This is a genomic window from Aliigemmobacter aestuarii (assembly GCF_004799285.1).
GTDB classification, from domain to species: Bacteria; Pseudomonadota; Alphaproteobacteria; order Rhodobacterales; family Rhodobacteraceae; genus Aliigemmobacter; species Aliigemmobacter aestuarii.
Genome location: NZ_SSND01000001.1, coordinates 280,351 through 337,590, shown reverse-complemented (window position 1 = coordinate 337,590; position 57,240 = coordinate 280,351). Strand labels below are relative to the sequence as shown.

The window sequence follows — 57,240 nt, the reverse complement described above, 5'->3', positions numbered from 1 at the left end:
GCCTTCGACATCGAGGGCCTGGGCGCAAAACAGGTCGAGATGTTCTTTCACGACCCCGTCCTGCCGATCCGCCAGCCCGCCGATATCTTCACCCTTCAGGCCCGCGATGCGGCCAACCCCTTGCAGAAGCTGAAGAACCGTGACGGCTGGGGCGAGAAATCGGCGGCGAACCTCTTTGCTGCGATCGACGAACGGCGGAAGATCCCGCTCAACCGGCTGATCTTCGCCCTGGGCATCCGCCATGTCGGCGAAAGCTCGGCCAATCTTCTGGCCAACCACTACCATTCCTGGACGGCCTTCGAGGCCGCGATGACGGCGGCCACCCCCGGCGAGGGGGCGCAGTGGGCGGAACTGACGGCCATTGACGGGGTGGGCGCGGTGATGGCGGCCTCGCTGGTCAACGCCTTCGCCAATCCCGCCGAACGGGCCGCGATCGATGCGCTGGTGGCGCATCTGACGGTCGAGGATGTGGCCGCCCGCGCCCCGCTCGACAGCCCCGTCGCGGGCAAGACCGTGGTCTTCACCGGCACGCTCACCCGGATGACCCGCGCCGAGGCCAAGACGCGGGCCGAGGCCTTGGGCGCCAAGGTCGCCGGATCGGTCAGCGCCAAGACCGATCTGGTCATCGCAGGCCCCGGCGCCGGATCGAAGGCAAAGGATGCCGAACGTCTGGGCGTCCGGATGATCGACGAGGACGAATGGCTCGCCCTCATCTCGGGCGCATGACGCGGCCCGAGATCCTCTTTCCGCTTTATGCGGAACTGGAAACGCTGGAAGGCGTCGGCCCCAAGACCGCGCGCGCCTTCGCAGGCCTCGGCGTGGAACGGCCGAAGGACCTATTGTTCCTGCTGCCCCATTCCGGCATCGACCGCGCCCGGCGGTCGGGCCTGCGCGATGTGGTGCCGCCCGCGACCCTGACGGTCGAGGTCACGGTGGGCGGCCATTTCCCGCCTCGCCGCAAGGGTGGGCCCTACCGGGTCATGGTGCGCGACGGGCAGGGGGTGGAATTCCAGTGCGTCTTCTTCCACGCCAGGGGCGATTACCTGTCGAAACTCCTGCCCACCGGCCAGCGGCGGCTGGTCTCGGGGCGGGTGGAGCTGTTCGATGGTGTGGCGCAGATGGTCCATCCCGACCACGTCCTGCGCCCCGAAGAGGCGGACGAGTTGCCCGAGTTCGAGCCGGTCTATCCCCTGACCGCCGGCGTCACGCAGAAGGCGGTGACGAAAGCCGCGCAATCGGCGCTGGCCCGCGCCCCTGACCTGCCCGAATGGATCGACCCCCATCTGAAGACGCGCGAGGGCTGGCCCGATTGGCGCGTGGCGGTCGGCGCCGTCCATGCCCCGCGCACCGCCGCCGATATCGCGCCCACGGCGCCCTATCGCCAGCGCCTCGCCTATGACGAGCTTTTCGCCCATCAGCTGACGCTGACGCTGGCGCGCCAGACGCTGCGCAAGGGCAAGGGCGTGGAAACCCGTGGCACGGGCCGGCTTCAGGCGCAGGTGCTGGACAGCCTGCCTTATGCCCCGACCGCCGCCCAGACCCGCGCCGTGGCCGAGATCGCCGCCGACATGGCCGCGCCCTTGCGGATGAACCGGCTGCTTCAGGGCGATGTGGGGGCGGGCAAGACGCTGGTCGCCTTCATGGCGCTGCTCATCGCGGTCGAGGCGGGCGGGCAGGGGGTGATGATGGCGCCCACCGAAATCCTTGCCCGTCAGCATCTGGAAGGCCTGGGCCCCCTGGCCCGGGCGGCGGGCGTCCGGCTGGAGCTGCTGACCGGCCGCGACAAGGGGGCGGACCGCGCGGCCAAGCTCGCCGATCTCGCTCGTGGCGACATCCATGTGCTGGTCGGAACCCATGCCGTCTTCCAGAAGGACGTGGTCTTTCACGACCTGCGGCTGGCCATCGTGGACGAACAGCACCGCTTCGGCGTCGCGCAGCGCATGGAACTGGGTGCCAAGGGGCAGGCGACGGATGTGCTGGTGATGACGGCAACGCCCATCCCGCGCAGCCTGGCGCTGGCCAGTTACGGCGACATGGATGTCTCGGTGCTGGATGAGAAGCCCGCCGGCCGCAAGCCGGTGAAGACCGCGCTCATATCCGCCGCCCGGATGGATGAGGTGGTCGCCCATCTGACGCGCGCGGTGGCCGAGGGGCGGCAGGCCTATTGGGTCTGCCCCCTGGTCGAGGACAGCGAGGTACTGGATTACGCCAGCGCCGAGGCACGCTTTGCCACCCTGCGCGCTGCCCTGGGCGACGGGGTTGTGGGGCTGGTCCACGGCCAGATGCCGCCTGCCGAAAAGGATGCCGCGATGGCCCGGTTCGTGGCCGGGCAGACCAAGGTCCTGGTCGCCACCACTGTGATCGAGGTGGGGGTGAACGTGCCCAATGCCTCGATCATGGTGATCGAACGGGCCGAGATCTTCGGCCTTGCCCAACTGCACCAGTTGCGCGGACGGGTGGGGCGGGGGGCGGCGCAATCCACCTGCCTTCTGATGTATCAGCCGCCCCTGACCGAAGGCGGCGAACGGCGCTTGCAGATCCTGCGCGATACCGAGGACGGCTTCCGCATCGCCGAGGAAGACCTCGCCATGCGCGGCGCGGGCGACCTGATCGGCACCGCGCAATCTGGCCTGCCCCGGTTCCGCGTCGCCGATCTGGAACGGCAGGCCGCGCTGATGGAGGTGGCCCAGGCCGACGCGCGCCGCCTTCTGGCCGAAGACCCGGCCCTGGAAAGCCCGCGCGGTCGCGCCGCGCGCATCCTTCTCTGGCTGCTCGACCAGGACCGCGCCATCCGCCTGATCTCGGTCGGCTGACCCTTTCATTCTGGCCCAAATATCCTGGGGGGTGCGGGGGGCAAAGCCCCTCGTCCGTCTGTGTCACAGGTCGCGAATTCCACTTTGTTCGCAAATGTTCTTAAAAAGTTCTTTACGAATCGCGCCAGACATGAGAACAATCGGGCAACAAGGAAGGGAGCTGACAACGATGTTAAAGGAAATCAAATCCGTCCTCACCCGGTCGCCCGACACTCTGGCCGAAGAGGCTGCGGGCGTGGTGTCGTTGTTCGCGCTTCTGGCCTTTGCGCTCTATTTGCCGGGTCTTCTCTGACCCATCCGTTCTGCCTGCGGTCTGCCTTTCGGGCCTTGGCATCCGTCCCCAAGGGATGCCAGCCGCGTCTGCCTCTGACGCCCGAACGGGCGGCACTGTCCCGCCGCCCCGTCCTCGGCCCACCAGACACGCCACTTGCCGCCGCTTCCCGTCCCGGAAGCGGCGGCTTTTTCTTTTCAGGCCCGTTTCGGGCGCCGATTCCCGGAAATCCGCCGTCCCGCGGTCAGCTTTCGGCGTGTCCCGCGGCCGTGGCGGCCTCTGCCGCAGCCATCGCCTCGGCCGTCGCCTCGATCGCCAGAAGGATCGAGGCGTGGCGATTGCGATAGTCCCGCGCGGGCGTCAGCACCTCGAACCCGTCGAACGGGGGGGCGGGCACGGGGCCGCCGTCCTTCAGCATGGCGCGCAATCCGTCGCGGGCGGCCTCTACCTCGGCGCGGTTCAGCCCGATCGCCGCGCGGCCCACCACCGCGGCCGAAGCCTGCCCCAGGGCACAGGCCTTCACGTCCTGCGCGAATTCGGCGATCCGCCCGTCCTTCAGCACCACATCGACCGTCACCGTGGACCCGCAGAGGGGCGAGCGTTTCCGCGCCGTGCCCTGGGGGGCGGGCAGGCGGCCCAGATGCGGGATGTCGGCGGCCAGTTCCAGGATGCGTCCCGAATAAAGCTTGATCAGATCGCTGTCAGACATCGCCCGTTCCGCGCCCCTTCCGCGCTTGCCCCGCCCAACACAGGGCCCCGGTTTCGGGGCTTCCTTCGCGGCGGCCTTGCCCTTAGATAGACCCGCCCGCCGCCTTTGCAAAGGATGCATCCCATGACCTTCGACCCGGCAAGCCTGAAGTATGACGCGAATGGCCTGATCCCGGCCATCGCGCAGGACGATGCCACGGGCGATGTCCTGATGATGGCGTGGATGAACGCGGACGCGGTGGCGCGCACGCTTTCCACGGGGCAGGTCACCTACTGGTCGCGGTCGCGGCAGGCCTTCTGGGCCAAGGGCGAAACCTCGGGCCATGTGCAGCGCCTGGTCGAGATGCGGGTCGATTGCGACCGCGACTGCCTGCTTCTGCGCGTCACCCAGGAGGGCCCGGCCTGCCACACCAACCGGCGGTCCTGTTTCTACACGGCGATCCGGAATGGCGACGAGGTGGAGCTGATGCGCCCGATCGCCTGACCGGCCCTGCGATGGGGCCGGTCCACCGGGCGCACGCGGTCCGGCCCGTCAGATCAGGACGATATCGTCGGCCAGCGCGTTGATCGTGCTGTTCAGCACCACGACGCGGTCGCCGCCGCCCAGATCGAAGATCACGTTGCCGTTCCTCTGGCTCGCGAGCGCCAGAACCTGGTCCACGCTGAAGAACCCGAATCCGCCGAAGGCCAGCGTATCGGTGTTGTTGCGGAAATCGGTGACGGTATCGGCATCCGTCCCGCGGTTGAATTCGAACCTGTCCGCCCCCGCGCCGCCCGTCAGGGTATCGTTGCCGGTCCCGCCGTTCAACGCGTCGCGCCCGCCGTCGCCGCGCAGGTTGTCGCGGCCCGTCCCGCCGATCAGCGTGTCATTGCCGCCCGCACCCGACAGCCGGTCATTCCCCGCGCCGCCGTCAAGGATATTGGCCGCTCTGCTGCCGGTCAGCGTATCGCGGCCCGCGCCGGACAGGACGTTCTCGATCTCGCGGATCGTGTCGCGTCCCCAACCGGTATTCTGCGCCCCCGTCAGGCCCAGGTTCACCGTCACCGCCGCCGACCCGGTGAAGACGGCCCAATCCTTGCCGGTGCCGCCCAGCATCAGGTCGTTGCCGGCATCGCCCTGCAACCGGTCGTTTCCCGCGCCGCCTTTCAGCGTGTCGTTGCCGCCGCCGCCGATCAGCAGGTTCGCCCCGCCGTTTCCGGTGATCGCGTCATTTCGGCTGCCGCCCTGCACGTTCTCGACCCCGAAGATGCGGTCGATGCCCTGTCCGGTGTTCTGGGCCGACGTCACCGACAGGTTCACGCGAACCGGGGCGGACCCGCTGTAGTCCGCCGTGTCGATCCCCGCGCCCCCCGACAGGGTGTCGTTGCCCGCCTCGCCGCGCAGGGTGTCATTGCCTTCCCCGCCATCGACAAGGTCATTGCCGGTGCCGCCCATGACAAGGTCGTTGCCGTTCGCGCCATAGACGCTGTCGTTGCCGCCAAGTCCCGAGATGCGGTTGTTCACCTCGACCCCGGTCAGGTGTTCGTTCGCGCCGGTGCCGTTCACCACCACCGCATCCGACGTGATCTGCAGGAAGAACCCGCCGGTTTCGCGCGTGTTGGACTGCGCATAATCCGACCCTTCCGCCGAAAGATAGATGCGCCCCGAGACGCTGGCGGTGAAGGTCACGGTCGCGACGCCGCCTTCCCGGGTGTCGCGGTCCGACGCGATCTGGCGGCCCGAACTGTCGAAGATGCGGATCGTCTTGTATTCCAGATCGTTCGCGGCACCGTTGCCGGTCAGCCGCACGGTATAGGTGCGGCCCGCCACCGCGTTGAACCCGTACCAGTCGCCGTCGCCATGCACGTCGATCTGCCCGCCGATGCGCTGCCCGTCGATCATGCCGGCCCCGGTTTCGGCATCGTTGCGCACGCTGTCGGACATGGCGGCGATGATGCGGAAATTGCCCTCGGCCAGGAAGTCGTAAAGGATCCGGTCCGAGACATCGATGAAATAGGTGCCGGTGGACAGCGCGGTCCAGCTGGCCGTGCCTTCCTCGTTCGTGCTGTCAAGCCGGGTGCCGGTGGCCGACCGGATCGTGAGGCTTGCGAGGTCGAGCGTGTTGGCGCTGCCGTCGCCGACCAGGGTGAAGCCATAGCTCAGCCCTTCGGTCAGGGTCACGCGATACCAGTCGCTGTCATGCGACTGGCCGAGCGCGCCCGATGTGATGCCGCTGCCGGTGATCTGCGCGGTGGTGGTGGCGTTGTTGACCACCGTGTCATCGGTGCGCGCGGTGATGATGTAATCGCCCTCGGCCAGGTTGTCGAAATTGGCGCCATCCCGGACCTGGACATGAAAGGTGCCCCCCGTGGCCGAGGTGATCGATCCCAGGATCGACCCGTAATAGGCCCCGCCGCTGCCGGAAACCCTGGTGCCGGTGGCGGTCAGGATCTCGAGGATCCCGTCGTCAAGGCTGTTCGGCCCGCCGTTACCGGTCAGGGTGAAGTCATAGGTCAGCCCCGCCGTCAGGCTGATGCGCCACCAGTCGGCATCGCCATTGGTTCCAAGCGTCGATTCGTAGGTGTCGTTGACGGTCGGATTGATGATTGCCGTCGTGGTGGTGTCTCCGGGGATCTCGCCGGGAATGCTGACAGGCACGCGCGCCTCCCTTCACATGTGAAAAATCAACTCGTGAAACGGTGGTAGGGGCGGGGTTCGGGGCCGGTCAATAAACCCGGACGAAGCGGCCCTAAACCGGGGCTTATGGGCCGGAACGGCCCCTACGACTTTCGTTTAGGGCGCTGAGATCAAAGCGGAAAAGTCGCAGGAAAGGGGCAATGGTCGGGTTTTCCCGACTTGACCTGTCGCCGCGTTCCTTGCCGCGAAACGGACCTTCGGACGCCGGTCCGCGCCCCGGATGGCCTGTCCCGGCCGCAGGCGATGCGGAAGGCGGGCCGTTCCTTGCCGCGCGCGCGGGTTCCGCGCGGGGTCAAGGGTCGATGGCCCGCAACCACCCCCTGATGCCGCGGCCGATTCGCGCTGGCATCCGCGCCCTCTGCACCCTGTGGTTGAGGGGTGGCCGCAGGGCAGGGGCAATCCGTTCGATTGCGGCGTGATTGTGGCGCGACTGTGGAGAATATGAACAAATGCTGGCAAATTTGTGGCGTGGGGGCATATTCACGAGTCAACGACGGGTGAAACCCGCGCAGCCGAGGCGCGTGCAGTGACAGGTTTTTGTGTAGGAGCACGCCATGCCTTTGACGCCCCCGCCCCATCCCGCCATCTTCGACCAGCTTCTGTCCGGCGATGACGGTGACAACGGCCTGCGCGGATCGGCGCTTGTCGATGTGGTCTTCGGCCTTGGCGGAAATGACAGCATCAACGGCCTTGGCGGGGACGACTATCTCGACGGCGGCGACGGCAATGACGAGGTCTACGGCGGCGGTGGAGACGACACCCTGATCGGCGGCAATGGCGACGACACGCTGTTCGGCACCAACGGCAACAACCAGATCTTCGGCGGCGAGGGTGCGGACCTGCTTGACAGCGGCGGGCGCAGTTCCACGCTGGTGGGTGGCGCGGGCGACGACACGCTGGTGGCCCGGCTCGATCTGGGGGGCAACCACGTTCTGGAAGGCGGGGCGGGGGCCGATCTTTTCCGGCTGACCCTGGCCTCCGATCCCGATGTCTCGGAACTGCAACTGACGGATTTCGACCCGTTCGAGGATGATCTGGAAATCGACGGCGCCTCGGCCGCGACGATCTTCAATTCCGGGGCCTATCTGGTGACCACCGCCACCGGCCTGCGCTTTACCCATGTCACCGGCGACATCCTGCATTTCGACGGGCTGACAGCCGAGGACATCTTCCGCGCCTACGGCCTTGCCGGAGACGATACGATCATCGGCCTGGGCGAGGACGAGGTCATCTATGGCGGCCTGGGCAACAACAACCTGGACGGTGCCAACGGCGATGACGTGCTCGTGGGCGATTCCGGAAATGACACGCTTTACGGCGGCAACGGCGATGACACGCTTGCCGGCAAGAACGGCAGTGACTGGCTGTTCGGCGGCGACGGGGCTGACGTGATCTATGCCCATGCAGGGGGCGACCGGCTTTACGGCGAAGAGGGCGATGACACGCTTTACTCCAGCGTCCAGAACAGCACGCTTTCGGGCGGCGCGGGCAATGACCTGCTGGTCGCGCGGATGGACAAGGGCGGCGACCATCTGCTTTCGGGCGGGGACGGGGCCGATACGTTCGATTTCACCTTTGGCAATATCCGCAAGGTCTCGATCAACACGATCACCGATTTCGACCTGGCCGAAGACTGGCTGACCGTGGAAGGAATGGACCTGTTCGGCTTTGCGGCGCTGAACGGGCGGTTCTTCGTCCAGGACGGGGATCAGGCGGTGATCAACCTCGGCAACGGCGGCACGATCCGGCTGGACGGTGCGGATGCGGGCCTGCTGAACGACATGATCTGGCCGGTGCTCGTTGTCAACTGACAACAGGTTGGCACGGGTGCGGCAATAAAGGAAGGCGCGAGGAACACCTCGCGCCGTTTCCGTTTCGCCCGCAGCGTTCGGGAAGAACGCGGCCCGCCGGGTCCGGGTCACGCCTTGCGGCAGAACATCTCATAGACCATCCCGATCGCGGTGGCGACCTTCGGGTCCTGGATCGAATAGTAGATCGCCTTGCCTTCGCGGCGGCAGCCCACGAGCCCCTCCATCCGAAGCCGCGCGAGTTGCTGGCTGACAGCGGCCTGACGGGATTCCAGCAGGTGTTCCAGTTCGGTGACGGATTTCTCGCCCGATTGCAGGTGGCAGAGGATCATCAGGCGGCCTTCGTGCGACAGCGCCTTGAGAAAGTTCGCCGCGGATTGCGCCTGCGTCATCATCTCGTCGGCCGAAAGGGCGTTGCACCCTTCGGTCGTTGTGTCCTGCGTCAGGATCATACGGTGATCTGTGTCCAACGACATTGCCCCGCCTTCTGCAACTGCACCGTTGTTAGCATAGACCTTCCGGCGCACCAATGACCATCGGGCGTTTTGTCCCGGCCCGCCTTGCGCTGCCCCGACCGGACCCGCCTTCAACAAGATAGTGTGCCCCGTCTGTTCCGGCAATGCCCGCACCGGCCGCCGGGCGGCTTTGCGCCTAGGCCTTGCCCTCCAGCCCGGCCTGAGCCGCGCCAGAGGCACCGGGCACCCGCATTTCGAACACCTCGGTGACCGAAGTGTAGTCGTAATACCCCAGCCGCGCGAGCGGGCGGATCCGGGGGATGTCGAGCTTGCCCTCCGCCGTCAGCACCTCGTCCTTCACATGGATGTGGACGACCTCGCCGTAGACCACCTCGACCCAGCCATGGGGGGAATTGCCGCGCAGGCGGTGGGTGGACAGGTGGCGGCATTCGAAATGCGCGGGGCTTTCGGCCACGCGGGGGCCGGGTGCCTCGATGCAGGCTTCGGGCGTGACGCCCGCCTTCACGAATTCGTCCACCCCCTCGGGCCATTCCGCAGCCGAGATGTTGACCGCCTCGCGCAGGTCGTAGGTAGCCATGTTCCAGACGAACCAGCCGGTTTCCTCGGCATTGATCACCGTGTGCTTGCGTCGCCCGTCGGAATAGAGATTGGCGGCGAACATCACCATCGGCGGATCGAAGGTCAGGTTCTGCCACTGGCTGTAGGGGGCAAGGTTCGCCACGCCCCCCCGCGAGACGGTCGAGATCCAGCCGATTGGTCGCGGCACGGTGCAGGACTTGAAGGGCGAAAAGGGCAGCGGGCAGGCTTCGCGTCCGGGGGCATAGTGCATGGGCTCGTCTCCTGTCTGGGCGGGCCGAGCCTAGGCGCATTGCCCGGCGCTGCCAAGTCAGCGGCGGGCGAGGTTGCGGCTTACGATCGCGGTCAGGCGGCGGTGCAGTGGCGCGGTGCGATTGCGCAGGTGCATCGCGGCATAGACGGGTTGCGACAGCACCGGCGCATCCTGAACCGCCCGGAACCGCCCGGCGCCGATCAGGTCGGCTGCCGTATCCTCAAGCACATAGCCCGCGCCCCCCATCGCCCCCAGAAGTGCTGCGACGCTAGCGCTTTGCCCGACCGACAGCGCGGCGCCCGACAGTTCGGGCAGTTGCGCGCGATGCGCCGCCTCGAACGCGGGCGAGAAATGGGCAAAGATGTAGCGATCCGCCACCAGCCCCTCTCGCCGGTCGGCATCGGAAGAGACCATGCGATAGCGCACCTCGCCCACGGTCGCGAAATGCAGGTCGGGGTGCGGCTTGGGGCTGAACAGCACGGCGAAATCCTGTACGCCCGTCACCAGATCGGCGCACATCTGCGCCGAGTAATCCGGTTCGATGTAGAACGAGGTCTGCGGCAGGGCGCGGCGGAAATCGGCCACCCAGTCGCCGATGTGACGCGCGGCCAGATCGTTCTGGATGCCCAGCTTGACCGACAGCGCGGCCTCGCCCGTGGGCGTCATGCGCCGCCTCGCCTCGGTCCATTCGCGGCGCAGGTTGCGGGCGTGGGTCTCGAACTTCAGCCCCTCGGTCGTCAGCTCGGTTCCCGCGCGCGAGCGGCGGAACAGCCGCACCCCACCAAGCGCCTGTTCCAGTGCCGAGACGCGCCCCGAAACGGTGGATTGCGTCAGCCCCATCCGCTCGGCCGTGCGGTTGAAGCTGCGGGTTTCCACAAGGTCCAGGAAGGTTTCCAGAAACTCGATCTGCATCGGCGGGGCCCCGTGAAAGGACTGATCGGATTTTCCGATCAATATCCGGCCCGCGCCAGAATTGAAAGCGCCCTGTCGCCCGAGGATAGTGCGTCAAAAGACCGGAGGACCCCATGTCAGATTTCCCCACATCCGCGCGCGTCGTGATCATCGGCGGGGGGGCCGTGGGCGCATCCGCCCTCTATCACCTGTGCAAGGTCGGGTGGACGGATTGCGTCCTTCTGGAAAAGAACGAACTGACGGCGGGCAGCACCTGGCACGCGGCGGGCAACGTGCCCACGTTCTCCTCCTCGTGGTCGATCATGAACATGCAGCGCTATTCGGCCGAGCTGTACCGCGGGCTGGGGGCGGCGGTCGATTACCCGATGAACTACCATGTCACCGGGTCGGTGCGTCTGGGCCATACGAAGGAACGGCTGCAGGAATTCCAGCGGGTCGTGGGCATGGGCCGTTATCAGGGAATGGACCTGAACATCCTTTCCCCCGGCGAGATCCGCGACCGCTATCCCTTCCTTGAAACCCACGACCTGACCGGTGCGCTTTACGATCCCTACGACGGCGACATCGACCCGGCGCAGCTGACGCAGGCGCTGGCCAAGGGCGCCCGCCAGATGGGTGCGCGGATCGAACGGTTCTGCCCCGCGACCGGTGCCCGGCGAGAGGGCGACGAATGGGTGATCAGCACCCCCAAGGGCGACATCCGCTGCGAGATCGTGGTGAACGCCGCCGGCTATTACGCCCGCGAGGTGGGCAAATGGTTCGGCCGCGACCTGCCGATGATGGTGATGAGCCACCAGTACCTGCTGTTCGACACGATCCCGGAACTGGAAAGCTGGTCGAAATCGGCGGGGCACAAGCTGCCGCTTCTGCGCGACGTGGATAGTTCCTATTACCTGCGGCAAGAGAAATACGGCTTCAACCTTGGCCCCTATGAACGTAACTGCAAGGCGCATTGGGTGTCGCCCGACGACCCGTTCCCCGAGGATTTCAGCTTCCAGCTGTTCCCCGACGATCTGGAGCGGCTGGAATGGTACATCGGCGACGCGATGGCGCGCGTGCCGCTTCTGGAAAAGGCCGCCCTGACCAAGGTCATCAACGGCCCGATCCCCTACACGCCCGACGGCAACCCGCTGATTGGCCCGATGCCGGGCGTGCCCAATGCATTCGAGGCCTGCGTCTTCACCTTCGGGATCTGCCAGGCAGGCGGCGCGGGCAAGGTCCTCGCCGAATGGGTGACGGAGGGGGCGACCGAATGGGACATGTGGTCATGTGACCCGCGCCGGTTCACCGGATTCGAGGACCCGGACTATTGCGTGAAGAAGGGGATGGAGGTTTACGGGCACGAATACGCCATCCATTTCCCGCATCACGCCTGGCCCGTGGGCCGGATGAAGAAACTGTCGCCGGTGCATGACCGGGTGGCGGCGATGGGTGCGCAGTTCGGGGCCTACAACGGCTGGGAACGCGCGCTGTGGTATGCGCGGCCGGGCGATGACACGTCGGAAGAGGCGCAGCGCACCTGGGATCGCGAAGGCCCCTGGTTTGGCGCCGTGCGCGAGGAATGTCTGGCGGTGCGCGACGCGGCGGGCATCCTTGACCTGCCGGGCTTTTCCCGGTTCCGCCTGACGGGGGCGGGGGCGGCCGACTGGCTGTCGCGCCAGATCACCGGCAAGGTCCCGCGCGAGGGGCGTCTGGGGCTGGCCTATTTCGCCGACGCCAAGGGCCGGATCGTGACCGAGATGAGCGTGGCCAGCCTTGGCCCCGACGAATTCTGGCTGATCACGGCGGCGACCGCACAGGCCCATGACCGCGAATGGCTGGAGCGCCACATGGAGCCGGGTCTGGCCCTGACCGATGAAACCGAAGGCTGGGCCACGCAGATCCTGACCGGACCGGCCAGCCGCGCGATCCTGGCGGAGGTGTCGGACGCGGACCTTTCGCGCGGATGGCTGAGCTTCCAGACGGCGCGGATCGCGGGTGCCGAGGTCGTGCTGATGCGGGTCTCTTTCGCGGGCGAGCTGGGATGGGAAATCCATTCCCGCGTGGCGGATACGCCGCGGGTCTGGGATGCGGTCATAGCGGCGGGCAAGCCGCGGGGCCTGCGGCCCTTCGGCATGTTCGCGCTGAATTCGCTGAGGATCGAAAAGGGCTATCGCGCCTGGAAGGGCGATCTTTCGACAGACTACACGGTGCTGCAGGGCGGGCTGGAGCGGTTCATCGACTGGTCGAAGCCCGATTTCCGGGGCCGCGCGGCGCTGGCGGCGGAAAAGCAGGCGGGTTTCGCCAAGCGGTTCGTCACGCTGAAGGTCGAGGCTGGTGACTGCGACCCGCCCTACATGTCGACGATCTGGCACGAGGGGCGCGTCGTGGGCGAGACGACCAGCGGATACTGGGGCCATCGGGTGGAGGCCTGTCTGGCCCTGGGGATGCTGCGGGCCGACCTGGCCACGCCGGGAACGAGGGTCGAGGTGGAGATTTTCGGGGGGCGTTACCCGGCCGAGGTTCTGGCCGATGCGCCAGTCTGGGATGCGGAGAACGCGCGGCTGCGCGGCTGAGCGGGCAGGAGCGGGGGGCTTTGCGCCCCCCGCACCCCCCGCAGGGTATTTGGATCAGGTTGAAGGACGAAGGACATGGCAGGGGTTCCGGATCGCGCGCGGGCGGTCATCATCGGGGGCGGTGTGGCGGGCTGTTCGGTGGCCTATCATCTGGCCAAGGCCGGCTGGACCGATATCGTGCTGTTGGAACGCAAGCGCCTGACCAGCGGCACGACATGGCATGCGGCAGGCCTGATCGGGCAGTTGCGTGCATCCGCCAACATGACGCGGCTGGCGAAATACACCGCCGATCTTTACGTCAAGCTCGAGGCCGAGACGGGCATCGCCACGGGGATGCGGCAGGTGGGCTCCATCTCGGTCGCGCTGACGAGGGAACGGCATGAAGAACTGCTGCGCCAGGCCACGGTCGCGCGCATCTTCGACGTCGATGTGCACGAGATTTCCCCAAGCGAAGTCAAGGCGATGTATCCCCATCTTGAAGTGGGTGACGTGGTGGGCGCGGTGCATCTGCCCTTGGACGGGCAATGCGATCCGGCCAATATCGCCATGGCGCTGGCCAAGGGCGCGCGGATGCGGGGCGCCACGGTCCTTGAGAATGTGAAGGTCACGGGCGTGACCCGCGCGGGCGGCCGGGTGACGGGGGTGGAATGGCAGGCCGGCGGCGACGCGGGCCATATCGCCGCCGATGTGGTCATCAACTGCGGCGGCATGTGGGGCCGCGACATGGCCGCCGAGGCGGGCGTCACGCTGCCGCTGCATGCCTGCGAGCATTTCTATCTGGTCACCGAGCCGGTCGAGGGGCTGGGGCACCTGCCGGTGCTGCGGGTGCCCGACGAATGCGCCTATTACAAATCCGACGCCGGCAAGATGATGCTGGGCGCCTTCGAGCCGGTGGCCAAGCCCTGGGGCATGGGCGGCATCCGCGAGGATTTCGAATTCGACACCCTGCCTGAGGACTGGGATCACTTCGGCCCGATCCTGGAAATGGCTATGAACCGGATGCCGCTGTTCCAGAAGGCGGGGATCCACACCTTTTTCAACGGGCCGGAAAGTTTCACGCCCGATGACCGCTATTACCTGGGCGAGGCGCCGGAACTGGCGGGCTACTGGATCGTGGCGGGGTTCAACTCGGTGGGGATCCAGAGTTCGGGCGGGGCGGGAATGGCGATCGCGCACTGGCTGACCGAGGGCGAGGCGCCCTTCGACCTGTGGGACGTGGACATCCGCCGCGCGCAGCCCTTCCAGAAGAACCGCCGCTATCTGAAGGAGCGGGTCACGGAAACCCTGGGCCTGCTTTATGCCGACCACTTCCCCTATCGGCAGGTGGTGACGGCGCGCGGCGTGCGGCGCAGCCCGCTGCACGAACATCTTAAGGTGCGCGGCGCTGTCTTTGGCGAGGTGGCGGGCTGGGAGCGGGCCAACTGGTTCGCGCGCGACGGGCAAGAGCGCGAATACCGCTACAGCTGGAAGCGGCAGAACTGGTTCGACAACCAGCGCGCCGAACATATGGCCGTGCGCGAGGGTGTGGGCCTCTTCGACATGACCTCCTTCGGCAAGATCCGGGTCGAGGGGCGCGATGCCTGCCGGTTCCTGGAACGGGTCTGCGCCAACAGGATCGACGTGGCGGCGGGCCGCGTCGTCTATACCCAGATGCTGAATGACCGGGGCGGGATCGAAAGCGACCTGACGGTGACGCGGCTTTCGGAAACCGCCTTCCTTCTGGTCGTGCCCGGCGCCACGCTGCAACGCGATCTGGCCTGGCTGCGGCGCCATGTCGGCGACGATTTCGCCGTCATCACCGATGTGACGGCGGCGGAATCGGTTCTGTGCCTGATGGGGCCGAAGGCGCGCGATGTGATGGCCAAGGTCAGCCCGAACGACTTCAGCAACGCAGGACATCCCTTTGGCACTGCGCGGGAAATCGAGATCGGCATGGGCCTGGCGCGGGCGCATCGCGTGTCTTACGTGGGCGAACTGGGATGGGAGCTTTACGTTTCGACCGATCAGGCGGCGCATGTCTTCGAGGCGATCCTGGAGGCCGCGCCCGAGGTGAAGCTCTGCGGTCTTCATACGCTCGACAGTTGCCGGATCGAGAAGGCCTATCGCCACTGGGGCCATGACATCACCGATGAGGATCACGTGCTGGAGGCGGGCCTTGGCTTTGCGGTGCGCACGGGCAAGGGCGATTTCATCGGGCGCGACGCGGTGCTGCGGAAAGAGGAGGCGGGGCTTGCGCGCCGGATGGTGCAGTTCCGGCTGGAAGACCCCGAGCCGCTTCTGTTCCACAACGAGGCGATCGTGCGTGACGGGCGGATCGTGGGCCCGGTGACCAGCGGTAACTATGGCCACGCCTTGGGCGGTGCGATCGGCATGGGCTATGTGCCTTGCAAGGGCGAGAGCGAGGCCGAGGTGCTGGCCTCGACCTACGAGATCGAGGTGGCGGGCGTGCGGCACCGTGCGGTCGCGAGCCTAGAGCCGATGTATGACCCCGCGTCCGCGCGGGTGCGGATGTGACGGCGGCGGGGGGCAGACTGCCCCCCGCACGGCTTGCAAGGAACGCCGGGGGGCTGTCTGCCCCCCGGACCCCCCGAGGATATATGGACCAGAATGAAGGGTGCGATCCATGAGCGAGATCGGCGAGATGTGTGAACCCGCCCGTGCGCGGCGGTCGGCGGGGCGATCCGGTGGGCGGTCGGCCCGGGTGGCGGCGCGGTCTGCGCCCCTCGACGAGGCGCTGCGCCCGATCCGGGCGGGGATGCCGGGCGGGCAGTACAAACCCCTGACCGATGCGGGCGTGGCGCGCATCCATCAGGCGGCGTTGCAGGCGCTGGAAGAGGTGGGCCTGTCGAACGCGCCCGCCTCGGGCGTCGAGATCCTGACCGGGGCCGGGGCGATCCTGGGCGAGGACGGGCGCATCCGGTTTCCCCGCGCGCTGGTCGAGGACATGCTGGCCGTGGCCTGCCGCGACCTGACGCTTCACGGGCGCGAGGAAAAGCATGACCTGCACCTGTCGGGCACGAATGTCCATTTCGGGACGGCCGGCGCGGCGGTTCACATCGTCGATCTGGAGCGCAACGAGTATCGCGATTCCACGGCGCAAGACCTGTATAATGCGGCGCGGATCACCCATAACCTTGACAACGTGCATTTCTTCCAGCGCGCGATGGTCTGCCGCGACGTGGTGGACAATTTCGACATGGACGTGAACACGCTTTACGCCTGCCTTTCGGGGACGACCAAGCATGTGGGCACGTCCTTTTCGGACCCGTCGCATGTGGCGGGGTGTTTCGACCTTCTGCACATGGTGGCGGGGGGCGAGGCGGCGTGGCGGGCGCGGCCCTTCGTGTCGAACTCCAACTGCTTCGTCGTGCCGCCGATGAAATTCGCCGAGGAATCCTGCCGCGTGATGGAGGATTGTGTGCGTCGCGGCATGCCGGTGCTGCTTTTGTCGGCCGGGCAGGCGGGGGCCACGGCGCCCGCACCGATCGCGCTGGCCATCGTGCAGGCGGTGGCGGAATGTCTGGCGGGTGTGGTCTATGTGAACGCGATCCAGCCCGGGGCGCCGGCGATCTTCGGCACCTGGCCCTTCGTGTCGGACCTCAGGACCGGGGCGATGTCGGGCGGAAGCGCCGAACAGGCCCTGCTGACGGCGGGCTGCGCGCAGATGCACCGGTTCTACGGCCTGCCGGGCGGCGCGGCGGCGGGGATTTCGGATTCCAAGCTGCCCGACATGCAGGCGGGCTGGGAACAGGCGATCACCAACACGCTGGCCGGCCTTTCGGGGCTGAACATGGTGTATGAGGCGGTGGGGATGCATGCCTCGCTTCTGGGGTTCTGTCTGGAAAGCCTTGTTCTGGGCGATGACATCCTGGGCCAGGTCCTGCGCTGCGTGCGCGGGATCGACGTGACCGAGGACAGCGTGGCCATCGACGCGATCAAGGAGGCCTGCCTGGGCGGGCCGGGGCACTATCTGGGCGCCGACCAGACGCTGCGGCTGATGCAGACGGAATACGTCTATCCCGCGCTTGGCAACCGGATGAGCCCGAAGGAATGGGTGGAGGCCGGAAAACCCTTGTTGCTGGATCGGGCGATTGCGCGCAAGAATGACATTCTGGCGCGTGCCGGAAGCCAGATCAGCCCCGATCTGGATGCCGCCATCCGCTCCCGGTTTAACATCCATTTCCGCTGAGGTTCCAATGACTTCTGAAAACCTGCTGAAGTTCTATATCAACGGTGGTTGGGTCGCGCCGCTGTCCGACAGCCGCCTGGGCGTGGAAAATCCCGCGACCGAGGAAATCGTGGCCCAGATCGCCCTTGGCAACACCGCCGATGCCGATCGCGCGATCCTTGCGGCGCGTGCGGCCTTCGACGGCTTCACCGTCTGGCCCGTGGCCGACCGGATCGCGCTGGTCCGCCGCATCCTTGAGGAATACAACGCCCGCTACGAGGATTTCGCGCAGGCGATGAGCATCGAGATGGGCGCCCCGATCGAATGGGCGCGCGGCGCGCAGGCCTGGGCGGGGCAGGTCCATCTGGAAAGCACGATCAAGGCCGCCGAGGAGATGGCCTGGGAATACAGCCGCGGCAACAGCCGGATCGTGCATGAGGGGATCGGCGTCTGCGCGCTGATCACGCCCTGGAACTGGCCGATGAACCAGATCGCCTGCAAGGTGGCCCCGGCCCTGATCGCGGGTTGCACAATGGTCCTGAAACCATCGGAAATCGCGCCGCTGTCGGGCATCCTCTTTGCCGAGGTCTGCCATGCCGCCGGCGTGCCTGCGGGGGTGTTCAACCTGGTGAACGGCACCGGCCCCGAGGTCGGCGCGCATATCTCGGCGCATCCCGAGGTCGATATGGTTTCCTTCACCGGATCGACGCGGGCGGGCACGGCGGTGGCGGCGGCGGCGGCGCCCACGGTCAAGCGCGTGGCGCAGGAACTGGGCGGCAAGTCGGCCAACATCATCCTGCCCACCGTGGCCGATCTGGCGGCGGCGGTGGCCGCAGGGGTCGAGGGCTGCATGGGCAACACGGGCCAGTCCTGCGATGCGCCCACCCGCATGTTCGTACCCCGCGCCCGCGCGGCCGAGGCCTATGAGGCGGCCCGTGCGGCGGCCGAGGCAATCGTCGTCGGCGATCCGGGGGACAGCGCCACCACGATGGGGCCGCTGGTGTCGAAGCTGCAGTTCGACAAGGTGCAGGGCCTGATCCAGAAGGGGATCGACGAGGGCGCGCGGCTGATCTGCGGCGGCACCGGTCGGCCTTCGGGGCTGAATCGCGGCTGGTTCGCGCGGCCCACGATCTTTGGCGATGTGACGAACGACATGACCATCGCCCGCGAGGAAATCTTCGGCCCGGTTCTGGCGATCCTGCCCTATGACACGGTGGACGAGGCGGTGGCGGCTGCGAATGACACGCCCTATGGCCTTGCGGCCTATGTGCAGGGCCCGCTGGACGAGGCCCGCGCCGTGGCGCGCCGCCTGCGGGCGGGGCAGGTCAGCCTGAACTACCCCGACTGGGATACCTTCGCACCCTTCGGCGGCTACAAGCAATCCGGCAACGGCCGCGAATATGCCGACTGGGGCATTCACGACTTCTGTGAGGTCAAGGCCATCGTGGGGTACGGGGCATGAAATACGGCTATATCGGGCTTGGAAACCTGGGGGGGCATGTCGCGGCCAGCCTGATCCGTGCGGGCTTTGACGTGACGGTCTACGACCGGAACCCGGCACTGGCCGACCGACACCGCGAGATGGGGGCGAAGGTGGCGGGATCGGCGGCGGAGCTGGCGGCGGCGGTCGACCACGTCTTTACCTGCCTGCCGTCGCCTGCAGTGTCCGAGGCGGTGCTGGCACAGATCCTGCCCCAGATGAAACCCGGGGCGACGTGGATTGAGAATTCCACGCTGGGGCGCGACGACATCATCCGTCTTGGCACGCTGGCCTCGGAACAGGGCGTGCGGCTTCTGGAATGTCCCGTGACGGGCGGGGTGCATCTGGCCGCGCGGGGCGAGATCACGGTGCTGGCCGGCGGCGACAAGGACCTGTTCGAGATGCATCTTCCCGCGCTGAAGGTGATCGGCAACCGGCATTTCCACATGGGACCGCTGGGAAGCGCCGCGGTGATCAAGGTCATCACCAACATGCTGGCCTTCATCCACCTGAAGGCCTGCGGCGAGGCGCTGATGCTGGCCAAACGTGGCGGGCTTGACCTTGGCCAGGCCTGGCATGCGATCGCGGCCTCTTCGGGGACGAGTTTCGTGCATGAGACCGAAGGCGCGCTGATCCTGAACGGGTCCTATGACATCGCCTTTTCGGTCGATCTGGCGCTGAAGGACCTGGGCTTTGCCATGGGCTTCGGGCGCGAGTTCGGCGTGCCGCTGGACCTGGCGGCGGCGACCGAACAGACCTATGTCGCGGCCCGTGCCGCCTATGGCGGCGAGGCGCAGTCGCCGATGATCGCCAAGCTTCTGGAAGACATGCTGGGCACCGATCTGCGCGCACCGGGCTTTCCCGCGCGGCTGGAGTAGGGCAGAAAGGCCTCGGCAACAGGCGGGGGACCGATCGCGTGACAGACCAGATGAACGACCGCGTGGCGCGGCTTCTGAACCATCGCAAGGGCAGGCTGGCGAAGGGCGATCCGGTGGTCGCGCCGATCGTGACATCGGCCACGTTCCACCTGCCCGACGTGCAGGGCGCGGCCCATGTCTATGGCCGGAACGGCAGCCCGACCTGGGAGGAGCTGGAGGCGCAGCTCGCGATCCTGGAGGATGCCGAATGCGTGACCTTTCCCAGCGGGATGGCGGCGATTTCGGCGGCGCTTTTTGCCACGCTCGGCGCGGGCGCGCGGCTGGTGATCCCGTCGGACGGCTATTACGTCACGCGCATCCTGTCTTCGGGGTTCCTGGCCTCTTTCGGGGTCGAGGTGGTGGAAATGCCCACCGCGGCGATGGAGACGGCGGATTTCACGGGCGCGACCGTCGTCTATCTGGAAACCCCGTCGAACCCGGGCCTCGACGTGATCGACCTGGCCGCAACATCGGCGCGGGCTCGGGCGGCGGGGGCGCTGGTGATCGTGGACAACACCACGATGACGCCCCTGTTGCAACGTCCGCTGGATCTGGGGGCCGATCTGGTGGTCGCGGCCGATACCAAGGCGCCCTCGGGCCATTCGGATGTGCTGATGGGCCATGTGGCGGGGCGGGATGCCGTGCTGATGGCGCGGGTGCGCGACTGGCGGCGCATGGCGGGGGTCGTGCCGGGCGGTTTCGAGGCCTGGCTCGTCCATCGCGGGCTTGAAACGCTCGAGGTCCGGCTGGAACGGATGTGCGCCAGCGCCGCCGTCATCGCGGCCCGGCTGGCGGATCATCCGGCCGTGGGCGCGCTGCGCTATCCGGGGCTGGCAGGCGACCCGTCCCATCGGGCGGTTGCCTCGGGGCAGATGGCGAATGGCGGCTTCCTGATCGGCTTCACGCTGGCCGATGCGGGCCGGGCCGAGGCGTTCCTCGCCCGCTGCTTCTGCATCGCCCAATCGACGAGCTTTGGCGGAACGCACAGCGCAGGTGAACGGCGGGCACGCTGGGGCGACGCCGTGCCCGAGGGTTTCATCCGGCTGTCGGTCGGCCTTGAGCCAGTCGAGACGCTGTGGCGGGCCATCGCCGAGGCGCTGCCCGAGGGGTGAGCGAAGATTTTTCGCCGAAAAATCTTCGCCCCGCCCAAATCGCCCCGCCCAAATCGTCCCGGCCAGATCGACTGGATCGGCTGTCCCGGATCGGCGCGTTCAGACCAGATCGACCAGCCGGTTGGCCTCGGTCGCGACATCGGCGAGTCTTGCGCGGTCCTCGCCGGGGAAGAAGCGCGCGCGGGTCGCCGTAGGCAGGGGGGCGGGCGTCTCGATCAGGACGCGCGGGCCGGTGCGGACGGTTTCGGCCTGCCAGCTTTGTGCCAGCGCGATCTGGGCCGCCTTGGTCGATCCGTAGGCGCCAAAGAACTTGGCCCCGGCATGCGGGTCGTCGAGGAACAGCGCGGTGCCCCGATCGGGCGCGGCCAGAAGCAGCGGTTCGACCATCGGGATCAGGACGCCCGTGGCGCGGATGTTGATCGCGACCGACTTGTCCCAGTCCTTCAGGTCGAGCGAGCCTGCGGGCGACAGCGGGGCGGCGTGGATCGCGGCATGGACCCAGAGATCGACCTTGCCCCAGCGGTCGAAGATCGACCGGCAGAGGTGGCGCATCGCGTCGTCATTGGTGATGTCCATCGGCGCCAGCGTAAGCTGGCCCGCGCCCGGCAGGCCCGCGGCCTTCACCCGGTCGTCCAGTTCCTCAAGCCCGCCCACGGTGCGCGCCACGGCCACGACCTGCCAGCCGCGCAGCGCGAGCTGTTCGGCGATGTGGTGGCCAAGGCCCCGCGATGCGCCAGTGACAAGAGCGATACGGTCAGACATGCGATGTCCTTTCAGCCGGGGGGCGGGCGGTGATGCCGGGCCGGGGAGGCGCCGGGGGTTTCACACCCCCGGACCCCCGTGGGATATTTGGAAACAGGAAAGGGGGCAAGGTCCGCGCGGGGTGGCAGCATGTCGCGTGGCGGCGCTGTCGGCGCAGAACGGGCTATTCGGCCGCCTTCATCTGGAAGCCTTCGGCGATCTTGTCGGAGGGCGCCACCGGATACTGACCCGAGAAGCAGGCATCGCAAAAGCGCGGCGCCTTGGGGTCGCGACCGGCGGCCTCGCCCGCCGCGCGGTAAAGCCCGTCGAGCGAGATGAACTTCAGGCTGTCCACCCCGATCCAGTCGCGCATCTCGTCCTCGCTCATGGTGGCGGCGAGAAGTTTGGACCGTTCGGGCGTATCCACGCCATAGAAGCAGGGCCAGGCGGTGGGGGGCGAGGCGATGCGGAAATGCACTTCGGCGGCGCCCGCGTCCAGGATCATGTCCTTGATCTTGCGGCTGGTGGTGCCGCGCACCACGCTGTCATCGACCAGCACCACGCGCTTGCCGCGGATCAGGGCGCGATTGACGTTCAGCTTGAGCCGCACGCCCATGTTGCGGATCTGTTCGGTGGGTTCGATGAAGGTCCGGCCCATGTACTGGTTGCGGATGATCCCCATGCCGAAGGGGATGCCGCTTTCATGCGCATAGCCGATCGCGGCGGGCGTGCCGCTGTCGGGAACGGGGCAGACGAGGTCCGCCTCCACCGGCGCTTCGCGGGCCAGTTCCACGCCGATCTGGCGGCGCGTCTCATAGACGGACCTGCCGCCGATGATCGAGTCGGGGCGCGAGAAATAGACCTGCTCGAAGATGCAGAACCGCGAGGCGGCAGGCGCGAAGGGGCGCGAGCTGCGGACCTCGCCGCCTTCGATCACGACCATCTCGCCGGGTTCGATCTCCCGCACGAATTCGGCCCCGATGATGTCGAGCGCGCAGGTTTCCGACGACAGCGCCCAGCCGTCGCCGATGCGGCCGAGGACCAGCGGGCGCACGCCAAGCGCGTCGCGCACGCCGATCAGCTTCGTCCGGGTCATGGCGATGACCGAGAAGGCGCCTTCGACCGCCCGCAGCGCATCCTTGATCCGTTCGGCCAGCGTCTTCTGCATCGACCGCGCCATCAGGTGGATGATGCATTCGCTGTCCGAGGAGGACTGGAAGATCGCGCCGCGTTCGATCAGCTGGCGGCGCAGGGCCGCGGCGTTGGTCAGGTTGCCGTTATGGGCGATGGCGCAGCCGCCCACGGCGAATTCGCCGAAGAAGGGCTGCACGTCGCGAATCGCGGTGGCGCCCTTCGATCCGGCGGTGGAATAGCGCACATGGCCCACGGCGATGGCGCCGGGCAGGGTTTCCATCACGTCGGCGCGGGTGAAGTTGTCGCGCACATATCCGAAGCGGCGGGCCGAATTGAAGCCGTGGTCGGGATGGTAGCTGACGATGCCGCCCGCTTCCTGTCCGCGGTGTTGCAGGGCATGCAGGCCGAGCGCCACGAAATTCGCGGCATCCGCCACGCCGATGACGCCGAAGACCCCGCATTCCTCCTTCAGCTTGTCGTCGTCGAAGGGATGGGCGAGGAAGGGGCGCATGGGTGATGCCTCCGAATCCTGAAAGGGGCTGGATGGCCCCCGTTTAGTGCCTGCCTGCGGCGGTGTCACGTCACTATCACGCTTTGGCGGGCGAAAGCGGTAGGTGGTGCCGGTTTGCGACCACCCCGGTCGGGCTTTGCCCCAGCACGGCGCAGCCGCGTTCCTGCGCCCCGGACCGGCCCCGGCGCGCATCGGTCATTTGCGGGCGGTCATTTGCCGGAGGTCATTCATCGGCGGTCAGTTGCCGGCAGGGGCCTGGCCCTCGGTCGCGGCGGGGGCGGTTCCGGCGGGCGCGGGTTCGGCTGCGGCGGTATCGCCTGCGCAGCTGTCCACCAGTTTTTCATACTGGGCCACGATCCAGCCCGGCGCATCCGACGGGATCTGCGCGTCCAGATTGCCCTGGAACGAGGCAAACACCTTGGCCGAACGGGAATTGTCGACCATGGGCACGGTGTTGGCGGCAACCGCGCGGTCATAGACGATGAAGGCGATGGCCACCAAAAGCACGCCGCGCACCACACCGAACAGGAAGCCAAGCCCCTGGTCCACTCCGCCCAGGACAGACCGTTGAACCGCCCCCGACAAAAGAGGCGTGAAAAGGGCTGCAAGGACCAGGCCAACCGCGAAGACGGCGGCGAAGGCGGCGATGATCGACAGTTCGCAACTGTCGCCGAGGATCTTGTCCAGATAGGGGATTTCCTTGACAAGGGGCTGTGCCTGCGGGGCAAAGACGAAGGCCAGCACCGCCGCGCCGATCCAGCCGAGGATCGCCATCACCTCGCGCACCAGCCCCCGCGAATAGGCGAGGATCGCCGACAGCACGATGACGACCGCAACAACGCCGTCGATCAGGGTAAAACCTTCCATTCCCACGCTCCACCCGGACGCGGTCACGCGCCCTTGTCCTTTTGGGGGGCGGTCAGCCCGCCCCGAACATTTCGCCCACGAAGGCCGTCAGATCGGCCATCTGCCTGAGCCGCATCCCCTCCGACTGGCCCAGCTTGGACCGTGACGGCAGGGTCGCTTGTGAAAAACCAAGTTTCGAGGCTTCTTTCAACCTGTTTTCGGTCTGGCCCACCGGGCGCAGCGCACCCGAGAGGCTGATTTCGCCGAAAAGCACCATATCCGGCGGAATTGCCACATCCTCGCGCGCGGACAGAAGCGCGCCGGCCACCGCAAGGTCGGCGGCGGGTTCGGAAACCCGCATGCCGCCCGCCACGTTCACGAAGACGTCAAGCCCGGCAAAGGGGATGCCGCAGCGCGCCTCAAGCACGGCCAGGATGGTCGACAGGCGGCCTGAGTCGATCCCCACCACCGTGCGGCGCGGTGTGCCAAGCGGCGAGGGCGCGACCAGCGCCTGGATCTCGGTCAGCACGGGACGTGTGCCCTCGATCCCGGCAAAGACGGCGGACCCCGGCGTGGCGGTCTCGCGGTCAGACAGGAACAGGGCCGAGGGGTTCGACACCTGCGCCAGCCCGTCGCCCGTCATCTCGAACACGCCGATCTCGTCGGCGGGGCCGAAGCGGTTCTTGACCGCGCGCAGGATGCGGAACTGGTGGCCGCGTTCGCCCTCGAAGTAAAGGACGGTATCGACCATGTGTTCCACGACGCGCGGGCCGGCGATCTGGCCCTCCTTGGTGACATGGCCCACCAGGATGACCGAGACCCCGCGCCGCTTGGCGAAGGTGACAAGCTCATGCGCGGCGGCGCGCACCTGCGCCACCGACCCCGGCGCGCTTTCCACGGTATCGAGCCACATCGTCTGGATCGAATCGATGATCACCAGATCGGGCCGTTCGGCATCGAGCGTCGTCAGGATGTCGCGCAGCGCCGTTTCCGCCCCCAGGCCCACCGGCGCCTGCGCAAGCCCAAGCCGCTGCGCGCGCATCCGCACCTGCGCGCTGGCCTCCTCGCCCGAGATGTAAAGGCATTTCAACCCCCGACCGGCAAAGGCTGCCGTCGCCTGCAACAGCAGGGTGGATTTCCCGATCCCCGGATCGCCGCCGACAAGGATGGCCGAGGCCGGAACCAGCCCGCCGCCCAGAACCCGGTCGAGTTCGTCCATCCCGCTGGCGGCGCGCGACGGCGGGGCCTCTTCCGTGGCAAGGTCGGTCAACGGAATGGTGCGGCCCTTCGCGCCAAGGGATTTCGGCCCAGCCGAAAGCGGCGCCTCTTCCACCAGCGTGTTCCAGGCGCCGCAGCCGTCGCACCGGCCCTGCCACTTCTTGTGCGAGGCGCCGCAAGACGAACAGGTGTAGGAAGGCGCCGCGCGTGCCATGGTCAGTGTCCCTTGCGGTCGGTTCCCCAGCCGATGGCGAGGCTGGCCAGGATGCAGGCGGTGAACAGGTATAGCCCCCAGGCGGTTTCCAGCCGCCCGACGCCCACGCCCTTGGCCACAACGATGTAAAGCGCGATCAAAAAGACATCGGCCATCGCCAGCCGCCCCAGCAGATGCAGCACCCCCATCACACGCGGCGACAGAAGCCGCATGTGGATCAGCGCAAGGCCCATCGTCTTCAGATAGGGTGCGAAGATGGCGAAGACGGTGACCAGCAGCGCCAGCGCCACATCGGTTTCCCACAGCGATTGCAGCCCGGTGATCACGCTGATCTCGGAGAGGCCGAACAGCGGCAAGAGCCCCGCCCGCATCAGCGGCGCGAACCAGGCCACCGGGAACAGGACCAGAAGCGCCAGATTGGCTAGGGCAAGCGGGGTCAGAAGGCGGCGCATCGGTGTTCGGATCAGAAGGGCCGGGGTTCAGGCGGGCCGGAGTTCAGGCGGGAGGGGGTCAGGCGGGAGGGGTTCAGGCGGGAGGGGTTCGGGCAGCTGTGGGCACAGTGCGGTGCGCCCGGGGCAGGGTCAACCCCTTGGGGAAGGCGCGGGGAAAGTGGCCAAGAATGCTGGCCTGCCCTTGCCTCGGCAGGAAGGATGTATTGCCGCGCCGGGCTGCGGCAGGGCAGCTTGCGGAACCCGCGCTATTTCTGCGGCTTGGGCAGTTGCACCACGTTCTGATCGACGCGCTGCGCCTCGTCGAAGTCATAGCCAAGCGCGGGCAGGACCTCTCGCAGATCGGCTTCCAGCCTGCGGATCTGTTCGTTGTTCTGGCGTTCCTCGGCCTGGATGTCCTCAAGCCAGCGGCGCAATTCGTTGGCCGTATAGGTGGCCAGCTTGATGCGGTCCTGCATCTGTTCGGCTTCTTCCTGGCGGCTTTTCAGGAAGGCGCGGGCGCGCGCCACCTTGTCGTCGGAATAGGCGCGGGCCAGATCGCGGGATTCAAAGCTCATCTGGGCCGCGAGCTCCAGCAGCTCGGGTTCGATCAGCGACAGGTCGGGGTGTTTGCGAAGGTGTTCCATCCGCTGACGCATCGCTTCGAATTCGGTCGACAGCGAAAAGACCCCGCGTCGGTCGGCGGCATGGGCCAGTTCGTAGGCGCGCTTGACGTCCTGCATCGAGATCTGGAACGACCGGTGGCTGCGCTCCAGCCGGGCCATGCGGGCGTTGGCGGGCAGGAAAAAGCACAAAAGGCACAGAAGCAAGGTCAGGCCGATCTGCGCATACATCCCCGCCCCGGTGACGGAGCGTCCGCCATAGCTCATCAGAAGATTGGGCCATTCGATCACCCCGGAGGCCGCCGCGCCGGTCAACCCGACCATCACGACAGCGGCGACGATGATCAGCACGAAGGCTATCTGGACCAGACCGTCGCGCGCCTTCGCGCCAATGAATTGGATGTTCGAAATCATACCCTGTCCCCACCCACGCCGTTAACCTTTCCAAGCAGCCGAAGCGACGGGCGAAAGGCAACATATTTTCGCCACAATTTCGGAAAACATGAACAAAACCAGGGGAATGGATGGCTTTGTTTCCCTTTGGAATACAATCCTCCGCCGGAAGGCCCCGGGGTGAGGCGAGAGTGTCGCGAATGATTCGGGGGAGGTGCGGACCGGGCCGGCACGCGTCGCCTTGGGCGGGGTTCAGCGCACCGATTCGATCGGGCCTTCGGCGCGTCCGTGGATGAACTGTTGGACGTAAGGATCTGATGTCGCGTCCATTTCGGCAACAGGGCCAGTCCAGCGGATCATGCCGCCGTGCAGCATCGCCACATTGTCGGCAATCGCCCGGACCGAGGTCATGTCATGGGTGATCGTCATCGCGGTGGCGCCCATCTCGACCACGATCTCGCGGATCAGGTCGTTGATGACACCCGACATGATCGGATCAAGGCCGGTCGTCGGTTCGTCGAAGAAGATGACTTCGGGTTCGGCGGCGATGGCGCGGGCAAGGCCCACGCGTTTCTGCATTCCGCCCGACAGTTCGGCGGGGAACAGGTCGGCCACCTGCGGGCCAAGCCCCACGCGGCGCAGCTTTTCGATGGCGATCTCGCGCGCCTCGGCCTTGGGCCGCCTCAGCGATCCGCGCAGCAGGCGGAAGGCAACGTTTTCCCAGACCCGCAGGCTGTCGAACAGGGCGCCGCCCTGAAACAGCATACCGAAACGGGCCAGAAAGGCATCGCGGTCGCCCTTGGTCACGTCCTGCCCGTCCAGTTCGATCAGCCCGCGATCGTGGTGGACGAGGCCCAGGATGCATTTCAGAAGCACCGACTTGCCCGTGCCCGACCCGCCGATGATCACCATCGAACTGCCCGAGGCGATGGTCAGATCCACACCGCGCAACACCTGGTTGGTGCCAAAGGTCTTGTGCACGTCCTTGAGCGTGATCATGACGAGAAGAACACCTCGGTCAGCAGGTAGTTCGCGGCCAGGATCAGCACCGAGGCGCCGACCACCGCCGATTTCGTGGCACGGCCCACACCTTGCGCGCCGCGCCCCGAATTCATCCCGTGATAGCAGCCCAGAACCGCGACGATGAAGCCGAAGGCCGCGCCCTTCCACAGGCCCGAGGCGACATCCCAGAATTCCAGGAAATCGACCGTGTTCTTGATGTAGGCCGCGGAATTGAAGCCCAGCCGGTTCACGCCGACCAGCCAGCCGCCCATGATCCCGATCGCATCGCCGACCGCCACCAGCACCGGCACGGCAAGCGTCGCCGCCACGACCCGGGGCAGGGCCAGATACTTGATCGGATTGGTCGACAGCGTCACCAGCGCATCGATCTGTTCGGTCACCTTCATCGTGCCGATTTCCGCCGCGATGGACGATGCGACGCGCGCGGCCACCATCAACCCGCCCAGAACCGGCCCGAGTTCGCGCACCATGCCGATGGCGACAATCGCGGGCACGACCGATTCCGCCGAAAACCGTTCGCCCCCGGCATAGATCTGCAGCGCCAGCGCGCCCCCGGTGAACAGCGCGGTCAGCCCCACCACCGGCAACGAGAACCAGCCGATCTGCATGATCGCATGGCCGAGTTCGCGGGGGTAATAGGGCGGGCGGAACAGATGGGTGACGACCTGCGCCGCGAAGATGGCAATGCGGCCAAGCGTGGCCAGCGCCGAAAGCGTCAGTCGCCCGAGCCCGGCTACAGGCGTCAGAAGATATCCGGCTGCGCTCACGCCTTGCCCCCGGTGTAGCGGCGGGCATAGCGCGGCCCGAGGCTTGTCAGGATCTCGTATCCGATGGTGCCCGCGACATCGGCCAAGTCGTCGACAAGCTGGTGTTCCGACAGGATGTCGAGCGTCTGGGGCACGTCTTTCAGATGGGTGACGTCCACCGTGATCAGGTCCATCGACACGCGCCCCACCAACGGGCAGGGGGTGGCGCCGTCGAACAGCATGGCGGCATTGGACAGGCCGCGCAGAAGCCCGTCGGCATACCCGCCGGAAACCGTTGCGATCAGCGCGGGCTCCTCGGCGGTCCAGGTGTTGGAATAGCCCACGGTTTCGCCGGCTGCGACCTCGCGGATCTGGATCACCGGCAGCGCGAGCCGCAGGGCGGGACGCGCCTCTTCGAAGGGTCGGCCGCCGTAAAGGCCGATGCCGGGGCGCGTCAGGTCAAAGTGATAGTCCGGCCCCAGAAGGATGCCGCCAGTCGCCGCGAAGGATCGCGGTACCTCGATCCCGTCGGTCATCGCCAGGAATTGCGCCAGCTGGGCTGCGTTCATCTCGTGTTCGGGTTCGTCCGCGCAGGCCAGATGGCTCATCACCAGTTCTGGATTGGCGTCCAGCACGAGGGGGGCGACGGCCTCCCATTCCGGGAATTCCAGGCCAAGCCGGTTCATGCCCGTGTCAAGCTGGATGCCGAAGGGATGGCCCGGCAGAGATTCCAGATGGCGGGTGATCTGGTCGATCGAATTCAGCATCGGCGTCAGATCCAGATCGTGGATCATCTCGGTATCGCCGCCCATGTGGCCCGACAGGACGTTGATCTGCGGCCCCGGTCCCAAAGCCTGACGCAGCGCCGCGCCCTCCTCGGCCAAGGCCACGAAGAACCGACGCGCCCCGGCCTGGGCCAGGGCCCGCGCCACGCGGGCGATCCCCAGCCCATAGGCATCGGCCTTGACCACGGCCCCGGTCTGGGTGCCGGGATCGCTCATCCGGTCCAATGCGCGCCAGTTTGCGGCAATCGCGTCGAGGTCAATGGTCAGGGTTGCTGTCGCCATGGGGCTGTTTTGACAGGGCAGGGGCGAAGGTCAAGGGGAAAGCGACGCGCGGGACGGGCGGACGGGCTCAGGGGGCATCGAACCCCCTTCGCCCGGCTGCCGCACGCGCCGGCCCGGCGGCAGACAGGCGGCAAGCGAGGAATGGGTATTTGGGTCAGGTTGAAGAATGATGGGCAGTCTTGCTGGGTAAGATGGGGTGGTTTCAACCTGATCCAAATACCCGATCCGACGGCACGTCCTGGCGAGAGGCGGGTGGTTGTTCCGTGGCAACGCCGCGCAAAGGGGTTCGATGCCCCTTTGCACGGCTCTGCCCTTCCGAGAACCAGATGCTGTCAGAACCCGCCGCCGCCATCCTGTTGCCACGGCTTCACGAGATTGCCGAAGCGGGTGAACCTGCCCTCGAAGCTCAGCTCCACCGTGCCGATCGGTCCGTGGCGTTGCTTGCCGATGATGACCTCGGCCTTGCCGTGGACCTGTTCCATGATCTGCTGCCACGCGGCCATCTTTTCCAGGTCGTGATCGCCGGGCTTTTCGCGTTCCTTGTAGTATTCGTCGCGGTAGACGAACATCACCACGTCGGCGTCCTGTTCGATCGACCCGGATTCGCGCAGGTCACTGAGCTGCGGGCGCTTGTCTTCGCGGCTTTCCACCTGGCGCGACAGCTGCGACAGCGCGATCACCGGGATGTTCAGTTCCTTGGCGATGGCCTTCAGGCCCTGGGTGATCTCGGACACTTCCTGAACCCGGTTCGCCTCGGACCCGCGAGAAGAGCCCTTCAGAAGCTGAAGGTAGTCGATCATCAGCACGTCAAGCCCGTGCGTCCGCTTCAGCCGCCGGGCGCGCGCGGCGACCTGGCTGATCGGCAGTGCGGGCGTGTCGTCGATGTAAAGCGGGCAGGATTCCAGCGCCTTGGCCGCCTCGACGAACCGGCGGAATTCCTGTTCGGTCATGTCGCCCCGGCGGATCTGTTCCGAAGGCACCTCGGAGGCTTCCGACAGGATCCGCGCGGCCAGCTGTTCGGCGCTCATTTCCAGGCTGAAGAAGCCCACGACGCCGCCCTCGACCGCGCCTTCGCCCCCGTCCGCCGTGCGCCCGCGCCTGTAGGCCTTGGCGATGTTGAAGGCGATGTTCGTGGCCAGCGAGGTCTTGCCCATCGAGGGGCGACCGGCAAGGATGATCAGGTCCGAGGGGTGCAGGCCGCCCAGCTTCTTGTCCAGATCGACCAGTCCGGTGGAAATCCCTGCCAGCCCGCCGCCGCGCTGATAGGCGGCGTTGGCCACGTTCACCGCATCCGTCACCGCCTTGAGGAAGGATTGAAAGCCGCGTTCGGCCACACCCTGTTCGCCCAGCTTGTAAAGCCGCTGTTCGGCCTCGGTGATCTGTTCGCGGGGTTCGCTTTCTATGTCGACCTTCGCCGCCTTGGCCGAGATGTCGCGCCCCAGCCCGATCAGTTCGCGCCGCACCGCAAGGTCATAGATCATCTGCGCATAGTCGCGCGCCGCATAGGCCGAAATCGCAGCCCCCGCCAGCCGCACCAGATAGGCCGGGCCGCCCAGTTCCGTCAGCCCCGGATCATCCTCGAGAAAGGCCTTGAGCGTGACGGGGCTTGCCAGCGCGTTCTTCTGGATGCGCGCCGAGGCGATTTCGAAGATGCGGGCGTGGACCGGATCGAAGAAGTGATCGGCCCGCACCACGCTGGCGACGCGGTCATAGACATCGTTGTTGGTCAGGATCGCGCCCAGAAGCTGCTGTTCGGCCTCGATGTTGTGGGGCAGGGCCTCGGTCGCGCCCTCGGTGGGCGCGGGAAGGTCGTTGCGGATTTTCGCGATCTCGTTCATGGCCTGCCTCGTCCCCCCGTTCCTGTCGGTCCCGCGCGTGACAGGTCCGATCTTGTTGGTGCCGCAATAGCCGATCCGCCGCCCGGGGGGCAATCTGGGCAAGCGGCTGGAAAACCCTGTGGACAACTTCGCGCCCCGGTCAAGCGCCGGGGGATTTGCGCCCGAAACCACCATATATGGCGGTTCCGGCCTTCCCTCATACCATGATCCGCGATTCGGCGCAGGGGTTGTTCACAACCTGTCCACAGCGCCGTCCCCAGATTTCGGGGTCACTTCGCGCGGGCGGCCTGCCAGGCGCGCGGGTCGTTCAGGAATTCCTCAACCCCGGCAAGCGTTTCGGCATCGAAGGTGCCCTGCGCGCGGGCTTCGGCCAGCATGTCCCACCAGGTGCAGAGATGGATCAGCTTCACGCCGTGATCGGCAAGCCGCGCCTCGGTTTCGGGGAAGATGCCGTAATAGAAGATCACAGCCGTATGTCCGCAGGTCGCACCCGTATCGCGGATCGCATCGACGAAGGACAGTTTCGAACCGCCGTCCGTTGTCAGGTCCTCGACCAGAAGCACCCGCTGGCCTTCGGTCATCGCGCCTTCGATGCGGGCGTTGCGGCCGTATCCCTTGGGCTTCTTGCGCACATAGGTCATCGGCAGGGCCAGCCGTTCGGCCACCAGCGCGGCGAAGGGGATGCCCGCGGTTTCGCCGCCGGCGATATTGTCGAAGGCCTCGAACCCCGCCTCGCGCATCACCGTGACAGCCAGGAAATCCATCAGCGTCGACCGGATCCGCGGGTAGGAAATCAGCTTGCGGCAGTCGATATAGGTGGGCGAGGGCAGGCCCGAGGCCAGCGTGAAAGGCTCGCGCGCGTTGAAATGCACGGCGCCGATTTCCAGGAAGGCGCGCGCGGTCAGCCGGGCGATTTCCTCTTTCGGGGGGAAGGAAGCGGGGATCATGGCATGTCTCGGTCTGGTCTCGGGGCTAAGGCGGATTAGCCGAGGCGCGCGCAAAAGAAAAGCCCGGCGGGGGCCGGGCCTTTCCTGTCGTGCAAGGTCGGTCAGAACAGGAAATCGTCCGCTGACAGGTCGGAACGCTCCACCCCCAGAAGCAGGATGGAGTTGCCGTTGCCGTCCGTGATGCGCAAGTTTTCGCCCGAAACGGCCAGGTGATTGCGTGCGAGGTCGTTGAAACTGGTGATCGAGGTCACGCCGCGCAGGTCGATCCGGTCGGCTCCGGTGCCGAAATCCAGAATACGGTCATTGCCGAAACTGCCACGGAAGATGAAGGCGTCGTTGCCCTGATCGCCCTGCAGACGGTCGGCCCCGGCACCGCCGTCCAGCCTGTCTGACCCGCGGCCGCCCATCAGGTGATCGCGCCCTGCAAGACCGCGCAACAGATCATTCCCGCCCATGCCGTTCAGGACATTGGCGCCGTTGTTGCCAATCAGCCGGTCCGACCTGTCGCTGCCAAGCACGTTTTCGAAGTTCAGCAGCCGGTCGGTGTTGCCAAAGCCGTCGGTCGCCCGGCCTGCCTTCAGGCTGACGGTCACGCCGGTGTTGCCGCCGTAGTTCAGGTCGCGGTCATAGCGCACCGTGTCGATGCCCCCTCGGCCATTCAGCGTGTCGTTTCCCTCAAGTCCGCGAATGGCGTTTTGCCCCCCGTTGCCGATCAGCAAGTCGTCATGGGACGATCCGCGCAGCATCTCGATCGACAGAAGCCGGTCGGTGTTGCCCCAGCCGTCAACCGCCCTGCCGGCGGCGAGGTTCGCCGTCACGCCGCGCGGATCGAAGGCGAAGCTGACCTGATCTTCGCCGATCCCGCCCCGGAAGGTGTCGTTCCCGCGGGACGAATTGAAATAGTCGTCGCCGATCCCGCCGCTCTGGTTGTCGCCACGGGGCGTGCCGTAGAATTCGTCATCCTCGTTGATCAGCACCCCGTCGATGCTGCGCCACGGGATCACGGTCCCCGGCGCAAGCGCCCCCGTTCCCGCGCCGATCGGGCGGACGCTGTCGGCGAACTGTTCGAACGCCCGTGCGGTGGTGAACCGTGGAAGCGACGGACCGTCCAGAACGAAGTAGAATTCCTGCGTCGGCTGGTTGCGCTGTTCGACCTCGATGCTGAGGACCGTGGTCACCCCGCCCGACCAGGAAATGCGGCTGATGTAGGTTTCGCTGAATTGCGCCCGATCCAGATCATAAAGCGTGAAGCCCGGCGCGATCGACGACCCGACCGCGCCGTCAAGGATCCTGCCCGACACCTCCACTTCCGGATAGCCGCCACCGGGATCTGTGACCGAGTAGTTGAAGGTCGTGCTGGCGGACGGCACCACGATGTTCAGTTGGGCCGTGCCGATCCGGGTCGCACCGTTGTCGCCCAAAACAACTCCAATCCCGCGCAAGGTGAATGTCGTCATCTGCGTCTCCTGCATTTTTTCGGTGAAAATACGATATGCATCAATGCATAAGGTATTTTTCCCGACCCCCGGCGCGCCCTGTCAACCCTAGAGGGGCAGCGAGCGGAAGAACGCAGGGCCATTCTGCGGGATGGGTGCAAAAAGATGACTCCGGCATGGGTGGATTTCCCATGCCGTCGCCTCTGGCTGCGCCGCGATCAGCTTTCGACGTGCCAGTGAACAGGGAAGCCGGGGTCGAACACGGTTACGGGCCCGGCCTCGGTGAAGATCTTTTCGGGAAAGACCTGCGCGGCCTCGTGTTTCACGATGCGGATGCGGTCCTCGTTCGGGGGAAGGCGATAGAAGGCCGGGCCATTCAGGCTGCAGAAGGCTTCAAGCCGGTCCAGCGCGCCTTCCTTTTCGAACACATGCGCCAGAAGGGCCATCGTGTTCGTCGCGGTGAAGCAGCCCGCGCAGCCGCAGGCATGTTCCTTCAGCGCATCGACATGCGGCGCGCTGTCGGTGCCAAGGAAGAACCGCGCCTCGCCCGAGGTGGCCGCCGCCCGCAGCGCCAGCCGGTGATGTTCGCGCTTGGCCACCGGCAGGCAGTAGTAATGCGGCTTGATCCCGCCCACGAGGATGTGGTTGCGGTTGATGATCAGGTGGTGCGTGGTGATCGTGCCGCCCAGATCCGCGCCCCCCGCGCGCACATAGGCCACGCCTTGTTCGGTGGTGATATGTTCCATGACCACGCGAAGGCCCGGTGTCGCGCGGCGCAGCGGATCAAGCACCGTGTCGATGAACACCGCCTCGCGGTCGAAGATGTCGACTTCGGGCGTCGTCACCTCGCCATGCACGCACAGGGGAAGGCCGATCTCGGCCATGGTTTCCAGGACGCCGCGCACGCGGTCGAAATCCCGCACCCCGGAATGGGAATTCGTCGTGGCCCCCGCGGGATAAAGCTTCACCGCCTTGACCAGCCCGCTTTCGGCGGCCGCACGCACATCGGCGGGATCGGTGCCCTCGGTCAGGTAGAGCGTCATCAGCGGTTCGAACCGTGCGCCTTCCGGCACGGCGGCGAGAATGCGGTCGCGATAGGCTGCGGCCTGTGCGCCCGTCACCACCGGCGGCACAAGATTGGGCATGATGATCGCGCGGGCGAAATGCCGGGTGGTTTCCGGCAACACGCCCTTCAGCATCGCGCCGTCGCGCAGGTGAAGGTGCCAGTCATCGGGGCGGCGGAGGGTGATGGCGGTCTGGGTCATGGGTCTGGCCTACCCGATGGCCTTGGCCATTTCCAGTGCCGCGATACGACGCTGCGACAGTGCGCGCAGTTTTCCCCCTTTTCTTTGGCGGCTATCCGCCGCAGGCTGACAGCGATTTGTATGTGAAGGGGTGTCATGTTCTTCAATCCGATGGATTACCTGCGTCCGATGGCGCAATTGGGCCGGATCGCGGCCGAGGCGCACACCGTCATCGCCCTGCGGATGGCCGGGTTCGCAGGAATCTGGCCCATGCATCCGGACGAAGCCGTGCGGATGGTGTCGGAAAAGGTCGAGGCCGGGCACGATTCGGTCCGGGCGGCGATGGTCGCGGGGCTGAACGGGCGCGACCCCGCCGAAATCGCGATGGCCGCGATCCGCCCTGTCCGCCGCCACACCCGCGCGAATGCACGCCGCTTGAAGGACGAATCGTCGGTGAAGTGATCGCCGATCGGGCCTGCCAGGGAACCTGACGTGCCGCCGTGCGAAGGTCCCGGATCGCGTCAGGGGGTCTTGCCCAGTTCCGCCTCAAGCTCGTCCAGCCGCCGGCGGAAGCGCGGCGCGTTCAGCCGGCGGGTCACGCTGCGGCAGATCATGGCGGCGCGTTTCTTCTGCCCGCGTTCGTCAGCGATGGCCAGAAGCCGTTTCAGATAGGGGCCGAAGTTGCGGCGCCTGCGCCAGAGCTGTGCGAAATAATCCCGGCTGAGCATCCCTTTGGTGACCGCGTCAAGGAGGTCCGTCAGAAGCCCGAGATGGCTCAGCGCATCGTCGAGCCTGTCGCCCAGATGCGGTGTGTGCAATTCCGTCACGAAGGGCGCGCGGAACAGCGCGGCATGCATCGCATCCTCGCGTTCGCGCGGGTCGAACACCAGAAACACACGCCCGGTGCCTTCGATCATGTCGGGCGCATAGCCATAGCGGCTGCCGAAATCCAGCTTGCGCGCCGCAAGGTCGCGCCGGTCCCATCCGGCAAATGCCGGGTCCAGCGTCGCGCGCGGTTGCAGGGCCAGAACCGTGGCGCCCGGGGCCGCGACCGAATAGGCGCAGGCCGCATAGCCGCCCATGCCCGCGCCGTAGAACACCACGCGGTCGAAATCCTCCAGGAATCCCTCGTCGACCAGGCGATCGAAATAGCGATAGACGCGGTCGTCGCGATACCACGTCGGCCCGTCGGCGATGATGCAGAGATGGGACCAGCCGTTGCCGGCGGTGTAGGTATAGCCCAAGGGCATCTGCCGGGGTGAGGCCGCGCGGATCGTGTCGAGCGTCTCGAACGTCACCAGAAGGTTCGGGCCGTCATCGACGAAAAACGCCCAGTGGTTCCGGCCGAGCGGTTCGAAATAGCCCGCGTCCTCGCCGATCTCTTCCATCCGGGCCAGCCAGCTTTCGCGATCTGTCGCGGTCGATGCGTCCGGTCTGTCCGTCGTGACGGCGTTCATTTCATCCAATCCACACAAAAGTCATCCCTTACGGGCACCGATACCGGATCGCATAGTCGCGTGGCGGTGATTGGCAATCAAGTGGGCAGGCTTGGGGCAGGGGATAAACAAACGTCCGCGATTGTTTCCAGAAAGGTCCCTCATGCCGTCGTCCCCGCGCCGTTGGCCCCGGCGTGGCGCCAGATCCTGCGGGCCACCTCGGGCGGCAGCGCACGCGCCGGGGGGGTCATCAGAAGACGCCCGAACAGGGCGCGCCAGGGTTCTTCGGACATCAGCGCGGCAAAGCGTTCCTTGCGCCAGGCCACGCCCGCCGCATGCAACCCCGCCAGCACCGGATCGGCCATCAGTTCCGCCCGAAGCGGGGCAGAATGCGGCTCCATCTCCAGGATCGACCTGTCCTCGGCGTCGCAGAAGTTGCGTTCCACCCAATAGCCCATGTCGAGCCCGGACGCCTCGCGGTTTGCCCGCCCCCGGTCGCATTTGACCAGATAGCTTTCCATCGAGCCAAGCGCATAGTGGTTCAACTGCGCAAGGCGGTAGTTGTCTTGTCCGAAGTCGGAAAAGATGCGCCCGGTGCGGAAAGTCTCGGGCAGGGGGCGGCCCGACCCGTCGAACCAGCGCGCCGCGCCGATCCGTTCGGGGTCGGGATTGCGCGGGCGATGCACCCCGAGCTTGCGGTAGGTCCCGTCATTACGGAAAAGCGTCTTGAACAGCGCCGCCCGCCAGGGCCAGTGCAGGACGGCCGGGGCGGCACGGGTGAAAGCCTGCGTGACCGGCCGGTCCTCATGCTCCACCACGCCGCAATTGCCAAAGAGCCGCCAGGTCAGGGGGATCGCGCTGGCCTCGGGCAGGGCGGCGAGCAGGTCGGGCACGGTCCGGTCGCCGACATGGATGTTCACGAATTCGTCGATGTCGAAAAACAGGATCCAGTCCGCCGCCCGCGTGACCGGATGGCTGTCGGCCGCCTTCAGCGCGCTCCACTGCGGCCCCTTTTCCCGATGCGCGTCATTGCGCAGATGGGTGAGCCAGCCCATCGTCTCCAACCGGTCGAGCATCGCATCCGTGCCGTCGTCGCAGTCGTTGGAAAAGACCAGAAAGTCGGTGAACCTGCAGGCGCGGTGATGCGCCAGCCATTCGATCAGGAACGGCGCCTCGTTGCGAACCGTCAGGATGCCGAGGATGCGCATGCCGCCTGCCTTTCCGCGAGTGCCGCGATCAGTTCCTGCCAGTCCGCCCGCAAGGCCAGTGCCGCGGCCCTTTCCCGATGCCAGGCCACCGCCTGCCGGTGCAGCGCGGCCAGCGGCGCATCCTCCATCAGGCGCGCGCGCCATTCCGCCACAGCCCCGTCATAGCGCCGGATCGCCTGGCATTCCACCTCGGCCACATCGAACCGGTCCCAATAGTCCAGCCCCATGTCCTGTCCGGTATGGTTGACCCGGCCGCGGTCGCGCTTCACCAGAAAGCTCTCGCGCGACCGAAGGGCATAGTGGTTCACCTGCGCGAACCGGTAGTCGGCCTGCACGAACAGCGGATGATGCTGCGCCACGAAGGGCTGGCCGCCCGGCAGTTCGCGCCGAAAGTCGCGGCCCAGATCGGCCCGCGCGACCGGGCCATGCACCCCGATCCGGTGCACGCCTTCCAGCCCGCGGAACAACGACTTGGGATAGACCGGCGCGCGGCGCCCCGCGACCGGCGGGGCCGCGCCGCGGGTGAACTGTTCCGTCACCGGCCGGTCCTCGAAAGCCACGGCCCCGCCGGGGCCGAAGCTGCGCCAGGGCACGGCGATCACCTCGGCGTCGGGGCTTGCCGCCGCCACCAGCGCCCGGGCACTGCCGTCCCCGACCCGGATCACCAGGAATTCATCGGCATCGCAGACATACAGCCACTCGGCCTCCGTCACCTCGGGATAGCGCCGTGCCTGTTTCAGAGCCGATCTCTGGATCGAGGTCACCGGCCAGTGCCGCGTCGCGTGATGCCGGGCCAGGCCCATCTCCTGCAGGCGCAGCGCCATCTCGCGCGTGGGATCGGCGCAGTCGTTGGTGCAGATCAGGATGTGATCGAACCCGAGCGCCCTGTGATGGGCGACCCATTCCAGAAGAAAGGCCCCCTCGTTCTTCATCGTGGTGATGACGGTGTAGCCTCCGGTCATCTCCCGGCCCCTTCGCTTTGGCCCAAATATCCCCGCCGGAGGCCCGATTTTTCGAAGAAAAATCGGCAAGAATCTGATTTTTCTTCGAAAAATCGGGTTGCGATCAATGTTCCGCCTCGCCCTGGAAGTCGACGGTGAAGAAGAAATCCGGCGGCAGGTCGCGTTCGTGCAACTCCTCGGGGATCACCCCGGGGCCCGCGGCAAAGACGGCCGATCCGAAATGCTGCTGCAACCGGCACAGCCGCTCCATCCGCGCGCCCGTCAGTTCGGCATAGAACGTCCGGTAGTTCTCTGTCTCCATCAGGTCCGCGATCTTGTCGCGATGGCACTTGACCGAATGGTCATGCGCGGCGCGGATGTCCGGATCGGCCATCAGCCGGTCGAACTCGGCCCGCGCCGCCGGGATCATCCGCTGGATCGACCGGTCCTCGTCGGCGTTGTGGTTCATCCGGAACCAGTAGTTCAGCCCTTGGTCGCGGTCGACATGGTTGACGCGGCCCCGGTCGCGCTTGACCAGAAAGCTTTCGGCCGAGCGGACCGCGTAATGGTTCAGCTGCACCCAGTCATAGCCATAGGTTTCCAGCGTCGAACGCCAGCCGTTGCGATACATTTCCTTTGGCATCCGCTGCCCCGATCCGTTCAGCCAGCGCACCTGATCCCACAGATTGGGTTTCAGGCCCTTGGGGCGGTGGACGCCCAGTTTCTTGTAGATCTCGATGTTGCGGAACAGCGTCTTGAAGCCCCAGGCCTGATGCGGCTTCCTGACGATCTCGGGGGCGCAGCGGGTGAACTGGTCGATCAGGAAGCGGTCCTCATAGGCGTGGATTTCGGAATTGCCGAAGAGCCGCCAGGTGAGGCTGATCATGTTGGCCTCACCCATCGCCGCATAAAGCGAGGCCAGCGTGCCGTCGCCGATCTTGATGTCGATGAATTCGTCCACATCCATGCAGATGCCCCAGCCACAGTTCTGCATGACGGGTTCGCTTTCGGCGGCCTGAAGGGCGGCGTGCTGGGGTTTCAGGTCGCCCCCCGGCACCCAGGGGTTCGCCCGGTGCTGCACGATGCCCTTCTGCTGAAGCATGCCCAGCATCGTGTCGGTGCCGTCGGTGCAGTCGTTGGTGTAGATCAGGAAATCGTCCACCCCGATCGCCCGGTGATAGGCCAGCCATTCCAGGATGAAGGGGCCTTCGTTCTTCATCGTGGTGACGATGGCGGTGCGCCCGGCCTGCGTCGCGCGTTCCGGCGCGGGGCGGGGGCGCGAGACAGGCGGGCGGATCGGCTTGTGGCCGAAGATGCGCTGCGACAGGTCCAGAAGGTCGGGATCCTCGATCAGCGATGTCTTGGGCGCAAGCTCGCTCGAGGTGCGGCCCGGCACGCGGATCGCCATCGCCCGCAGGAAGGGCACGATCGCCCCGTCCTCGGGCTTGGCATAGGCGACGCGCACCATCCGCCAGGTGTTTTCCAGCCCCGCCTTCTGCGGCGCCACGCCCCATCGCGCGATCCCGCGCCGTCCGTCGAACTGGCGGCAGATGTGATCGCCCAGGCGCGCCTCCTGTCCGTTGCGCACGCGCCAGGGATAGATCCGCCGCCCGACCAGCAGGATCACGCCGTTCTCCGCCGTATCGCACAAGTCGAAGGCCGATTGCATGCCCTGAGACCGCGGGGCGAGGATGTCGGTCACGTCCAGCGTCAGCACGGCCCGCGCACGGGCGAGGAAGCGCCATTTCAACGCCTCGAACAGGATGCCTTCGCCCAGGGGCGCGCGCCAGGGATCGGGGGCGGGCGCCTCCATCCGGTCCTTGCCGGGGGCGTCAGGAGCCAGGAAGACATGGTTTTCCGGACCCTGTCCCGGTTTTCCTGCAGGCAGCGGCAGGTCGACCAGCACGACCCGCAGCGTCACACCTTCCAGCGCGTCGCGTAGCGCCCCGGCGAAACCCTCCTCTGCCGGAAGGCGGTTCACGATAAGCGCGGCCTCGGCCCCGTGGTGGGTCGCATGATAGGCCAGCGCCTCGGCCACCTGGGTGGCAGTTTCGCCGATGCGGAAGGCAAGCAGGGTGTTCAGCCCGTCGAACAGGTCCCATTCGGCGGGCGCGGGCGTGACCTCGATCGTGCCGCCCCCGGCCAGCGAGACGGCGAGAGGCGCCTCAGGTGCCCCCGCCGCCTCGACCGTCATCATCGTGCAACCCGACACCTCGCGCAATTCCAGCGGCAGCGCGCAGCCGGGGCCACCGTCGGGCAAGAAGGCCGCGGGCGACGTGCCCGCGCCGAAAAACAGCCGCACCCGCCCCGCATCGTCCGCAACCGTATCCCAAAGGCGTGTCGGCCCCGCTGGTCCCGGCGCGCCCGTCTCGACCGCAAGGTCGCGCGCGGGCAGGCTGCGCCGCAGCACCTCGATTCCGGCCATGTCGCCACCTGCCCGTGTCACCGGACCTCACCCCTCATCCCGCGGGCGGTTCTTGGGCCGCCCTTGACCCCTGACTAGCATGATTGGCCGCGCCGGTCCAACACCGGCACGCCCCAAGGTCGCGCAAATTCGCACGAAAACAGGGGCTGATCCCCGCAGGATCATTGTGAAACCGCCCAAATTTCGCCAGACTGTTTCCTTAGGCGGATCAATAGCCCCGGGTGAACCGGGCCGGGACGAGTGGGCAGGATCACGAAAGATGGCACGGCAGCGCGAGGTCGGAACGCTCTGGATCGGGGGCTCACTCAGCTGGATGGAGCAGCTTTGCCTCAAATCCTTCGTCGACCGGGGCCAGAAGATCACGCTTTTCCACTATGACGACATCCCCAATGTCCCCGAGGGCGTGATCCTGCGCGACGGGCGCGAGATCCTCGATACCGACAACTTCCTGAAATACGAGAAGAAGGACAGTTTCGCGCTGTTTGCCGACCTGTTCCGCCTGCACATGATCCATCGCTGCCCCGGCATGGTCTGGGTGGATACCGATGTCTATTGCCACCGCCCGCTGGACATCGAAGACGATTATGTCTTCGGCTTCGAACTGCCAGGCGAACAGCGGGTCAACAACGCCGTCCTGGGCATGCCCGCCGACAGCGCGCTGATGGCCGCGCTGCTGGAGTTCACGGCCGATCAATACGCCATTCCCGAATTCCTCAAGGCCAGCCAGCAGGAGGAGTACCGCGCGGCAGCGGCGGCGGGTCGGCCCGTTCACGTCAGCCAGCAGCCCTGGGGCGTCTGGGGGCCGATGATGATTACCCATTTCGTGCACCGGCTTGGCCTGAAGGACAGGGTGCAGCCGATGGATGCCTTCTATCCGGTGCCCTTCCCGGACCGCACGACGTTCCTCAGAAAGGCCGATGCGGTCGACACCGCCCTTACCCCGCGCACCACGGCGCTGCATGTCTGGGCCTCGAACAAGCGCGAACTGGGCCTGCGCCACATGGGCCTGCCGCCCGCCGGGTCCTGGTTCGACCTGGCGCTGAAACGCCACGGCCTGCGCCCCGAGGCCGCGCCGATCAAGGGGCGCGGCAAGCGCGTGTTCGACGCGGGACTGGTCGAGAAGGTGGGCCTGGACGAAGTTACGGGTTTCGCCGACGTGGGCGGCAATGCGCAGAGCCTGGCACTGGCCGCCCATGCAAGGTGGGATTGCGACATCCACCTGATCGACATCGACCACAAGGGCCAGTGGCCCGACCGGCCGTCGGGCTGGGTGCGCCCCTATGTGGATTTCCTTGCCGAAAACGGCGTGGCCGAGGATCGCGTGCACCTGATCCGCCGCGCGGACGACCTGCGCGGCTATGGGCTGATCGCCAATCTCACGGGCTTTGGCGACGTGAACAAGGTCAAGCACCTGCAACCGGTGATGGACCGCTGCCTTACGTCCGAAACCCGGATGGTCACCGATATCCGCAAGGGATCTGGGTCCTATCCGTTCCTGAAACAATGGGGCGAGACGGAAACGCTGACGACCCGCGATCAGGACGGGGTGCCTGTGGTGCGCACGCTGCTGACGGTGACGCGCCCCTCGGTCGCGGCGGGGCGGGGCGACTGGGCCGCGCTTGCCGCGTCGCTGGCCGGGAAGGACGGGTTCTTCCGCGACAACGGGCAACATTCCTTCCTCTACGTTCCGCGTTCGTCCGATACGCTGGTCGTCACCTTCGACAATCTCGATATCGCGATGGAAAAGCGCGAGGATCGCCGCCCCTGGGGATATTCCTTCATCGAGAAGCAGGGCTGGTCGATGCTGGGGGTCATGGCGAACGGCTGGACCTGGTATCGCGACCCCTGGGTCGGCGACCAGTTCGACAGGTTGCGCGACGAGGGGTTCTTCGGGCGGTTCCGGCGCGTCGTCTTCTATGGCGCCTCGATGGGCGGCTATGCGGCCTGCGCCTTCGTGCCCGCGTGCCCTGGCGCGGATGTTGTGGCGATCTCGCCGCAATCGACACTGGACAAGGCCCTTGTCCCCTGGGAGACGCGCTATTCCACCGCCTGGGGGCGCGATTTCGGCGGGCCTTACGGCGATGCCGCCGACGTGTCGCGGGCGGCGCGGCGCGTGACGATCCTCTTCGATCCCTACGAACCGCTCGACAGCGGCCACGTCGCGCGCTTCGCCCATCAGAACGTGGTCAGGCTGCGCGCACCGCTGATGGGGCACCGGCTGGGATCCAGCCTGCAGCAGATGGGCATCCTGAACCCGATCATCCTGGGCGCGCTGAACGGTACGCTGAGCGAGCTGGAATTCTACCGCATCCTGCGCGCCCGAAAGACCTTTCAGCGCTACCAGCGCGAACTGTTCCGCCGCGCGCTGGACCGCGGCCGCCCCGGACTGGCGCGCAAGCTGGGTCGCTGGGTGCTGACGCGGGGCGACAACCGCTATATCCGGAAAGAGATGCTGGCGCTCTGACCCGGCCCGCAGTTGGCGACCCGCAGTTAGCGACCCGCGGGCAACGACCGGCTGCCCGGCTAGCGGTTGATCCACCGGCTGATGATCGGGGCGGAAAAGATCACGATGAAGATCCGCGTCAGGTGATGGGCCACCACAAAGGCCACATCTGCCCCCGAGACGATGGCGATCACCGCCATTTCCGCCTGTCCGCCCGGCAGGAAGGACAGCAGGATTTCCAGCGCCGGGCGGTCCGACAGAAGGATGGCCGCCTCGACGAAGATCAGCGAGATCACCGCCAATAGCAGCGCATAGCCGATCCCGGCGGTCACATCATGGCGCAGCTCGCGCGCGGTGATGCCGGAATATTTCGACCCGACCGCCAGCCCGATGAAGAACTGCGCCGCCCAGATCATCTCGGCCGGGGGGCGCGAATGGATCACCCCCGCAAGGCTCAGCCCCGCGGTCAGGATCAGCGGCCCGAGGATCGAGGCGCCGAACATCCCGATCCGCTCTGCGCCCTTCCAGCCGATGACGCCCGCCGCCACCATCAGCAGAAGCTGCGACAGCGGCAGGTCCACCGCCTTCTGACCAGGCGCGATGCTCAGGTCGATGTCGTAAAGCAGTGTCAGCAGGAAGGGCGTCGCCGTCACGATGACAAGGACGCGCGTCGCATGGATCAGCGACATCGCCCGCACATTGCCGCCCGCCTCCTCGCCGAAGATCAGCATGTCCTGCAGTCCGCCGGGCATCGTGGAATAGAACGCGGTCGGATGGTCGTATTTCATCACGCGGCGGAAGAACGGGTATCCCACCAGCCCGATCACCAGCACGAAGACCGGCACCAGCGCCAGCGTCATCCCCATCCCCGGCAGTTCGTGGATCAGGTCCGGCGTGATCGACGACCCGATCGCCACGCCGAGGAAGGTACGCATGAAGGTGCCGAGTGTCCCCATGCCCTGCAGCCGCGCGCCCAGAAGCCCCGCGACCAGACAACCCAGCATCGGACCCAGCAACAGCGGCAGCGGCAACTTCAGCAACACGAAGGCGGCCGATCCGATGGCGGCCACGGCAAGGGTGATCAGTCGGGGGCGGGTGACGAAGGACATTGCGTTTCTCTTCCTGCCCGCCCCGATTAGGCTTCTTGTCCAAAGGTCGCAAGGGGCCGCTTCGCGCTTGACCGGACGCGGCGGCTGCGTCCAGCATGGCCGCATGCCCGGGGAGGAGCCAGGACCGATGAAACTGCCCGACACGATCGACGCCGTCGAAACCCTTCTGGCGGGACAGGGCTATGTCGCCTCGCGGGCGCTTGCCACAGTGGTTTTCCTGTCGCTCCGGCTGGGCCGGCCGCTGTTTCTGGAAGGCGAGGCGGGCGTGGGAAAGACCGAGATCGCCAAGGCGATCGCCGAAGCCCTCGGCCGCCGCCTGATCCGCCTGCAATGCTATGAGGGGCTGGATGCCGCCTCGGCCGTTGCCGAATGGAATTTCGCCGCGCAGATGGTGGCGATCCGCACCGCCGAGGCTCAGGGCGGGGCCGACCGCGATTCGCTCAAGGCCGAGCTTTTCACCCAGGACTACCTGATCGAACGCCCGCTTCTGCAGGCGATGCGCCCGCAGCCGGGCGGCGCCCCCGTCCTTCTGATCGACGAACTCGACCGCACCGACGAACCCTTCGAGGCGTTCCTCCTGGAGGCGCTGTCGGATTTCCAGGTGACGATTCCGGAACTCGGCACGATCCGCGCCCCCGAAGCACCGATCGTGATCCTGACCTCGAACCGCACGCGCGAGGTGCATGACGCGCTGAAACGCCGCTGCCTCTATCACTGGGTCGACTACCCCGCCTTCGACCGCGAACTCGCGATCCTGAAATCCCGCGCCCCCGAGGCCCAGGAGGCGCTGAGCCGCGAGGTCGTGGCCTTCGTCCAGCGCCTGCGCCAGGAGGACCTGTTCAAGAAACCGGGCGTGGCCGAAACGATCGACTGGGCGAAATGCCTGCTTGCGCTCGACGTGATCACGCTGTCGCCCGAGGTGATCGCCGACACCCTGGGTGCGATCCTGAAATACCAGGACGACATCCAGCGGATCCAGGGCTCCGAGGCGCGCCGCCTTCTGGACGAGGTGCGCAAAGATCTGGCCCCCGCATGACCGGATCCGTGCCGCCCTTCATTCTGGCCCAAATATCCCGGGGGTCCGGGGGCAGAGCCCCCGGCGCCGATCATGGCGCGCTACGCTGATCTGGCGCTGCCCGAAGACGGCAAGCTTGCGCACAACATCCTGTGGTTTGCCCGCGCGTTGCGAAAGGCGGGTCTGCCGATCGGACCGGGCCGGGTCGTTGACGCGGTCCGCGCGGTCGAGGCGGCGGGTTTCACCGAACGGCGCGATTTCTACTGGACGCTGCACGCCTGTTTCGTCTCGCGCCCCGAACACCGGACGATCTTCCAGCAGGTGTTCCGCCTCTACTGGCGCGATCCGCGCTACATGGAACACATGATGTCGCTCATGCTGCCCGCCATTCGCGGCGTGCAGGAGGACCGCGCCGCCGAAGCCGCCGAAAAGCGCGCGGCCGAGGCGCTTCTGGACGGGGCCATGGGCGATCTGCCCGAACCCGATGCGGGCCGCGACGAGACCGGCGAAGAGCAGATCGAGATCGACGCCTCGATGACGATGAGCCGCGAGGAACGGCTGCGCACGCTCGACTTCGAACAGATGAGCCTCGACGAGGTCGCCGAGGCCAAGCGTATGCTGGCCCGCCTGTCCCTGCCGGTAAAGCCGCTGCCCTCGCGGCGGAGCGGGGCCGATGCGCTTGGCCGCGCCATCGACGCCCGCCGCACCCTGCGCGCGGCGATGCGGCGCGGCGGCGAGATCGCGGAACTTGCGCGCAAGTCGCCCCGCACCCGCTGGCCCAATCTGGTGGTGCTGTGCGACATCTCGGGGTCGATGTCGCAGTATTCGCGGATGGTGCTGCATTTCCTGCATGCGGTGGCCAACCGCAAGGGGCAGGGATGGGCGCGGGTGCATGGTTTCACCTTCGGCACCCGGCTGACCAACATCACCCGGCATCTGCGGGCGCGCGATGTGGATCAGGCGCTGAAGGCCGCCGGGGCCGAGGCGCAGGACTGGTCCGGCGGCACGCGGATCGGCGCGTCGCTGCATGCCTTCAACCGTGACTGGTCGCGCCGGGTCCTGGGGCAGGGGGCGGTCGTCCTGCTGATCACCGACGGGCTGGATCGCGACGATGCCGGCCTTCTGGAAAAAGAGATCGAACGGCTGCACCTGTCCTGCCGCCGGCTGATCTGGCTCAACCCGCTGTTGCGGTGGGACGGGTTCGCGCCGCGTGCGGGCGGTATCCGTGCCATGCTGCCGCATGTGGACGCCTTCCGCGCGGGCCATTCCATCGCCACGCTCGAAGCGCTGGCACAGGCGATCAGCGATCCCTCGGACGGGGGCGAGAAGGCGCGGCTGCTGCGTCAGCTTGCCGCGCCCTGACCGCGACATGAGTTGACACAAGTCAATTCAAATCCCGCATCCGCACCCTATCTTCCCTGTCATAGGCGACGACCACTCCCTCCCTGTGTGGCCGGAACGCTCCTACCGTCGGTTCCCTGTTCGACGGCTCCCGCGCCGCGAGACCTCCCTCTCGCGGCGCTTATCTTTTTTCCGGGCGCATCCACCGGACGCCGGGGTGCATGTCCCCTGTCCTGCCGCCGCAACTCCGACCTTCCGGCAATGGCGTTTCGCGCGCGGCTCGCGCATAGTGGGTCAGGGAGGATCACCGATGCGCGCAGAGCATGACAGCATTCCCGAAATCGCGCTGGCCTGGCACCGCGAGGGCCTGGGGGCGGCGATCGCCACGGTCGTGGAAACCTGGGGCAGCGCGCCGCGCCAGCCGGGCAGCCAACTGGCGATCTCGGGTGACGGTCAGATCATGGGATCGGTCTCGGGCGGCTGTGTCGAGGGCGCGGTCGTCGACGAGGCGCTTGAGGCGCTGAAGGACGGCAGGAACCGCCTGCTGACCTTCGGGGTGTCAGACGACACGGCCTTTGCCGTGGGGCTGGCCTGCGGCGGCACGATCCGGGTTCTGGTCGAACCCGTGGGCGTGGGGCAGGGGATGACCGAGGCGCTGCTGGCCGATCTGGTCGCGGCGCGTGCATCCCGTGCGCCGCGGGCCTGCCGCATCGACCTTGATACATGGGCGCGCGATCTGGTCGCGCCGGGGCAGGATCCGGGCATCGACGCACGTTTTCGCGCCGACCGTTCGGGGCGCGAGGAGGGCGGGCCGTTCATCTGCATCCACAACCCGCCGCTTCGGATGATCGTGGTCGGCGCGGTCCACATCGCTCAGGCGCTGATGCCGATGGCGCGGGCCTGCGGCTATGACGCCACGCTGATCGACCCTCGCGAGGCCTTCGCCAGCCCGGCGCGTTTTCCCGGCGAACGGCTGGTGCATGACTGGCCCGACGAGGCGATGGCCGCGCTTGGCCTTGATGCCCGCACGGCTGTGGTGACGCTGACGCATGACGCCAAGCTTGACGATCCCGCGATCGAGGCGGCGCTGGCCTCGGATGTGTTCTACCTCGGCTGCCTCGGCAGCACCCGGACCCATGCCAAGCGGTTGGAACGGCTGGCCGCCAAGGGCTTTTCCGAGGCGCAGATCGCCCGCATCCACGCCCCGGTGGGGCTGGACATCGGCGCCAAAAGCCCCGCCGAGATCGCGGTGTCGGTCATGGCGCAGATCACCCTGCGGCTGAGGCAGGGCTGATGCGGTTTGGCGCCGTCCCGCTGGATCAGGCCGAAGGCGCGATCCTTGCCCATTCGGTGGCGGGTCTGCGCAAGGGCAAGCGGCTGACGGACGGGGATGTGGCGATCCTGCGGGCGGCGGGGCGGGGCGAGGTGATCGTCGCCCGGCTCGACCCCGAGGACCGCCACGAGGACGAGGCGGCGACCGTCATCGCCAACGCGCTGGTGCCCGATCCGGCGGCACAGGGGTTGCGGCTGTCGGCGGCGGCCACGGGCCGCGTCAACCTGCATGCCATGCGGCCGGGCGTCTGCGTTATCGACGCGGGTGCGATCCACGCGCTGAACCGGGTCAATCCGCTGATCACGCTGGCAACGGTCGCGCCCTTCGCCCGGATGGCCGAAGGCGACATGGTGGCGACCGTCAAGATCATCGCCTATGGCGTGCCCGCGGCGGACGTGGATCAGGCCGCCCGCGCCGCGCGGGGGGCGATGCGCCTTGCCCCGCCCGCCTGTCGGGAGGCCACGCTGATCGAGACGACGGTGACGGGCGAGGACCCGCCGCCCAAGGGGCGCAAGGCGCTGGCCGATCGTCTGGCGCGGTTGGGGATCGGGCTTTCCGCGCGGGTGATCGTGCCGCATCGCGCCCCGGAACTGGCCGCAGCCCTTGCTGCCGCCCCCGGCGAGGCGCTGTTCATCCTGACCGCATCGGCCACCTCCGACCCGGCGGATGTGGGCCCTGCGGCGCTGGTCGCCGCCGGGGGCACGGTCACGCGCTTCGGCATGCCGGTCGATCCGGGGAACCTGCTGTTTCACGGCGATCTGGGCGGGCGTCCGGTGATCGGTCTGCCCGGTTGCGCGCGGTCCCCTGCGCTGAACGGTGCCGACTGGGTGATGGAACGCATCCTCTGCGGTCTGACCGTCACCGCCGACGACATCGCCCGGATGGGCGTGGGCGGCCTCTTGAAGGACATCCCCCAGCGTGGCCGGATGCGCGAGGCTTAGGCGCGCGCGCCCCGGGCCGGTCGCCCGGGGCAGGGGCGTCTGCACCAAATGCGCAAGGATCGGGTCGCACGGCGCTTCGGGGCCGGGCAAGCTGCCGCGATGATGGAAACCGCCCTCGCCCTTGTCCTGTTTCTTCTGCCGCTGGCCTATAGTCCGGGGCCGGGCAACCTGTTCTTTGCCGCCCTCGGCGGGCGATTTGGCCTGCGTGGGGTGCTGCCCGCCCTTGCGGGGTATCATGTGGCGACGCTTGCGGTGACGCTCGCGATCGGTCTTGGTTTTGCCGGGGTCGCGGCCCTTGGCCCGCGACTGATCGAGGCGATCCGCCTTGCCGGGGTGGCCTATGTGATCTGGCTGGCTTTCGGGTTTCTCAGGGCCGGCACGGTCGAGGCCGCGGACAGTCCGCGCAGGGCCGGGTTCCAGGATGGTGCGGCGCTGTTGGTCCTGAACCCCAAGGCCCATGTGATCATCCTGCTGATGTTCAGCCAGTTCCTGCCGGGGCAGGGGGCGGCGGACCCGGCGCTTGTGGCAGGGATCGCGATCCTTTTCACGGTGAACAACCTCGTGGCCTTTGTCCTTTGGGCGCAGGCGGGCGACATGCTGCTGAGGCGCTTTCGGTCGGGCCACGGCGTGCGGGCGCTGAACATTGGCTTCGGTGCGCTTCTGGCCGGGGTGGCGCTGTGGATGCTGGCCCGCTAGGGCGCGCGACCGGCTGCTGCAATGAAAACGGCGGGCACGGCCCGTGCCGCCCCGCCGTTCCGTAAGCTGGCAAAAAGGCTTACTTCGGTGCGATCATCATCACCATCTGGCGGCCTTCGAGCTTGGGCATGGATTCCACCTTGCCATTCTCGCCGACATCCGCCGCGACCCGGTTCAGCAGGTCAAGGCCAAGGTCCTGATGCGCCATCTCGCGGCCGCGGAAGCGCAGCGTGACCTTCACCTTGTCGCCCTCGCCCAGGAACTTCAGGACCGACCGCATCTTGACCTCGTAGTCGTGCTTGTCGGTGCCGGGGCGGAACTTGATTTCCTTGATCTCGATGATCTTCTGCTTCTTGCGGGCTTCGGCTTCGCGCTTTTGCTGTTCGTACTTGAACTTGCCGAAATCCATGATCTTGCAGACCGGCGGCTCCGCATTGGGCGAGATCTCGACCAGGTCCAGCCCGGCCTCTTCTGCCATGGCCAGCGCCCTGGCCGGGGTGACGACACCGACGTTTTCCCCGTCAGCGCCGATCAGGCGGATCTCGGGGGCGCGGATGCGGTCATTGATGCGGGGGCCCGTTTCGCGTTGCGGCGGGGCGTTGTGGGGTCTGCGGGCTATGGCGGCAATCCTTCTGTCGTGGCCATTGATGGCGCGCAAAATAAGGGGGCGGGGCAGGCTTATCAACCGGATTCCGTGACCGGTTCCCGCCGATGGGGCCTGAATGACACCAGTGATGCGGAATTCCCCCTGCCGCAGTGCGGCGAAGCCCTTCCATTCGGGCAGTCGCTCTGCCATATCCCCTACATGAACGACCCCTGTCGTCGAAGGAGCTAGAAAATGAACAAGTCTGTGATCATCGGTGCCGTCCTGGTCCTGGCCGCTGCGGGCGGCTATTACCAGTTCTCTTACCTCCCGGCGCAGAAGGCCGCTGAAGAGGCCGCCGCCGCTGCCGCCGCCGCCGAGGCGAAGGCTGCCGAAGAAGCTGCCGCTGCCGCCAAGGCCGCCGAGGAAGCCGCCGCCGCCGAGGCTGCTGCCGCCGAGGCCAAGGCCGCCGAAGAGGCTGCTGCCGCCGCCAAGGCCGCCGAAGAAGCTGCGGCTGCTGCTGCCGCCGCCGCGACCGAAGCCGCCGAAGGGGCTGCCGCCGCCGTGACCGAAGCTGCCGAAGGCGCTGCCGCCGCTGCGGGCGATGCCGCTGCCGCCGCGACCGAAGCTGCCGCCGGCGCCGTGGAAGCTGCGGGCGATGCCGCCGCTGCCGCCACTGAAGCCGCCGGTGACGCCGCCGCTGCTGCGACCGAAGCCGCCGGTGACGCTGCTGCCGCTGCGACCGAAGCAGTGGAAGGCGCGGTGAGCGACGCCGCCGCCCTGTTCGATCCGGCGAATTTCGATGCGGCCAAGATCAAGGACATGATCACCGCCTCGGCGCTGGATGACAGCACCAAGCAGGCCCTGACCGCTGCCATTGAAGGCGCCGCCGCCAACCCGGCGCTGGTGCAGACCGCGCTGGATCAGGTCAAGCGCGCGCTTGGCATGTGATCGGATGACGCGATCCTGGCGACCGGGCCGTCAGGCCCGGCCTTGCCGGCGCCGGAAAAAGAAGAACGCCGCGCGATCCTGTCGCGCGGCGTTTTCCATTGCAGGCGTTTCCCGGTGAAGGCGTTTCCGGGTGAAGGGGCTGCCCGGTGAAGGGGCTGCCCGGTGATTGGGCTGACGGACCCGATCAGATTCCGTCGCCCACGAAGGCCTTTTCCACGACGAATTCCTGCGGCTCCGAATTCGCCCCCTCGCGCAGGCCGAACCCTTCGAGGATCGCCTTGACGTCGATGTTGAAGGCGAGGCTTCCGCAGACCATCGCCCGGTCGGTCGCCGGGTCCATCGGCGGGATGCCCAGATCGGCAAAGACCTTGCCCGACGACAGGTTGTCGGTCACTCGGCCCATGTGGTGGAAGGGCTCGCGCGTTGTCGTGGGGTAGTAGACCAGCTTGTCGCCCACCATCTCGCCGATCAGGGGGTCGTCGGCCAACCCCTCGACCAGCTGGCGGCCGTATTCAAGCTCGGCCACCTCGCGGCAGGTGTGCATCATGATGACCTGATCGAATTTCTCATAGGTCTCGGGGTCGCGCATGAGGCTGGCGAAGGGGGCGATGCCGGTGCCCGTGGCCAGGAACCACAGCCGCTTGCCCGGCAAAAGCGCGTCCAGCACCAGCGTGCCCACGGGCTTCGGGCGCAGGATGATCTCGTCGCCGACGGCGATGTGCTGCAGTCGGCTTGTCAGCGGGCCGTCGGGCACCTTGATCGAATAGAATTCCAGTTCCTCGTCCCAGGAGGGCGAGGCGATCGAATAGGCCCGCAAAAGCGGCTTGCCCCGATCGTCGAGGAGCCCGATCATCACGAATTCCCCCGACCGGAAGCGCAGCGACTGCGGCCGCGTCACCCGGAAGGAAAACAGACGGTCCGTCCAGTGGGTGACGGAGGTCACGGTTTGCGCGTCGGGCAGATGCGGTTTCGCGGCGGCCCGCTTTTCGGCAGCGTCGGTCATGAGGTTCGCTTCGGTCATTTATCCAATCCCGGAAGTAATCCGGTATCCTGCTTCTATCTTTGATCCATGTCAGATGAAAGCGCGCGGGTCGCCGGTGTCTTTCGGCGGCATCGTGCGACGGGACGCGAGGCTGCCAGACGGGGTGCCGCCAGACGGGGTGCCGCCAGACGGGGTGCCGCCAGACGGGGTGCCGCCAGACGGGATGCCGACAGACGGGATGCCGACAGACGGGGCGCGGGTGGTGGGGCGGGGGTAGTGGCGGGGCAGGTCAGGCACGCAGCCGCGCCTGATAGTGATGCGCGCCCCAGTCGGCCCTTGCCTTCCACTGTGCTGCGGGCTGGCGGGCGGCCAGATCCTCGCCGATCTCGACCTCGTCAAAGCCCACACGCCGCGCCATCGCATATTGATCGGCGATCACATGGCCGAAGGCGCGCAGCCGGCCGGTATAGCCCATCATCCGCAGCCGCCGCGCCAGCGTGAAGCCGCGCCCGTCGTTGAAGGCGGGAAAGGCCACGCGGATCAGCGTGATCCGGTCCAGATGGGCGGCCAGCGCCGCGGGGTCGTCGGTCGGCCCCAGATCGACGGCATGGTCGGCCGCCGTCAGGTCGGCCAGCGGGACGAAGGTTTCATTGGCGGGGGCAGGGGCAAAGCCCGCATCGGTCACGAGAATGGTCATGCCGCGTTGTCCTTTGCTGTGCGGACGGCCTTGCCGTCGATGAAATGGATGCCGCATTCCGTCTTGCCCTGGCCACGCCAGCGGCCCGCGCGCGGGTCCTCGCCCGGGCGCACGGGGCTGGTGCAGGGGGCGCAGCCGATCGACGGATAGCCCTTCGCCACAAGCGGGTGGCGAGGCAGGCGGTTGTTGACGATATAGTCCTCGAGGTCCTCGCGCCCCCAGTGGGCCAGCGGGTTGACCTTGACGCGCGTCTCGCCTTCGGCTTCGAAGAAGTCGACCGTCTGGCGCGTGCTGCCCTGATAGCGCTTGCGCCCGGTGATCCAGCCGTCAAAGCCCGCGAGCGCCCGTTCCAGCGGTTCGACCTTGCGGATGTGGCAGCAGGCGTCGGCGTTGAACTGGTGCAGCGTGCCATCGGGATCGTCGAAGGCCACCCGCGCCGGATTGGCCCGGATCGTGCGGATGTCGCAGAGGTTCAGCTTCTCGGCCAGCTCGCGCTGGTAGTCCAGCGTTTCGGGAAACAGCATCCTCGTGTCGATGAACAGCACCGGTGTTTCCGGGGCGATCACGCTGACCAGATGCAGAAGCACGACCGATTCCGCCCCGAAGGACGACACCAGCGCCACGCGGCCAAGGTCGGCATCCTTCAGCCCGCGTTCCAGCACCGCCGTCGCCCCGTGATGGCGATAGCGGGCATTCAGCAGGGCCACGCGGGAGGCGACCGATCCTTCTGGGGCGTCAAGCGGCATGGCGGTTCGAGGCCTCGCCATAAAGGGCAGCCTTGAACGGGGCCATGCCGACACGGCGCCAGGCCATCAGGAAGGTTTCCCCCGGCCCCTCGCGCAGGTCCAGATAGGCGCGCAGGATGCGTTCGATCGCGGGCACGATTTCGTCATAGGCAAAGCCCGGCCCGGTCTTTTCGCCGATCGCCGCATCTTCGCTGCCGTCGCCGCCAAGCGTGATCTGATAGTTCTCGACCCCCGCGCGGTCGAGCCCCAGAATCCCGATGTGGCCCACATGGTGATGCCCGCAGGCGTTGATGCAGCCCGAGATCTTGATCTTCAGCGGGCCGATGTCGTGTTCCAGCTTCAGCGCCTCGAAATGGGTGGCGATTTCCTGCGCCACCGGGATCGACCGGGCGGTGGCAAGGGCGCAGTAATCCATGCCGGGGCAGGCGATGATGTCCGAGATCAGCCCAACATTGGCCGTGCCAAGCCGCGCGCCCGACAGCGCCGCATGAAGCGCGGGCAGGTCGGACTTGTGGACATGCGGCAGGATCACGTTCTGTTCGTGGCTGATGCGAATCTCGGAATGGCCAAAGGTTTCGGCCAGATCGGCGATCAGGCGCATCTGGTCGGATGTCGCATCGCCCGGTGTCGCGCCGTGCGCCTTCAGGCTGATCGTGACAATGGCGTACTGGTCGTTGCGATGGGGCGCAAGGTTGGTGTCGGCCCAGGCCCGATAGACCGGGTCGGCGGCGCGCGCGGCCTCATGCGCGTCGACGGGCGCGTTGCGGAAGGCGGGCGGCGCAAAGGCCTGGCGGATCTCGGCCAGCAGCGCCTGGTCGGCCCCGCCGAACAGCGGGCGCAGTTCGGCAAAGCGCGCCTCGATCATCCGGGCGATCTCGTCCGCGCCGGTTTCGTGGACGGTGATCTTGATCCGCGCCTTGTACTTGTTGTCGCGCCGTCCAAGTGTGTTGTAGACGCTCAGCACCGCCTCGACATAGGGCAGAAGATCGGCCACCGGCAGGAAGTCGCGGACCGTGGTGCCGATCATCGGGGTGCGGCCAAGCCCGCCGCCCACGATCACCTCGAACCCGGCCTCGCCGCGATCGTTGCGGACCATGCGCAGGCCGATGTCATGGGCGCGCGTCACCGCGCGGTCGTTCGGCGCGCCGGTGATGGCGATCTTGAACTTGCGCGGCAGGAACTGGAATTCGGGGTGGTCGGTCGACCACTGCCGCAGCAGTTCGGCATAGGGGCGGGGGTCTTCGATCTCGTCCGCGGCGGCACCGGCGAAATGGTCGGCGGTGACGTTCCGCACGCAGTTGCCCGAGGTCTGGATCGCGTGCATGCCTACATCGGCAAGCGCACCGAGGATATCGGGCACGTCGGGCAGTTTCGGCCAGTTGAACTGGATGTTCTGGCGCGTGGTGAAATGGCCGTATCCCTTGTCCCAGCGGTCGGCGATCATCGCCAGTTGCCGCATCTGCCGCGGGTTGATCGTGCCATAGGGGATGGCCACGCGCAGCATGTAGGCGTGAAGCTGCAGGTAAAGCCCGTTCATCAGCCGCAGCGGGCGGAATTCATCCTCGGTCAGGCTGCCGTCCAGCCGCCGTTCCACCTGGCCGCGGAACTGCGCCACGCGAGACCGGACAAAGGCCTCGTCAAAGTCGGTGTAGTCATACATGGGCCTGATCCGCCTGTTTGCCGTGGGGGTAGTTCGACGGTCCAACCGTGCGGAACCGTTCGCGGAAATGCACCGGCTCGGGCCCATTGGGGCCGGGACGGGCGTCGGCGAGGTAGGCGCCGACCACCACGCCCCGCTGCGCGTTGGCATGCAGAAGCCGCATCTGTGCGTGCGCCTCGTCCTCGATCAGTTCGGCCTCGTGGTGATGGACCGACCAGCGGTCATCGGCGCACAGATAGACGGCGTCGCCCTCGATCAGGCGGTTGGCGGTGACGACCTTGGGGGTGAAGCGGCTCATGCGGGGGCCCGTGGTGCTGATTGGTTTCCCCTGAAATATAGAATATTATCCCGCTATGGCGCCATATACCCTTGCCAATAAGGAAAATCGTTCCATACTGGCGTGCGATTGGAACAGGGTTTCGAAAAACGGAGCAAAGCGCGAATGTCCGCCCGACTGGATGAGATGGACCGGAAAATCCTTGCCGAACTGCAGCAGGACGCAAGCCAGTCGCTGGACGAGATCGCCCGCAAGGTGAACAGTTCCAAGACGCCGGTCTGGAACCGCATCCGCCGGATGAAGGAGGCGGGCGTGATCACCCGCACCACGGCGCTTCTGGACGCCGAGGCATTGGGGTTGGAGGCCTGTTTCTTCGTGCTGATCCGGACCTCGGAACACGAGGCCGAATGGCAGCGGAAATTCCTGAAGGCGCTTCAGGAACGCCCCGAGGTGATGGAGGCGCACCGGCTTGCGGGCGACATCGACTATATCCTGAAGGTGCGCGTCCGAAATGCCCGCGCCTATGACACGTTCTATCAGGCCCTGATCTCGGAGGTGCGCATCTACAACGTGACGGCACTTCTGAGCATGGAAGAGATCAAGTCGACGACCGTCCTGCCCGTATGACCCTTGCGGCCGGCTGACCCTTTCGCCGGCTGACCCGTTCGGGGTCACCTGCGGGTTCCGTTTGCTGCGCTCTCATCCGATCCTGCGCCCGTCCTGCGCCCGTCCTGCCCCCGCGCGTCGGCACGTTTCGCAGCGACGTCCCAACGCAAGGTGCAACCCTGCCGCCGGTCCATCCCGGCGGTGCGTTGTCATGTGGCGGAACACCTCGGCCCGGACCCGCCCCCGTTTGCGTGCAGCAACACCAAGGCCGTCCGCCGGGCGCAGCACATGACGGTCATCCTCATCCAATGGTGGCGTTGCTTCGGCCTTCGCGACAATGGTGCGGGTTGCCATCTCGGCTGGCGGGCGGCCTGCCGGGCTCAGCCCTTCCGCACCATCAGGCGTTCCAGACCGTGAAAATGGTAGACATCGGCATAGCGCGGCGTCTCGGCCAGTTTCAATTGCGGCAGGCGCTCGAACAGGATCGGCAGGGCGATCTGCAACTCCAGCCGCGCCAGCGGGGCGCCAACGCAGAAATGCAGGCCCGCGCCGAAGGACAGGTTCGGCTTTTCCGGCCGCGCCGGGTTGAAGCGGTCGGGCGCGTCGAAGGCCGCGGGATCGCGGTTCGCTGCCGCCAGCAGAAGCCCCACCTCTGCGCCTTTCGGGATGGTGTGGCCCATCACCTCGACATCCTCATAGGCGTGTCGGGTGAACA

At 66.9% G+C, this 57,240-nt stretch carries 50 protein-coding genes (2 of these 50 cut by a window edge); 20 read left to right on the top strand and 30 right to left on the bottom strand.

Features of this window, described 5'->3' with window-relative positions; translation table 11 throughout:
- The 3 genes from ligA to E7811_RS18315 form a co-directional block, all read left to right on the top strand.
- Positions 1-726 carry the 3' portion of an NAD-dependent DNA ligase LigA gene (gene ligA, locus E7811_RS01580; RefSeq protein ID WP_136392846.1) on the top strand. 1,422 nt of this gene lie to the left of the window's left edge, so only the last 726 of its 2,148 coding nucleotides appear in the window; the start codon falls outside the window, past its left edge; its stop codon occupies positions 724-726.
- Positions 723-2,813, top strand: coding sequence for an ATP-dependent DNA helicase RecG (recG, locus tag E7811_RS01575; protein ID WP_136394177.1), 2,091 nt, complete (start codon positions 723-725; stop codon positions 2,811-2,813). Before ligA ends, recG begins: the two co-directional genes overlap by 4 nt.
- Before the next feature lie 169 nt (positions 2,814-2,982).
- Positions 2,983-3,105, top strand: coding sequence for a hypothetical protein (locus tag E7811_RS18315; RefSeq protein WP_281277018.1), 123 nt, complete (start codon positions 2,983-2,985; stop codon positions 3,103-3,105).
- A 223-nt stretch (positions 3,106-3,328) separates the two neighbouring features.
- Here E7811_RS18315 and E7811_RS01570 read toward each other — a convergent pair whose 3' ends face one another.
- Positions 3,329-3,793 carry an iron-sulfur cluster assembly scaffold protein gene (locus tag E7811_RS01570; protein ID WP_136392845.1) on the bottom strand — a complete coding sequence of 155 codons (465 nt, stop codon included), beginning with the start codon at positions 3,791-3,793 and terminating at the stop codon, positions 3,329-3,331.
- A gap of 123 nt (positions 3,794-3,916) precedes the next feature.
- Here E7811_RS01570 and hisI point away from each other — a divergent pair, with 123 nt between their 5' ends.
- Positions 3,917-4,276: a phosphoribosyl-AMP cyclohydrolase gene (gene hisI / locus E7811_RS01565; RefSeq protein ID WP_136392844.1), complete on the top strand. Its 360-nt coding sequence runs from the start codon at positions 3,917-3,919 to the stop codon at positions 4,274-4,276.
- Positions 4,277-4,324: 48 nt separating this feature from the next.
- Here the strand turns inward: hisI and E7811_RS01560 are convergent, their stop codons facing one another.
- The gene (locus E7811_RS01560) at positions 4,325-6,430 is read right to left on the bottom strand and encodes a calcium-binding protein (protein ID WP_136392843.1); all 2,106 of its coding nucleotides are present in this window, start codon (positions 6,428-6,430) and stop codon (positions 4,325-4,327) included.
- A gap of 593 nt (positions 6,431-7,023) precedes the next feature.
- Between E7811_RS01560 and E7811_RS01555 the strand changes: the two genes are divergently transcribed.
- The gene (locus E7811_RS01555) at positions 7,024-8,280 is read left to right on the top strand and encodes a calcium-binding protein (RefSeq protein WP_136392842.1); all 1,257 of its coding nucleotides are present in this window, start codon (positions 7,024-7,026) and stop codon (positions 8,278-8,280) included.
- Positions 8,281-8,387: 107 nt separating this feature from the next.
- Here the strand turns inward: E7811_RS01555 and E7811_RS01550 are convergent, their stop codons facing one another.
- The 3 genes from E7811_RS01550 to E7811_RS01540 form a co-directional block, all read right to left on the bottom strand.
- On the bottom strand, positions 8,388-8,729 hold the full coding sequence (locus E7811_RS01550; RefSeq protein ID WP_246020283.1) for an ArsR/SmtB family transcription factor: 342 nt from the start codon (positions 8,727-8,729) through the stop codon (positions 8,388-8,390).
- Positions 8,730-8,928: 199 nt separating this feature from the next.
- Entirely contained in the window at positions 8,929-9,582 is a 654-nt protein-coding gene (locus E7811_RS01545; protein ID WP_136392840.1) for a flavin reductase family protein, read from the bottom strand.
- A 57-nt stretch (positions 9,583-9,639) separates the two neighbouring features.
- Positions 9,640-10,494 carry a LysR family transcriptional regulator gene (locus E7811_RS01540; RefSeq protein WP_136392839.1) on the bottom strand — a complete coding sequence of 285 codons (855 nt, stop codon included), beginning with the start codon at positions 10,492-10,494 and terminating at the stop codon, positions 9,640-9,642.
- A 113-nt stretch (positions 10,495-10,607) separates the two neighbouring features.
- On the opposite strand from E7811_RS01540, the gene E7811_RS01535 reads away from it, so the two are divergent.
- From E7811_RS01535 to E7811_RS01510, 6 genes are all read left to right on the top strand, one after another.
- Positions 10,608-13,049, top strand: coding sequence for a GcvT family protein (locus tag E7811_RS01535; RefSeq protein ID WP_136392838.1), 2,442 nt, complete (start codon positions 10,608-10,610; stop codon positions 13,047-13,049).
- A gap of 75 nt (positions 13,050-13,124) precedes the next feature.
- Complete coding sequence (locus tag E7811_RS01530; protein WP_136392837.1) at positions 13,125-15,563, top strand: GcvT family protein; 2,439 nt, start codon at positions 13,125-13,127, stop codon at positions 15,561-15,563.
- A 109-nt stretch (positions 15,564-15,672) separates the two neighbouring features.
- Positions 15,673-17,238, top strand: coding sequence for a trimethylamine methyltransferase family protein (locus E7811_RS01525; RefSeq protein ID WP_168732899.1), 1,566 nt, complete (start codon positions 15,673-15,675; stop codon positions 17,236-17,238).
- Between the two features lie 7 nt (positions 17,239-17,245).
- Entirely contained in the window at positions 17,246-18,679 is a 1,434-nt protein-coding gene (locus E7811_RS01520) for an aldehyde dehydrogenase family protein (protein WP_136392836.1), read from the top strand.
- On the top strand, positions 18,676-19,575 hold the full coding sequence (locus E7811_RS01515) for an NAD(P)-dependent oxidoreductase (RefSeq protein WP_136392835.1): 900 nt from the start codon (positions 18,676-18,678) through the stop codon (positions 19,573-19,575). The genes E7811_RS01520 and E7811_RS01515 overlap by 4 nt, the downstream gene beginning before the upstream one ends.
- Positions 19,576-19,613: 38 nt before the next feature.
- The gene (locus E7811_RS01510) at positions 19,614-20,726 is read left to right on the top strand and encodes a cystathionine gamma-lyase (protein ID WP_342773325.1); all 1,113 of its coding nucleotides are present in this window, start codon (positions 19,614-19,616) and stop codon (positions 20,724-20,726) included.
- A 99-nt stretch (positions 20,727-20,825) separates the two neighbouring features.
- Here E7811_RS01510 and E7811_RS01505 read toward each other — a convergent pair whose 3' ends face one another.
- The 13 genes from E7811_RS01505 to pyrC form a co-directional block, all read right to left on the bottom strand.
- Positions 20,826-21,488, bottom strand: a complete 663-nt coding sequence (locus E7811_RS01505) for an SDR family NAD(P)-dependent oxidoreductase (RefSeq protein WP_136392834.1) — start codon at positions 21,486-21,488, stop codon at positions 20,826-20,828.
- Positions 21,489-21,651: 163 nt separating this feature from the next.
- A complete protein-coding gene (gene purF, locus E7811_RS01500; protein ID WP_136392833.1) occupies positions 21,652-23,112 on the bottom strand; it encodes an amidophosphoribosyltransferase in 1,461 nt (486 codons plus the stop codon).
- 237 nt (positions 23,113-23,349) lie between these two features.
- Positions 23,350-23,979 carry a CvpA family protein gene (locus E7811_RS01495; protein WP_136392832.1) on the bottom strand — a complete coding sequence of 210 codons (630 nt, stop codon included), beginning with the start codon at positions 23,977-23,979 and terminating at the stop codon, positions 23,350-23,352.
- A gap of 52 nt (positions 23,980-24,031) precedes the next feature.
- Entirely contained in the window at positions 24,032-25,390 is a 1,359-nt protein-coding gene (gene radA, locus E7811_RS01490) for a DNA repair protein RadA (RefSeq protein WP_136392831.1), read from the bottom strand.
- Between the two features lie 2 nt (positions 25,391-25,392).
- Entirely contained in the window at positions 25,393-25,842 is a 450-nt protein-coding gene (locus E7811_RS01485) for a paraquat-inducible protein A (protein ID WP_136392830.1), read from the bottom strand.
- 245 nt (positions 25,843-26,087) lie between these two features.
- Positions 26,088-26,855: a DNA repair protein gene (locus tag E7811_RS01480; RefSeq protein WP_136392829.1), complete on the bottom strand. Its 768-nt coding sequence runs from the start codon at positions 26,853-26,855 to the stop codon at positions 26,088-26,090.
- Positions 26,856-27,086: 231 nt separating this feature from the next.
- A complete protein-coding gene (locus tag E7811_RS01475; protein WP_136392828.1) occupies positions 27,087-27,833 on the bottom strand; it encodes an ABC transporter ATP-binding protein in 747 nt (248 codons plus the stop codon).
- Positions 27,830-28,624, bottom strand: coding sequence for an MlaE family ABC transporter permease (locus E7811_RS01470; protein ID WP_394345588.1), 795 nt, complete (start codon positions 28,622-28,624; stop codon positions 27,830-27,832). Before E7811_RS01470 ends, E7811_RS01475 begins: the two co-directional genes overlap by 4 nt.
- On the bottom strand, positions 28,621-29,670 hold the full coding sequence (alr, locus tag E7811_RS01465) for an alanine racemase (RefSeq protein ID WP_136392827.1): 1,050 nt from the start codon (positions 29,668-29,670) through the stop codon (positions 28,621-28,623). Before alr ends, E7811_RS01470 begins: the two co-directional genes overlap by 4 nt.
- Before the next feature lie 332 nt (positions 29,671-30,002).
- Positions 30,003-31,508 (bottom strand): replicative DNA helicase, encoded by a 1,506-nt coding sequence (locus tag E7811_RS01460; RefSeq protein ID WP_246020152.1) that lies wholly within the window; start codon positions 31,506-31,508, stop codon positions 30,003-30,005.
- Positions 31,509-31,777: 269 nt separating this feature from the next.
- Entirely contained in the window at positions 31,778-32,455 is a 678-nt protein-coding gene (locus E7811_RS01455) for an orotate phosphoribosyltransferase (RefSeq protein WP_136392826.1), read from the bottom strand.
- 101 nt (positions 32,456-32,556) lie between these two features.
- The gene (locus E7811_RS01450) at positions 32,557-33,912 is read right to left on the bottom strand and encodes a calcium-binding protein (protein WP_168732898.1); all 1,356 of its coding nucleotides are present in this window, start codon (positions 33,910-33,912) and stop codon (positions 32,557-32,559) included.
- Positions 33,913-34,109: 197 nt separating this feature from the next.
- A complete protein-coding gene (gene pyrC / locus E7811_RS01445; RefSeq protein ID WP_136392824.1) occupies positions 34,110-35,156 on the bottom strand; it encodes a dihydroorotase in 1,047 nt (348 codons plus the stop codon).
- Positions 35,157-35,291: 135 nt separating this feature from the next.
- Here pyrC and E7811_RS01440 point away from each other — a divergent pair, with 135 nt between their 5' ends.
- Entirely contained in the window at positions 35,292-35,597 is a 306-nt protein-coding gene (locus E7811_RS01440) for an antifreeze protein (protein WP_136392823.1), read from the top strand.
- A gap of 59 nt (positions 35,598-35,656) precedes the next feature.
- On the opposite strand, the gene E7811_RS01435 is transcribed toward E7811_RS01440, so the two are convergent.
- From E7811_RS01435 to E7811_RS01420, 4 genes are all read right to left on the bottom strand, one after another.
- Entirely contained in the window at positions 35,657-36,592 is a 936-nt protein-coding gene (locus E7811_RS01435; protein WP_136392822.1) for a phosphoadenosine phosphosulfate reductase, read from the bottom strand.
- 140 nt (positions 36,593-36,732) lie between these two features.
- A complete protein-coding gene (locus tag E7811_RS01430; RefSeq protein ID WP_136392821.1) occupies positions 36,733-37,779 on the bottom strand; it encodes a glycosyltransferase family 2 protein in 1,047 nt (348 codons plus the stop codon).
- Positions 37,758-38,741 carry a glycosyltransferase family 2 protein gene (locus tag E7811_RS01425; protein ID WP_136392820.1) on the bottom strand — a complete coding sequence of 328 codons (984 nt, stop codon included), beginning with the start codon at positions 38,739-38,741 and terminating at the stop codon, positions 37,758-37,760. Before E7811_RS01425 ends, E7811_RS01430 begins: the two co-directional genes overlap by 22 nt.
- A gap of 103 nt (positions 38,742-38,844) precedes the next feature.
- Positions 38,845-41,166: a glycosyltransferase family 2 protein gene (locus E7811_RS01420; RefSeq protein WP_246020150.1), complete on the bottom strand. Its 2,322-nt coding sequence runs from the start codon at positions 41,164-41,166 to the stop codon at positions 38,845-38,847.
- Between the two features lie 238 nt (positions 41,167-41,404).
- Here E7811_RS01420 and E7811_RS01415 point away from each other — a divergent pair, with 238 nt between their 5' ends.
- Positions 41,405-43,609 (top strand): hypothetical protein, encoded by a 2,205-nt coding sequence (locus E7811_RS01415; RefSeq protein WP_136392819.1) that lies wholly within the window; start codon positions 41,405-41,407, stop codon positions 43,607-43,609.
- 59 nt (positions 43,610-43,668) lie between these two features.
- On the opposite strand, the gene E7811_RS01410 is transcribed toward E7811_RS01415, so the two are convergent.
- Entirely contained in the window at positions 43,669-44,697 is a 1,029-nt protein-coding gene (locus E7811_RS01410; RefSeq protein WP_136392818.1) for an AbrB family transcriptional regulator, read from the bottom strand.
- A 127-nt stretch (positions 44,698-44,824) separates the two neighbouring features.
- On the opposite strand from E7811_RS01410, the gene E7811_RS01405 reads away from it, so the two are divergent.
- The 5 genes from E7811_RS01405 to E7811_RS01385 all read left to right on the top strand — a co-directional run bounded on the left by E7811_RS01405 (position 44,825) and on the right by E7811_RS01385 (position 50,023).
- Positions 44,825-45,733, top strand: coding sequence for an AAA family ATPase (locus tag E7811_RS01405; RefSeq protein WP_136392817.1), 909 nt, complete (start codon positions 44,825-44,827; stop codon positions 45,731-45,733).
- Between the two features lie 72 nt (positions 45,734-45,805).
- A complete protein-coding gene (locus E7811_RS01400; RefSeq protein WP_136392816.1) occupies positions 45,806-47,074 on the top strand; it encodes a vWA domain-containing protein in 1,269 nt (422 codons plus the stop codon).
- A 289-nt stretch (positions 47,075-47,363) separates the two neighbouring features.
- Positions 47,364-48,347, top strand: coding sequence for an XdhC family protein (locus E7811_RS01395; protein WP_136392815.1), 984 nt, complete (start codon positions 47,364-47,366; stop codon positions 48,345-48,347).
- Entirely contained in the window at positions 48,347-49,327 is a 981-nt protein-coding gene (locus tag E7811_RS01390; RefSeq protein ID WP_136392814.1) for a molybdopterin-binding protein, read from the top strand. The genes E7811_RS01395 and E7811_RS01390 overlap by 1 nt, the downstream gene beginning before the upstream one ends.
- A gap of 48 nt (positions 49,328-49,375) precedes the next feature.
- A complete protein-coding gene (locus E7811_RS01385; protein WP_246020149.1) occupies positions 49,376-50,023 on the top strand; it encodes a LysE family translocator in 648 nt (215 codons plus the stop codon).
- A 79-nt stretch (positions 50,024-50,102) separates the two neighbouring features.
- Here the strand turns inward: E7811_RS01385 and infC are convergent, their stop codons facing one another.
- Positions 50,103-50,819, bottom strand: a complete 717-nt coding sequence (gene infC / locus E7811_RS01380; RefSeq protein WP_168732897.1) for a translation initiation factor IF-3 — start codon at positions 50,817-50,819, stop codon at positions 50,103-50,105.
- 42 nt (positions 50,820-50,861) lie between these two features.
- Here infC and E7811_RS18310 point away from each other — a divergent pair, with 42 nt between their 5' ends.
- Positions 50,862-51,557, top strand: a complete 696-nt coding sequence (locus E7811_RS18310; RefSeq protein WP_136392813.1) for a hypothetical protein — start codon at positions 50,862-50,864, stop codon at positions 51,555-51,557.
- Between the two features lie 184 nt (positions 51,558-51,741).
- Here the strand turns inward: E7811_RS18310 and E7811_RS01370 are convergent, their stop codons facing one another.
- The 5 genes from E7811_RS01370 to E7811_RS01345 form a co-directional block, all read right to left on the bottom strand.
- On the bottom strand, positions 51,742-52,578 hold the full coding sequence (locus E7811_RS01370) for a ferredoxin--NADP reductase (RefSeq protein WP_136392812.1): 837 nt from the start codon (positions 52,576-52,578) through the stop codon (positions 51,742-51,744).
- Positions 52,579-52,828: 250 nt separating this feature from the next.
- Positions 52,829-53,236 (bottom strand): DUF934 domain-containing protein, encoded by a 408-nt coding sequence (locus E7811_RS01360; RefSeq protein ID WP_136392810.1) that lies wholly within the window; start codon positions 53,234-53,236, stop codon positions 52,829-52,831.
- Positions 53,233-53,982 carry a phosphoadenylyl-sulfate reductase gene (locus E7811_RS01355; protein WP_136392809.1) on the bottom strand — a complete coding sequence of 250 codons (750 nt, stop codon included), beginning with the start codon at positions 53,980-53,982 and terminating at the stop codon, positions 53,233-53,235. Before E7811_RS01355 ends, E7811_RS01360 begins: the two co-directional genes overlap by 4 nt.
- Positions 53,972-55,642, bottom strand: coding sequence for a nitrite/sulfite reductase (locus E7811_RS01350; RefSeq protein ID WP_136392808.1), 1,671 nt, complete (start codon positions 55,640-55,642; stop codon positions 53,972-53,974). The genes E7811_RS01355 and E7811_RS01350 overlap by 11 nt, the downstream gene beginning before the upstream one ends.
- The gene (locus tag E7811_RS01345) at positions 55,635-55,940 is read right to left on the bottom strand and encodes a DUF2849 domain-containing protein (protein ID WP_136392807.1); all 306 of its coding nucleotides are present in this window, start codon (positions 55,938-55,940) and stop codon (positions 55,635-55,637) included. Before E7811_RS01345 ends, E7811_RS01350 begins: the two co-directional genes overlap by 8 nt.
- Before the next feature lie 144 nt (positions 55,941-56,084).
- Between E7811_RS01345 and E7811_RS01340 the strand changes: the two genes are divergently transcribed.
- Positions 56,085-56,546, top strand: a complete 462-nt coding sequence (locus E7811_RS01340) for an Lrp/AsnC family transcriptional regulator (RefSeq protein WP_136392806.1) — start codon at positions 56,085-56,087, stop codon at positions 56,544-56,546.
- Positions 56,547-56,905: 359 nt separating this feature from the next.
- On the opposite strand, the gene E7811_RS01335 is transcribed toward E7811_RS01340, so the two are convergent.
- Positions 56,906-57,240, bottom strand: the 3' portion of a protein-coding gene (locus tag E7811_RS01335) for a cytochrome P450 (protein ID WP_136392805.1). 850 nt of this gene lie beyond the right edge of the window; the window shows 335 of its 1,185 coding nt (coding positions 851-1,185); its start codon lies beyond the right edge, outside the window — the gene reads right to left on this strand; it ends in the stop codon at positions 56,906-56,908.

Excerpts from the sequence above, each read along its gene's own strand:
- E7811_RS01450 (WP_168732898.1), bottom strand. The coding sequence starts at position 33,912 with ATGACGACATTCACCTTGCGCGGGATTGGAGTTGTTTTGGGCGACAAC.
- pyrC (WP_136392824.1), bottom strand. The coding sequence starts at position 35,156 with ATGACCCAGACCGCCATCACCCTCCGCCGCCCCGATGACTGGCACCTT.
- E7811_RS01555 (WP_136392842.1), top strand. The coding sequence starts at position 7,024 with ATGCCTTTGACGCCCCCGCCCCATCCCGCCATCTTCGACCAGCTTCTG.
- E7811_RS01345 (WP_136392807.1), bottom strand. The coding sequence starts at position 55,940 with ATGAGCCGCTTCACCCCCAAGGTCGTCACCGCCAACCGCCTGATCGAG.
- E7811_RS01340 (WP_136392806.1), top strand. The coding sequence starts at position 56,085 with ATGTCCGCCCGACTGGATGAGATGGACCGGAAAATCCTTGCCGAACTG.
- E7811_RS01360 (WP_136392810.1), bottom strand. The coding sequence starts at position 53,236 with ATGACCATTCTCGTGACCGATGCGGGCTTTGCCCCTGCCCCCGCCAAT.
- E7811_RS01390 (WP_136392814.1), top strand. The coding sequence starts at position 48,347 with ATGCGGTTTGGCGCCGTCCCGCTGGATCAGGCCGAAGGCGCGATCCTT.
- E7811_RS01410 (WP_136392818.1), bottom strand. The coding sequence starts at position 44,697 with ATGTCCTTCGTCACCCGCCCCCGACTGATCACCCTTGCCGTGGCCGCC.
- purF (WP_136392833.1), bottom strand. The coding sequence starts at position 23,112 with ATGCGCCCCTTCCTCGCCCATCCCTTCGACGACGACAAGCTGAAGGAG.
- hisI (WP_136392844.1), top strand. The coding sequence starts at position 3,917 with ATGACCTTCGACCCGGCAAGCCTGAAGTATGACGCGAATGGCCTGATC.
- E7811_RS01350 (WP_136392808.1), bottom strand. The coding sequence starts at position 55,642 with ATGTATGACTACACCGACTTTGACGAGGCCTTTGTCCGGTCTCGCGTG.
- E7811_RS01495 (WP_136392832.1), bottom strand. The coding sequence starts at position 23,979 with ATGGAAGGTTTTACCCTGATCGACGGCGTTGTTGCGGTCGTCATCGTG.
- radA (WP_136392831.1), bottom strand. The coding sequence starts at position 25,390 with ATGGCACGCGCGGCGCCTTCCTACACCTGTTCGTCTTGCGGCGCCTCG.
- E7811_RS01435 (WP_136392822.1), bottom strand. The coding sequence starts at position 36,592 with ATGAACGCCGTCACGACGGACAGACCGGACGCATCGACCGCGACAGAT.
- E7811_RS01545 (WP_136392840.1), bottom strand. The coding sequence starts at position 9,582 with ATGCACTATGCCCCCGGACGCGAAGCCTGCCCGCTGCCCTTTTCGCCC.
- E7811_RS01480 (WP_136392829.1), bottom strand. The coding sequence starts at position 26,855 with ATGATTTCGAACATCCAATTCATTGGCGCGAAGGCGCGCGACGGTCTG.
- E7811_RS01525 (WP_168732899.1), top strand. The coding sequence starts at position 15,673 with ATGAGCGAGATCGGCGAGATGTGTGAACCCGCCCGTGCGCGGCGGTCG.
- E7811_RS01405 (WP_136392817.1), top strand. The coding sequence starts at position 44,825 with ATGAAACTGCCCGACACGATCGACGCCGTCGAAACCCTTCTGGCGGGA.
- E7811_RS01530 (WP_136392837.1), top strand. The coding sequence starts at position 13,125 with ATGGCAGGGGTTCCGGATCGCGCGCGGGCGGTCATCATCGGGGGCGGT.
- infC (WP_168732897.1), bottom strand. The coding sequence starts at position 50,819 with ATGGCAGAGCGACTGCCCGAATGGAAGGGCTTCGCCGCACTGCGGCAG.
- E7811_RS01540 (WP_136392839.1), bottom strand. The coding sequence starts at position 10,494 with ATGCAGATCGAGTTTCTGGAAACCTTCCTGGACCTTGTGGAAACCCGC.
- E7811_RS01440 (WP_136392823.1), top strand. The coding sequence starts at position 35,292 with ATGTTCTTCAATCCGATGGATTACCTGCGTCCGATGGCGCAATTGGGC.
- alr (WP_136392827.1), bottom strand. The coding sequence starts at position 29,670 with ATGGCGACAGCAACCCTGACCATTGACCTCGACGCGATTGCCGCAAAC.
- E7811_RS01415 (WP_136392819.1), top strand. The coding sequence starts at position 41,405 with ATGGCACGGCAGCGCGAGGTCGGAACGCTCTGGATCGGGGGCTCACTC.
- E7811_RS01475 (WP_136392828.1), bottom strand. The coding sequence starts at position 27,833 with ATGATCACGCTCAAGGACGTGCACAAGACCTTTGGCACCAACCAGGTG.
- E7811_RS01395 (WP_136392815.1), top strand. The coding sequence starts at position 47,364 with ATGCGCGCAGAGCATGACAGCATTCCCGAAATCGCGCTGGCCTGGCAC.
- E7811_RS18315 (WP_281277018.1), top strand. The coding sequence starts at position 2,983 with ATGTTAAAGGAAATCAAATCCGTCCTCACCCGGTCGCCCGACACTCTG.
- E7811_RS01550 (WP_246020283.1), bottom strand. The coding sequence starts at position 8,729 with ATGATCCTGACGCAGGACACAACGACCGAAGGGTGCAACGCCCTTTCG.
- E7811_RS01400 (WP_136392816.1), top strand. The coding sequence starts at position 45,806 with ATGGCGCGCTACGCTGATCTGGCGCTGCCCGAAGACGGCAAGCTTGCG.
- E7811_RS01385 (WP_246020149.1), top strand. The coding sequence starts at position 49,376 with ATGCGCAAGGATCGGGTCGCACGGCGCTTCGGGGCCGGGCAAGCTGCC.
- E7811_RS01370 (WP_136392812.1), bottom strand. The coding sequence starts at position 52,578 with ATGACCGAAGCGAACCTCATGACCGACGCTGCCGAAAAGCGGGCCGCC.
- E7811_RS01430 (WP_136392821.1), bottom strand. The coding sequence starts at position 37,779 with ATGCGCATCCTCGGCATCCTGACGGTTCGCAACGAGGCGCCGTTCCTG.
- E7811_RS01520 (WP_136392836.1), top strand. The coding sequence starts at position 17,246 with ATGACTTCTGAAAACCTGCTGAAGTTCTATATCAACGGTGGTTGGGTC.
- E7811_RS01505 (WP_136392834.1), bottom strand. The coding sequence starts at position 21,488 with ATGTCTGACCGTATCGCTCTTGTCACTGGCGCATCGCGGGGCCTTGGC.
- E7811_RS01485 (WP_136392830.1), bottom strand. The coding sequence starts at position 25,842 with ATGCGCCGCCTTCTGACCCCGCTTGCCCTAGCCAATCTGGCGCTTCTG.
- E7811_RS01535 (WP_136392838.1), top strand. The coding sequence starts at position 10,608 with ATGTCAGATTTCCCCACATCCGCGCGCGTCGTGATCATCGGCGGGGGG.
- E7811_RS01355 (WP_136392809.1), bottom strand. The coding sequence starts at position 53,982 with ATGCCGCTTGACGCCCCAGAAGGATCGGTCGCCTCCCGCGTGGCCCTG.
- E7811_RS01425 (WP_136392820.1), bottom strand. The coding sequence starts at position 38,741 with ATGACCGGAGGCTACACCGTCATCACCACGATGAAGAACGAGGGGGCC.
- E7811_RS18310 (WP_136392813.1), top strand. The coding sequence starts at position 50,862 with ATGAACAAGTCTGTGATCATCGGTGCCGTCCTGGTCCTGGCCGCTGCG.
- recG (WP_136394177.1), top strand. The coding sequence starts at position 723 with ATGACGCGGCCCGAGATCCTCTTTCCGCTTTATGCGGAACTGGAAACG.
- E7811_RS01460 (WP_246020152.1), bottom strand. The coding sequence starts at position 31,508 with ATGAACGAGATCGCGAAAATCCGCAACGACCTTCCCGCGCCCACCGAG.
- E7811_RS01570 (WP_136392845.1), bottom strand. The coding sequence starts at position 3,793 with ATGTCTGACAGCGATCTGATCAAGCTTTATTCGGGACGCATCCTGGAA.
- E7811_RS01515 (WP_136392835.1), top strand. The coding sequence starts at position 18,676 with ATGAAATACGGCTATATCGGGCTTGGAAACCTGGGGGGGCATGTCGCG.
- E7811_RS01455 (WP_136392826.1), bottom strand. The coding sequence starts at position 32,455 with ATGATCCCCGCTTCCTTCCCCCCGAAAGAGGAAATCGCCCGGCTGACC.